The organism is Roseixanthobacter liquoris (genome assembly GCF_043195135.2).
Classification (GTDB): Bacteria; Pseudomonadota; Alphaproteobacteria; order Rhizobiales; family Xanthobacteraceae; genus NCEH01.
On the sequence record NZ_CM195537.1, the window covers coordinates 1557083 to 1614753 of the forward strand.

Annotated in this window: 30 protein-coding genes and 1 tRNA gene (1 of these 31 cut by a window edge); 13 read left to right on the plus strand and 18 right to left on the minus strand. The window is 68.9% G+C overall.

What is annotated here, in order from left to right:
- Positions 1 to 712 carry the 3' portion of an alpha/beta fold hydrolase gene (locus tag V5F84_RS07010; RefSeq protein ID WP_394042136.1) on the plus strand. The gene continues 131 nt to the left of window position 1, outside the view, so the window shows 712 of its 843 coding nt (coding positions 132-843); its start codon lies beyond the left edge, outside the window; the stop codon is at positions 710 to 712.
- 114 nt (positions 713 to 826) lie between these two features.
- Complete coding sequence (locus V5F84_RS07015; protein ID WP_394042135.1) at positions 827 to 1624, plus strand: N-acyl homoserine lactonase family protein; 798 nt, start codon at positions 827 to 829, stop codon at positions 1622 to 1624.
- A 91-nt stretch (positions 1625 to 1715) separates the two neighbouring features.
- Here the strand turns inward: V5F84_RS07015 and V5F84_RS07020 are convergent, their stop codons facing one another.
- The 5 genes from V5F84_RS07020 to V5F84_RS07040 are packed head-to-tail and all read right to left on the minus strand — an operon-like array spanning position 1716 to position 6317.
- On the minus strand, positions 1716 to 2420 hold the full coding sequence (locus V5F84_RS07020) for an ABC transporter ATP-binding protein (protein WP_394042444.1): 705 nt from the start codon (positions 2418 to 2420) through the stop codon (positions 1716 to 1718).
- 31 nt (positions 2421 to 2451) lie between these two features.
- On the minus strand, positions 2452 to 3174 hold the full coding sequence (locus V5F84_RS07025) for an ABC transporter ATP-binding protein (RefSeq protein ID WP_394042134.1): 723 nt from the start codon (positions 3172 to 3174) through the stop codon (positions 2452 to 2454).
- Complete coding sequence (locus V5F84_RS07030; protein ID WP_394042133.1) at positions 3171 to 4142, minus strand: branched-chain amino acid ABC transporter permease; 972 nt, start codon at positions 4140 to 4142, stop codon at positions 3171 to 3173. The genes V5F84_RS07025 and V5F84_RS07030 overlap by 4 nt, the downstream gene beginning before the upstream one ends.
- Entirely contained in the window at positions 4139 to 4999 is an 861-nt protein-coding gene (locus V5F84_RS07035; protein WP_394042132.1) for a branched-chain amino acid ABC transporter permease, read from the minus strand. The genes V5F84_RS07030 and V5F84_RS07035 overlap by 4 nt, the downstream gene beginning before the upstream one ends.
- Before the next feature lie 52 nt (positions 5000 to 5051).
- Positions 5052 to 6317, minus strand: a complete 1266-nt coding sequence (locus V5F84_RS07040; RefSeq protein WP_394042131.1) for an ABC transporter substrate-binding protein — start codon at positions 6315 to 6317, stop codon at positions 5052 to 5054.
- Between the two features lie 150 nt (positions 6318 to 6467).
- On the opposite strand from V5F84_RS07040, the gene V5F84_RS07045 reads away from it, so the two are divergent.
- The 3 genes from V5F84_RS07045 to V5F84_RS07055 all read left to right on the plus strand — a co-directional run bounded on the left by V5F84_RS07045 (position 6468) and on the right by V5F84_RS07055 (position 9560).
- Positions 6468 to 7934, plus strand: coding sequence for an aldehyde dehydrogenase (locus tag V5F84_RS07045; protein ID WP_394042130.1), 1467 nt, complete (start codon positions 6468 to 6470; stop codon positions 7932 to 7934).
- A 348-nt stretch (positions 7935 to 8282) separates the two neighbouring features.
- Positions 8283 to 8660, plus strand: coding sequence for a carboxymuconolactone decarboxylase family protein (locus tag V5F84_RS07050; protein ID WP_394042129.1), 378 nt, complete (start codon positions 8283 to 8285; stop codon positions 8658 to 8660).
- Positions 8661 to 8801: 141 nt separating this feature from the next.
- Positions 8802 to 9560 carry an SDR family NAD(P)-dependent oxidoreductase gene (locus tag V5F84_RS07055; RefSeq protein ID WP_394042128.1) on the plus strand — a complete coding sequence of 253 codons (759 nt, stop codon included), beginning with the start codon at positions 8802 to 8804 and terminating at the stop codon, positions 9558 to 9560.
- A 48-nt stretch (positions 9561 to 9608) separates the two neighbouring features.
- Here the strand turns inward: V5F84_RS07055 and V5F84_RS07060 are convergent, their stop codons facing one another.
- The 5 genes from V5F84_RS07060 to V5F84_RS07080 form a co-directional block, all read right to left on the minus strand.
- Positions 9609 to 11579: a preprotein translocase subunit SecA gene (locus tag V5F84_RS07060; RefSeq protein WP_394042127.1), complete on the minus strand. Its 1971-nt coding sequence runs from the start codon at positions 11577 to 11579 to the stop codon at positions 9609 to 9611.
- Positions 11580 to 11589: 10 nt separating this feature from the next.
- A complete protein-coding gene (locus V5F84_RS07065) occupies positions 11590 to 13740 on the minus strand; it encodes a peptidase M50 (RefSeq protein ID WP_394042126.1) in 2151 nt (716 codons plus the stop codon).
- A gap of 3 nt (positions 13741 to 13743) precedes the next feature.
- A complete protein-coding gene (locus V5F84_RS07070; RefSeq protein ID WP_394042125.1) occupies positions 13744 to 15588 on the minus strand; it encodes a GAF domain-containing protein in 1845 nt (614 codons plus the stop codon).
- A gap of 14 nt (positions 15589 to 15602) precedes the next feature.
- The gene (locus V5F84_RS07075; RefSeq protein WP_394042124.1) at positions 15603 to 16355 is read right to left on the minus strand and encodes a SapC family protein; all 753 of its coding nucleotides are present in this window, start codon (positions 16353 to 16355) and stop codon (positions 15603 to 15605) included.
- A gap of 210 nt (positions 16356 to 16565) precedes the next feature.
- Complete coding sequence (locus V5F84_RS07080; RefSeq protein ID WP_509277174.1) at positions 16566 to 43136, minus strand: PKD domain-containing protein; 26571 nt, start codon at positions 43134 to 43136, stop codon at positions 16566 to 16568.
- Between the two features lie 402 nt (positions 43137 to 43538).
- Here V5F84_RS07080 and V5F84_RS07085 point away from each other — a divergent pair, with 402 nt between their 5' ends.
- The gene (locus V5F84_RS07085) at positions 43539 to 44336 is read left to right on the plus strand and encodes an efflux RND transporter periplasmic adaptor subunit (protein WP_394046115.1); all 798 of its coding nucleotides are present in this window, start codon (positions 43539 to 43541) and stop codon (positions 44334 to 44336) included.
- A 220-nt stretch (positions 44337 to 44556) separates the two neighbouring features.
- Here V5F84_RS07085 and V5F84_RS07090 read toward each other — a convergent pair.
- The 7 genes from V5F84_RS07090 to V5F84_RS07120 all read right to left on the minus strand — a co-directional run bounded on the left by V5F84_RS07090 (position 44557) and on the right by V5F84_RS07120 (position 50517).
- Positions 44557 to 44633: transfer RNA gene (locus tag V5F84_RS07090), tRNA-Arg, on the minus strand.
- 376 nt (positions 44634 to 45009) lie between these two features.
- The gene (locus V5F84_RS07095; protein ID WP_394046017.1) at positions 45010 to 46497 is read right to left on the minus strand and encodes an ATP-binding protein; all 1488 of its coding nucleotides are present in this window, start codon (positions 46495 to 46497) and stop codon (positions 45010 to 45012) included.
- A 116-nt stretch (positions 46498 to 46613) separates the two neighbouring features.
- The gene (locus V5F84_RS07100; protein ID WP_394046019.1) at positions 46614 to 46952 is read right to left on the minus strand and encodes an HPr family phosphocarrier protein; all 339 of its coding nucleotides are present in this window, start codon (positions 46950 to 46952) and stop codon (positions 46614 to 46616) included.
- Positions 46939 to 47340: a PTS sugar transporter subunit IIA gene (locus V5F84_RS07105; protein ID WP_394046021.1), complete on the minus strand. Its 402-nt coding sequence runs from the start codon at positions 47338 to 47340 to the stop codon at positions 46939 to 46941. Before V5F84_RS07105 ends, V5F84_RS07100 begins: the two co-directional genes overlap by 14 nt.
- 116 nt (positions 47341 to 47456) lie before the next feature.
- Positions 47457 to 47900: an HPr kinase/phosphorylase gene (locus tag V5F84_RS07110; protein ID WP_394046023.1), complete on the minus strand. Its 444-nt coding sequence runs from the start codon at positions 47898 to 47900 to the stop codon at positions 47457 to 47459.
- Positions 47901 to 47903: 3 nt separating this feature from the next.
- Positions 47904 to 49709, minus strand: a complete 1806-nt coding sequence (locus V5F84_RS07115) for a sensor histidine kinase (protein WP_394046117.1) — start codon at positions 49707 to 49709, stop codon at positions 47904 to 47906.
- 106 nt (positions 49710 to 49815) lie between these two features.
- Positions 49816 to 50517: a response regulator transcription factor gene (locus V5F84_RS07120; protein WP_348846619.1), complete on the minus strand. Its 702-nt coding sequence runs from the start codon at positions 50515 to 50517 to the stop codon at positions 49816 to 49818.
- A 224-nt stretch (positions 50518 to 50741) separates the two neighbouring features.
- Here V5F84_RS07120 and V5F84_RS07125 point away from each other — a divergent pair, with 224 nt between their 5' ends.
- A complete protein-coding gene (locus V5F84_RS07125; RefSeq protein ID WP_394046025.1) occupies positions 50742 to 51461 on the plus strand; it encodes a HugZ family pyridoxamine 5'-phosphate oxidase in 720 nt (239 codons plus the stop codon).
- Positions 51462 to 51574: 113 nt separating this feature from the next.
- The gene (locus tag V5F84_RS07130) at positions 51575 to 53212 is read left to right on the plus strand and encodes a phosphoenolpyruvate carboxykinase (RefSeq protein ID WP_394046027.1); all 1638 of its coding nucleotides are present in this window, start codon (positions 51575 to 51577) and stop codon (positions 53210 to 53212) included.
- Positions 53213 to 53363: 151 nt separating this feature from the next.
- Here the strand turns inward: V5F84_RS07130 and V5F84_RS07135 are convergent, their stop codons facing one another.
- Positions 53364 to 53627, minus strand: a complete 264-nt coding sequence (locus V5F84_RS07135) for a hypothetical protein (protein WP_394046029.1) — start codon at positions 53625 to 53627, stop codon at positions 53364 to 53366.
- A 217-nt stretch (positions 53628 to 53844) separates the two neighbouring features.
- On the opposite strand from V5F84_RS07135, the gene V5F84_RS07140 reads away from it, so the two are divergent.
- The 5 genes from V5F84_RS07140 to leuD all read left to right on the plus strand — a co-directional run bounded on the left by V5F84_RS07140 (position 53845) and on the right by leuD (position 57619).
- A complete protein-coding gene (locus tag V5F84_RS07140) occupies positions 53845 to 54015 on the plus strand; it encodes a hypothetical protein (protein WP_394046031.1) in 171 nt (56 codons plus the stop codon).
- Between the two features lie 75 nt (positions 54016 to 54090).
- Positions 54091 to 55515: a 3-isopropylmalate dehydratase large subunit gene (leuC, locus tag V5F84_RS07145; RefSeq protein ID WP_394046033.1), complete on the plus strand. Its 1425-nt coding sequence runs from the start codon at positions 54091 to 54093 to the stop codon at positions 55513 to 55515.
- A 361-nt stretch (positions 55516 to 55876) separates the two neighbouring features.
- Positions 55877 to 56317 (plus strand): metallopeptidase family protein, encoded by a 441-nt coding sequence (locus tag V5F84_RS07150; protein WP_394046035.1) that lies wholly within the window; start codon positions 55877 to 55879, stop codon positions 56315 to 56317.
- Between the two features lie 102 nt (positions 56318 to 56419).
- Complete coding sequence (locus V5F84_RS07155) at positions 56420 to 56938, plus strand: cytochrome b/b6 domain-containing protein (RefSeq protein ID WP_509277175.1); 519 nt, start codon at positions 56420 to 56422, stop codon at positions 56936 to 56938.
- 75 nt (positions 56939 to 57013) lie between these two features.
- Entirely contained in the window at positions 57014 to 57619 is a 606-nt protein-coding gene (gene leuD, locus V5F84_RS07160) for a 3-isopropylmalate dehydratase small subunit (protein ID WP_394046039.1), read from the plus strand.
- Positions 57620 to 57671: the final 52 nt, after the last annotated feature.

Below are 57671 nucleotides of genomic sequence, written 5' to 3' on the forward strand. Positions count from 1 at the left end.
CCGGCAGTTCCGCCATCTGCTGAACGATACGGAGGTCACCGACCGCTTCCGTGTCATCTGCTTCGACCTGCCGTGGCACGGCCGGTCCGATCCGCCGGCAGAATGGTGGCTCGAACCCTACGAGCTGACCACCGAGGATTATCTCGCCGCCATCGAGGCGGTCTGGACGGCGCTCGGCGTCGAGCGGCCGGTGTTCATGGGCTGCTCCATGGGCGGGGCGATCGTGCTGCGCGTGGCGAGCGACTTCCAGGGGCGGATCCGCGGCGTCATCGGCCTGGAAAGCGCGGCCTTCGCGCCGGGGCGCTACAATGAATTCCTGCTGCATCCGGCGGTTCACGGCGGCGAGCTGGTCGCCACCTATACGTTCGGCCTCAACGCGCCCCAGGGCCCGGAAGCGGGCAAGCGCGACAATTGGTGGTATTATGCCCAGTCCGGCCCGGGCGTGTATCGGGGCGACGTGATGTTCTACAGCATGGACTTCGATGCCCGTGCGCACATCAAGACCATTGACACCAGCACGTGCAAGGTCAGCCTCCTCACGGGAAGCTATGATTATTCCTGCACGCCGGCCATGACCGCCGAAGTGGCCGCCGCCATCCCCGGCTGTCGCCATGCCGAGATGCCGGGCATCGGGCACTTTCCCATGATCGAGAATTATCCCCTGTTCCGCACCTTCCTTCTGCCGGAACTGGATTTCATGGCCAAGGACTGACCCAGTCGCCGCGCGCCCAAGGTTTCGCGGCGCTCAGGGACCCAATGCTCAAGCAACAAGAGCAGAAAACAAGGGCACGCCGCGTGCGACGATGCCCGTGACGGGAGGAGCCAGATGACGCTCGAACCATATGAAGTCTATGCGGTGCATTACGCCCATAATCCGGCGGCCACCTCGGCGCATAATTTCGTCGGCGGCGATGCCCATGACGTGCCCATGCCGCTGGATTATTTCGTCTGGGCCATCAAGGGCAACGGCCGCACCTTCATCGTCGACACCGGTTTCGACGAAGCCATGGCGCAAAAGCGCAAGCGCGAGTTCCGCCGCTCGCCCGGCGCGGGGCTCAAATGCATCGGCATCGATCCCGACACCGTCGAGGACGTGATCATCTCCCACATGCATTATGATCACAGCGGCAATTACGATCTCTTCCCCCGCGCCAGATATCATCTCCAGGATATCGAGATGGCGTATTGCACCGGGCGCTGCATGTGCCACGGGGCGCTGAAGATGCCCTTCGAGGAGGAAGACGTGGTGGCCATGGTCCGCAAGGTCTATGCCGGGCGCGTGCAGTTCCACGACGGTGCGGCGGAGGTGGCGCCCGGGCTCAGCGTCCACCACGTGGGCGGCCACAGCAAGGGGCTCCAGGTGGTGCGCGTATGGACCCGGCGCGGCTGGCTGGTGCTGGCCTCGGACGCGAGCCATTTCTACGCCAATATGGAGCAGGGCAGGGCCTTCCCCATCCTCCACAGCCTGGCCGACACGCTGGAGGGCTATGACCGGCTGCGGGCCTTGGCGAGCGACCCCTCGGCCATCATTCCCGGGCACGATCCCATCCTGTTCGACCGCTATCCCGCGCCCGCTCCGGGCCTGGAGGGCGTTGTCCTGCGGCTCGACGCCGACCCCAGGTGAGCGGCCTCCGGAACCACGCCAGAGGCGGGTATGCTCGCCTCCTCCCTGGCGTGTGCCGTCGCTGCGCGCCCCGGCACCGCGCGCCGGCGGATCACAGGCCGAGATAGGCCTCGCGCACCTTGGGATTTTCCATCAGCGCCCTGGCACTGTCGGCGAGCACGATGCGGCCGGATTCGAGCACATAGCCGCGTGAGGCCACCGACAGGGCGAGCGCGGTGTTCTGCTCCACCAGCAGGATCGAGGTGCCCTGCTGGTGGATCTTCACCAGCGCGTCGTGCACCTCGTCCACCACGATGGGCGCGAGGCCGTGGCTCGGTTCGTCGAGGATCAGGAGCCGCATGCCGAGCATCATGGCGCGGCCCAGCACCACCATTTGCTGCTCGCCGCCGGAGAGGGTGCCGGCGCGCTGGTTGCGCCGTTCGCGCAGGCGCGGGAAGAGGGCGAAGCTCTCCTCCAGGCGATGCCTGTGGGCCGGGTCGTGGCGCACGCAATAGGCGCCGAGCAGCAGGTTTTCCTCCACCGTCATGTCGGGAAAGACGTGCCGGCCCTCGGGCACATGGGCGATGCCGAGCCGGGGCACGTCATAAGGCGCGGCCGCCATGAGGTCGTGCCCGTCGAAGGTGATGCGGCCGCGTGCGCGGCGGACGAGGCGCGAGATGGTGCGCAGGAGCGTGCTCTTGCCCGCCGTATTGGCGCCGATCACGCAGATGAACTCGCCCTCGCTCATCTCCATGGAAATGTCGTGCAGCACGTCATTGCCGTCGTAGCCGGCATGGAGGTGCTCGATCCGCAGCAAGGGGCTTCCCGTCATGTGCGCATGCCCCTTCTCACGCATATTCGCGGCCGAGATAGGCGCGCACCACCTCGGGGTCCTTCGAGATGTCCTGCGGCGCGCCGTCGGCGATCTTGCGTCCGAAATTGAGCACCACGATGCGCTCGCACAAAGACATGATCGCATGCATGTGGTGCTCGACCACGACGACGGTCAGCCCGTCGTCCCGCAGCGAGCGGATGAGGGCCATGATCTCCTCCATTTCCACATGGTTGAGCGCCGCCATCACCTCGTCGAGCAGGAGCACCTTGGGCCGGGTGGCGAGGCTGCGCGCCACCTCCACCCGCGCGCGCTCGGGGAAGGACAGGTCGTTCGCCGTCTTGCCGGCGATGTGCGCGAGGCCCACCCGGTCGAGGCAGGCCATGGCGGTCTTGCGCGCCTGCGCGACGCTGTCCCGCAGCAGGGCGCCGATGAGCACATTGTCCAGCACCGTGGCTTCCATGAACAGCGCCACGTTCTGGAACGTCTTGGTCAGGCCGCGCGCCGCCACCTTGTGGGGCTTGAGGCCGGTGATGTCCGCGCCGGCGAAGCGCACCGCGCCGCTGGTGGGCTTGTGCAGGCCCACCAGCGTGCTGAACAAGGTGGATTTACCGGCGCCATTGGGCCCGATCAGGCCGATGATGTCCCCCGCATCCACCTCGAACGAGACGTCGTCGAGGGCGAGCAGGCCGCCGAAGCGCTTGGTGATGCCGTCCACCTGGAGGATTGGAGCGCTCATCCCTTCCTCCCCTTGCGCAGGCGCGCGATGCCGTTGGAGACCAGGACCAGCAGGCCGCGCGGCTCGATCAGGATGATGGCGATCAGCATCAGCCCGAACACGAGCTGGGAGAGGCCGGCCGCCCGCGAGGAAAGCGCCGCATTGGCGAACTCCTCCAGCGGCACGATCACGAAGGCGCCGATGAGGGGACCTGCCAGCGTGCCCGCGCCTCCGAGGATCGCAATGATGGCGGCCCGCACCGAGATGGCGACGATGCCAAACACCGCCTCGGGATCGAAGAAATAGGTAAATTGGGCATAGAGCGTGCCCAATATAGCGGTGAGCGCGGCCGAGATCACGGCGGCGATGATCTTCACCCGCGTTGTATCCACGCCCACCACCTCGGCGGCATCGGGATTTTCCTTCACCGCCCGCAGGCGATAGCCCAATGCGCTCTTCTGGATCACCAGGAAGATCACGCAGATGAGCACCAGCGCGCCCAGGATGATGTAATAATAGGGCGTCGTGCCCTTGAATTGCAGCAGCGCGAGACTGTCCGCGGCATAGGGCACGGAGAGGCCCGCCGGGCCGCCGGTCACCGAGGTCCAGGAGCTTGCGATGACGCGCAGCACCTCGCTGAAGGCGAGGGTGGCGAGCGCGAAATAATGCCCGCGCAGCTTCATGGTGGGAAAGCTGAGCAGGAAAGCCGCCAGCGCCGCCAGCGCGGCGCCCGCCAGCATGCCGATCCAGGGCGACAGGTTGAAGTTAATCAGCAGGATGGTGGAGGTGTAGGCGCCGATGCCGAAGAACGCCGCGTGGCCGAGCGAAATCTGGTTCGCGAGGCCGCCGACGATGTTCCACGCCTGGCCGAGGGCGGCGAACAGCAGCGTGAGCGCCAGCACGCGGATCGGATAGCCCGCCGGATCGAGGAAGGATGGCACGACGGCCGCCGCGATGAGCGCCGCCGCGCCCCAGATCCAGGTTTTCATCGCGCGGCTCCGATCAGGCCGGTGGGCCGCACCGCGAGCACGGTGATGAACACGAGGAACAGGACGAGGTTCTGCAACTGGATCGGGAAGAACAGCGTCGACACCGATTGGATCACGCCCACGACGAGCCCACCGACCACCGCCCCGGCGACGCTGCCGAGGCCGCCGAGCACCACCACGGTGAACATGAGCACCACGAACTGGTGGCCGACGGTGGGATGAACGGTGAAATAGGGCAGGATGACCGCGCCGCCGAACGCGGTCATGCCCACGCCGAGCCCGAAGGCGATCTGGCGCATGCGGTCGGCGTTGATGCCCATGAGATGCGCCGCCATGGGGTCCTGGGCGGTGGCGCGCATGGCCCGCCCGTACCAGGTCTTGTTGGTGAACAGCCAGAGCGCCAGCCCCGAGAGCAGAGACATGCAGAAGGCCGCGAGATAGGGCACGCTGATGAACAGTGGGCCGAGCCGCAAGGCCGAGGTCTGGTAGCTCGTGCTCACCGACCGGAAATCGGAACCGAAGGCGATCAGCGCCAGGTTCTCGATGACGATGAGCAGCCCCACCGTGACGAAGATCTGCGCCACCGGCGGCGCGTTCAGCACCCTCTGGATGATGGTCATCTGCACGAGGACGCCGAGGCCGAAGATCACCACGAAGGAAATCAAAGATCCGATCAGCGGGTCGATGCCCAGATACTTCCAGGCGAAGAAGGCGACGAACATGCCGAGGGTGAGGAATTCGGCCTGGGCGAAGTTCACGATGCCCATGACGCCGAAGACGAGGGTCAGGCCGATGGAGATGACGGCATAGACGCCGCCGATCATCAGCCCGTCGATCACGGCTTGAAGGAAGGCCACGAAGCGCGCTCCGGGAGGCGAAGGTGAAGGGGCGGGCGAGAGGCGGGGCCGGCTATGCGCCGGCCCAGATGGCCTTGCCCTTCGCGTATTCGTCCGGCCACACCGTGACCAGGTTGTCGCCGCGCCATTGCACCATGAGCGGCTTGGCGAGGGTGTTGAGGCCGGTCTCGTCGAACTTGACCGCGCGCCCGGTCATGGCGTTGCACCAGCCGCCCTCGAAGCGGGTGCTGTGCAAGGTTTCGCGCACCGCATTGGGATCGGCCTTGCCGGTCTTCTCCAGGGCCTTGGCGAGCACGTCGAGGCACACCGCATGTTCCAGGGCCTCGTGCACCATGAAATAGCCGTAGCGCTTCTTGAAGGCGTCGGTGAGGCTCGGGTCCTGGTCGTAATTGCCGGGCGCGATGGACATGACGTTCTCGGCATACTCGCCGAGGGCGGTCTTGAAGTCGGGGATCACATAGCCGCCCGCGCCGCCGATCACCGGCAGCTTGATGCCCTGCTGGCGCATGGTGCGGATGATCTGGAGGCCGTCATTCAGATAGGAGGCCGGAAACACCGCCTGGGCGTTCGCCGCGCGCAGCTTGTTGATGAGCGGCGTGACGTCGGTGATGCCGAGCGGATAGGCCTCGTCCATGGCCACCGTGATGCCCAGCTCCTTGGCGGTGGTGCGCAGGCCGGCGGCCTGCGAGCTGCCATAGGCCGTGTCCTCATACATGATGGCGATGGTCTTGAGCGTTTCTCCGCCCTTCTGCGCGATCTCGGCCGTGCCCTTCAGCTGGGCCTCGCCCAGGGTGGAGGCCTTGGAGATGACCTGGAACACGTTCTTGAAGCCGCGTCCGGTGATCTGGTCGGAGAACGACATGGTCATGAGCGGGATGCCGCGCCGCTCGGTGGCCTCGGACAGGGCGAGGCTGAGGGACGAGGCATAGGCGCCGAGGATGGCGACCACCTCGTTCTGGGCGATCAGCCGCTGGCCCACGGTGGCGGCGGTGGTGGGCGTGGAGGTGGAATCCGCGATCACCAGATTGATCTTGGCGCCGCCGAGCGCCTTGATGCCGCCGGCGGCGTTGATCTGGTCCGCCACGAGCTCGATGCCGTTGCGCGAATTGACGCCGAACTGGGCATTGGCGCCGGACAGCGGCACGACGACGCCCACGTTCACGTCCTTGCCCGCCGCATAGGACAGCCGGGACAGGTAGGGCATGGCCAGCGTCGCGGCGCCGGCCGCCAGAAGGGTGCGCCGGCTGGGCGTGAAGCTGCTCTCGGGACGGTTGGCGCGACAAGCGGTTGGGGTCTTGTGCCCCTTATATTCGCTCATGATCCTCTCCCTATTTAATTATTGTCTTATTGCCTGAACTCTCATCTCCTCATCCTGGGATGTCAAGAAAAACCAATCATACAATATGACATAGACGGGTGCCCCGGTTTCTGCCACCCTCCGCCGCCGCAAAAGCAACAGGGCAGGACCATGAAACGCTATGGCCATTTCATCGGGGGCGGCTTCGTCGACCCGGCCGGCGGCGCCTATTTCGAGACCCGCAATCCCTATACCGGCGAGGCGTGGGCCGAGATCGCCCGCGGGACCGCAGCGGACGTGGCCAAGGCGGTCGCGGCCGCCGAAAAGGGATATGAGACCTGGCGCGCCATGACGCCGTCCGCGCGCGGCAAGATCCTCTACAGGCTCGCCGAGCTGATCGAGGCGGATGCGGCGCGCCTGGCCGAGATCGAGGTGCGCGACAACGGCAAGCTCTATGCCGAGATGCACGCCCAGACCCGATATCTCGCCGAATGGTACCGCTATTATGGCGGCCTCGCGGACAAGGTGGAGGGCGCCGTCATCCCCACCGACAAGAGCGGCATCTTCAATTTCACCCGCTACGAGCCGCTCGGCGTGGTGGGCATGATCACGCCCTGGAACTCCCCGCTGCTCCTGCTCGCCTGGAAGCTCGCCGCGGCGCTGGCGGCGGGCAATGCGGCGATCATCAAGCCCTCGGAATTCACCTCCGCCTCCACCCTCGAATTCATGACGCTGTTCGAGAAAGCCGGTTTTCCGGCCGGCGTGGTCAACACCGTCACCGGCTTCGGCGCCGAGGCGGGCGCGGCGCTCGTGGACCATCCCGCCGTGAGCAAGATTGCCTTCACCGGCTCCGACATCGGCGGCCAGAAGGTTTACGAAACGGCGGCCAAGCAGATCAAGCACGTCTCCCTGGAACTGGGCGGCAAGTCGCCGAACATCGTGTTCGAGGACGCGGATCTGGAGGCCGCCGTGATGGGCGCGGTCTCCGGCATCTTCGCCGCGACCGGCCAGACCTGCATCGCCGGCTCGCGCCTGCTGCTCCAGCGCTCGATCCACGACCGGTTCATGGCGCGCCTGCTGGAGGTGGCAGGCGCCGCCAAGATCGGCGATCCCATGCTGCCGGACACCAATGTGGGCCCGGTCACGACCCCGGCCCAATACCGCAAGGTGCTCGATTACATCGATATCGCACTGGCGGAGGGCGCGCATTGCGTGCTCGGCGGCAAGCCCTATGCGGATGCGCCCGGCGGCCAGTTCGTCGAGCCCACGATCTTCACCGGCGTCACCAATGCCATGCGCATCGCCCAGGAAGAGGTGTTCGGCCCGGTGCTCGCGGTGATCCCGTTCGAGACGGAGGACGAAGCGGTGCGCATCGCCAATGACGTGGCGTTCGGCCTGGCCTCGGGCGTGTGGACCCGCGACATGGGCCGCGCGCTTCGCCTGTCCGAGCGCCTGCGCTCGGGCACCGTGTGGGTGAATACCTATCGGGCGGTGAGCTACACCTCGCCCTTCGGCGGCTACAAGCGCAGCGGCATCGGCCGCGAAAGCGGGCTCGAGGCGATCAAGGATTATCTGCAAGTCAAATCCGTCTGGATCGCGACGGAAACCACGGTGGCGAACCCGTTCATCATCCGGTGACGATTTGCGATTATCCCTTTGATTGTCTTATCCTATTACGGGAATATCAAAGCGGGTCGAAATCCCGGGAGCGGCGCGGGGCCTCACGCCGCGCCGCGGTCTTTCCTGCATCGGGATGTGGTGCCCGGCCAGGCTTTCGCGGCTTGTGCCGGCGGAAATATTCAACCCCGCGCGGGACAGGATTCGCGGCCGGCTTTTCTCTGGCTCCAGTATTGCGCAGTAACGTATGATTGTATTATCACTTAAATTGTTCGGTGTTTCGGGATGGCGGGTCGCCTGCCCAAGAGGTCGCTTCCCCGGCTGGCCGGCGCCCGCCGGGCCCGGTTCCAAAGAAAGGTGATGTGAGACATGACTGAAATGTTCGAGAAGGGGCTCGCGAAGCGCAAGGGCACGCTCGGCGCCGAATATGTGGAGAAGAACCTGGCCGCCGCCGACGATTTTTCCCGGCCGTTTCAGGAAGCCATGACCGCCTGGTGCTGGGGCTTCGGGTGGGGCGACGAGACCATCGACGTGAAGACCCGCAGCATGATGAACCTCGCCATGCTCGGCGGGCTCGCCCGCTGGCATGAGTGGGAGATCCACTGCAAGGGCGCCCTGACCAATGGCGTGACCAAGGAAGAGATCCGCGCCATCATCCATGTGGTCGCCATCTATGCCGGCGTGCCTTGCGGCGTGGAATGCTTCCGCATCGCGCGCAAGGTGCTTGAGGAAGCCGGCCAGATCTGAGGCCGGCGGCGCCGAAGAGGCGAACGCCCCCGGGCCGCCCGTCCCCTCGGACCCTGCGGTCCGATCCGCCCGGCGGTCCGGCGGTCCGGCGTGCTGGATGCATCGCCGCCGGCCCAGAAAACGCATCGCGGGAGCATGGGAATGGATTTGGGACTGGCCGAACGGCGCGCCCTCGTCACCGGCGCGGGCAGCGGCATCGGCCGCGCCGTGGCCAAGGCCCTGGCCGCCGAGGGCGCGCGGCTTGTGATCGCCGCGCGCAATGCCGCGCCCCTGGAGGAACTGGCCGGCGAGATCGTCGCCGCCGGTGGCCCGCGCCCCGTCGTGGCGACCGCCGATGTGGCGCGCCCGGACGGCGTCGCCGCATTGGCCGCCGCCGCGACGCAGGCGCTGGGCGGCATCGACGTGCTGGTGAACAATGCCGGTGCCTCGCGCCCCCTGGGCGAGCACGCGGGGGACGCGGAATGGGCCGAGGCCTTCGCGCTCAATTTCGACGCCGCGCGGCGCCTCACCGAGGCCTTCGCCCCCGGCATGAAGGCTTCCGGCTGGGGGCGGGTGGTGAACATTTCCGGCGCGGTGATCTCGAAGGTGATGAACGCGGCCATTCCCGCCAAGGCGGCGCTGGAAAGCTGGTCCAAGTCCGCCGCCGCCGAGCTTGCGCCCCACGGCGTCACGGTGAACTGCGTGGCGCCCGGCCGCATCAAGTCGGTGCAGATCATGACCCGGCTTTATCCCACGGAAGCGGCGCGACAGGCCTTCATCGACCGGAACATCCCCATGGGCCGCTTCGGCGAACCGGAGGAACTGGCGGATCTGGTGGTCTTCCTGTGCTCGACGCGCGCGAGCTTCGTCACCGGCACCACCATTCCCGTGGATGGCGGCGGGCTGCGCTTCGCCTTTTAGCGACCCGGCGCGATCGCGCGCCCGCTGCCGGGCGGGCGGAAGTCCCGCCTATTCCAGCGTGCCGGTAATGGCGAGCACGCCTTCCAATGCCTCGTCCGCATGCAGAAGCTGGCGCCGCACGCGAGCATGATCGCGCTCCGCATGTCGTTGCGCCTGGCGCAGGGCCAGGCGGGCCAGGGGTTGGAGCGCGAGCCGGCCGGAAAGCCACGCCAGGGCATGGGCGCGTGCGAGCGGACATTGCGCCAGCAACGGGTCTTCCAGCGACAGCATGGCGATGAAGACGCCGGGGTCGCCCTGCCGCGCGGTTCTTCCCGCCAGCTGCCGGTCCACGCGCAGCGAATCGTGGCGCTCCGTCATCACCACCAGCAGGCCGCCGCTGTCGCCGACACCGGGACCGAGCGCGATGTCGGTGCCGCGTCCGGCCATGTTGGTGGCGATGGTCACCTGCCCGGCGAGCCCCGCCCGTGCGACGATATCCGCTTCGGCGGCCTCGTCCGTGGCATTGAGCACCACATGGGAGACGCCCGCCTGCTCCAGGTTCCGGCTCGCTTCGAGGGAGGCGGCCACCGAGCGCGTTCCGATGAGGATGGGAACCCCGGCGCGCTGGAATTTCCGCGCCACCTGCGCAACCCCCTCCCACCGCGCCTGCGCCGAGACGAACACGGTGTCCGGCAGAAGCCTTCGGCGCGAGGGGCGATGGGTCGGGATGCGCACCACGCGCAGGCGGTAGACCTCCCAAAGCTCGCCGGCCACCTCCTGCACCGTTCCGGACATGCCGCCGAGATGGCGATAGCGGCGGAAGAAGCGCTGGTAGGTCATGCGCGCCAGGGTGCGGCGGCGCGGGGAAAGCGGCACCTGTTCCTTCAGTTCCACCAGCTGGTGCAGGCCGTCGCTCCAGAAGCGCTCGGCCATGATGCGGCCGCTGTATTCGTCGACGATCTCCACCTTGCCGTCGCGCACGATATATTGCTCGCCCCGCACCATCACGTGCAGCGCGGTGAGGGCCTTGCCCACCATGTCCTCGCGCACGGCGAGATTGCGCCAAACGCCGCCGCGCGCATTGCCCTCCAGCTCCAGGCGCGCGCGCCCCGCATCGCTCAGTTCGATGCGGCCCTGATGGGCGATATGCACGAAATCCTGACCCGCCTTCAGGGCGGCCGCCACCTGGAGCGCCTCGCCCATCAGGGCGGCCTCGGCGGAGGCGTCCGCTTCGCCCGAGAGAATGAGGGGCGTGCGCGCCTCGTCGATCAGCACGCTGTCGGCTTCGTCCACGATGGCGAAATGGAGCCCGCGCAGGAGCAGTCCGTCCGGCGCGTCGCGCTCGGCCAGCTTCACCTTGCGGCGCAGGTTGCCGCCGAGCCCTGCGAGCACGAGCCGGTCCTTCAGATGATCGAAGGCCAGTTCCTTGTTGGTGCAATAGGTGATGTCGCAGGCATAGGCGGCGCGCCGCTCCTCCCGCCCCAGCCCGGCCACGACCACGCCGACGCTGAGGCCGAAGAAGGCATAGAGCGGGCCGAGCTTTTCCGCGTCGCGACGGGCGAGATAATCGTTCACCGTCACCACATGGACCGGCCGGCCGCAGAGCCCCGCCGTGACCGCCGCCAGGGTCGCGGTGAGCGTCTTGCCCTCGCCGGTGTTCATTTCGGCGATCATGCCGCGGATCAGCGCATAGCCACCCATCAGCTGCACGTCGTGATGGCGCATGCCGAACAGCCGCCCCGAGGCCTCCCGGACCAGGGCGAAGGCTTCGCCCACGTCTTCCAGGGCGGGTTCGGCGCTGCGCCGCAGCCTCTGGCCGACCGCAAGCGCGCGGGCGGCGAGCGCCGCCTCGTCCATCGTCCCCAATTCCGGCGCGAGCGCATGGACCACCGGCACGATCCGCGCGAGCCGTGCGCTCCGTCTCCGCCCGAACAGCGGCACCACTGCCCCTTCCAGCCGGCGCAGGAACCGGTCGGCGAGGGTGGGGGGCGTCACCTCCTGCTCGGCGTAGACCACCGGGTCGAGGAGGATCTTCGGCATGCGCGCGGTGTCAGACATTGAAGCGGCGCAGGAACACCTGGCGCAACTCCCGCATCCAGCGCACGGCGATCGGCTCGGCCGGATGCTCGAAGCGCACATAGGCGCGCATGCCGAGCCGCGCATCGAGCGGCAGGCCGGCCACGTGCAGATCCACCTGGAACAGGGTTTCGAGCGGCTTCAGCTTGTCGGGCTTGGTCTGGTCCACCAGGATGTCGCCGCCGCCAAGGGTGGCGATGGCGGGGTGCGGCAGCTCCGTGACCGCGGCCGGCACCTCGCGGGCGATGCGCGCATCGAGGCTACGGCCCGTGTCGGACGCCAGCCGGACGGATACCGCGCGGGTGTTGCGCCGTATCAGATCGATCTGGCCCTGGGACACAAAGGCGCGCACCACCGGGCCGCCCTCGCCCACGATGTAGCCGACCACCTCGCCCTTGCGCTGGAACCGGCCGGGAAGATCGGCGGTGTCGGTCAGCAGGAGGCGGCCCTTGCCGGGCGCGTGGAGGTTCAGGTCATCGAGGCTGCGGTGCATATTGGCGAGCTGCGCTTCGCTCTGGCGGATCTGCTCGCGCAGGATATTGGCGGCGACCCGATCATTGATCATCGCCGCCTCCAGCTTGATCCGGAGTTCCCCAAGTTCCTTCTCGACCACCGCCGTCCTCAGCTGGAGCAGCGGATCGTCGAGGCGCAGGAGCAAGGTGTCGCGGTCGACTTCCTTCAAGCCGTCGGCCGGGATCTCCGCCACGAAACCGGCGCTGCGCACGCGCACCGTCGCTGCATCATCGGACACCCACACGACGCCTTGCGCCATGGTGGAATAGGGCAACGGAATGGCCAGAAGAACCAGCGCCGCCACACCCAGGGCGGCGAGGGACACCGCCATTGCCCGCCCACGCCGGCCATCGAGCTGCGGGCTGAACAGCACGAAGCGCAGCCCCTTGAGCACCGGCCAGACGATCGCGCCGGCGACGCTGGCGAGCGCCAGCGCGACGCCCACCACGAAGAAATGCGACGCGATGAAGAATGCGACGCCCACCATGACGGTGGTGCGATAGACGAAGGAGGCGACGGCGTAGGTGAGGAAGATGGCCGGTTCGCCGCGCGCCGTCACCGGCGTCTCGCGATCCGGCAGGCCGAAGGCGCGGCGCTGGATGAGGTGGAACACATATTGGTTCGCCCGCTGGCCGAGGTTCGGCACCTCGATTAGGTCGCTGAGCACATAATAGCCGTCGAAGCGCAGCAGCGGATTGCCGTTGAACAGCACCGTGGAGACGCCGCAGGTCAGCACCACGTTGAAGGCGATGGCCCGCGCCATGCCCGGTTCGGCCAGCACCCAGACGAACATGGCCAGCGCCGCCAGCGCCAGTTCGACCATGATGCCCGCCGCGCCCACCAGCGCCCGCCGCGAGCGCTCGCGAAACGCGGTGGAGGCGGATGCATCCACATAGGGCACGGGCATGAAGGCGAGCAGCATGATGCCGAATTCGTGCACCTCCCCGTGCCACACCTTGGTGGCATAGGCATGCCCCATCTCGTGGATCAGCTTGATGAAAGGATAGAGCACGACGATCAGCGCGATGTTCTGGGCGAGGAAGGCGCCCTCGAAGGCCGCGCTGGTCATCTGGTGCCAGTTCATCACCGCCTGTGCGGTTCCCACCAGCACCAGCACCGCCCAGGCGAGAAAGCCCCAGATGGTGAAGAGCGGGCGCACCAGGGGCAAGGTGGCGGTGAGGAAGCGGTCCGGGTCCAGAAGCGGAATGCGGATGGCGAGGGGATTTCGGAACCGTGCCAGCATGTCGCGCCGCGTCTGCCGGGTGGCGCGGTCCGTCAGGTCTTCGAGATGGGGCGCCACGCCGCCGACGATGAGATCGGAGCCGTGCAGCATCGACAGCAGGCGAACCGCCTCTTCCTGGGTGGGCTGCTGCGGGCCCATCCGCTCGCAGATCAGCTGCCAGATCGTGTCGACGGTGCGCGTGCCGTCCATGAGGCAGATGAAATGATAGGCGGCGGTGGACAGGCGGTGGAAGCGCCCGGTCTGATTGTCCTGCACCACATGCCAGACGGAGCCGCGAAACGTCTGGCGGTGAATCTGCACATGCGCCCGCAATTGCGGACGCAGACCGCTGATCCGGTACCAGGAGGGGCTGTAGAGCGACCCGGCCATGGCTCAGGGCAACCAGCGCCACAGCGCAAGGCGCACCCAGTCGAGAAGACCGCGGGTCCACACCCAGAGAGTGCGGCGCCGGTCGACCTCGATCTTGGCGACGCCGCGCATGCCGGGGCGGAACGCCTCGGTGGGGCCGAGCAGCTTGGCCTCCACCCGGAATTGATTGCGCCCTTCCTCCGCCTTGGCGACGGGGGTGATGCGGACGACCTCCACCGGAAAGCTCTCGCCCGGCAGCGCGGCCAGAACCAGCTGTCCCCGCTGGCCTTCCTTGAGGTCGGCGACCTGCGCCTCGTCCACGCTCAGCACCACCCGATGGCCGGTGTTCGGCGTGATTTCGAACAACACCTGTCCGCGCTGCACCGAGGCGCCGATGGATTGGGAATGATCCCCCGACACCACCAGGCCGTCGAACGGCGCGGTCAGGCGGGCGCGGGCGATCTGGGCATCGATCAGCTGGATCTGCGCGTCCGCCTGTTCGATCTGGTTGGTGATGAGGCGCAGCTCGCCGCGATTGCGCTCGCCGAGCGCCCGCTCATATTCGAACGCCCGCCGCTGGCGCTCGGTGGACCAGCGCAGGCGCTCAAGCACCAGTTCGCGATCATCCAGGCTTGCGAGCAGCTCGCCTTCGCGCACCTGGTCCCCCGCCCGCGCCGGCGCTTCGCGCAGGAAGCCGTCGAAGCTCACGGTCATCGCACGCTGGATTTGCCCCTCCACCACGGCGTCCGTGGTCACCCGATAGGTTTCGTGCCAGAACGTGAACAGCACCAGCAGGGCCAGAGCCGCAGCGAGCACCGCCTTGCGCACCGCGTGGCGCGGTCCGAACAGGCGCGCCACCTGCTCCAGCGCGGCATCCCGGGCCTTGATCACCAGAAGGCGGTCGTTGAGGCGCTTTTCTTCCAGCACAGGGGCCAGCACCGTCGCCAGCATGTCGAGAAGGCGCGCCTCCGCGAGCGTGAACGGCTGCGGGCTGCCGCGTTCGAGCGTGATGGCGCCCACGAAGCCGTCGCGCAGCGGCATGGGCACGGTGAGCGCGACCGCGGATCCATGGGCCCGGATCAACTGCTCATGGATGCGCACGGCCATCAGGACCCCCGGTGCCGGTGGCCAGGCGACGACCGCGCGCTGATCCACCGCCTCGTCCATCGCCTCGCCGACCATGCGCACGAGGTTCATGTCCTTGCCGAAGCTGGCGCTGTGGGAGATCGCCACCACTTCCACGCGGGCGCCGTGCACCATGCCGATGGAGACGCGCTCGCATCCGAAGCGTTCGGAAAGGCCGATGGCGACGCTGCGCGCACTTGCCTTGAAGGCTTCGGGCTCCAGGCCCGCCGCAAGCAGGTCAAGCAGGACGCGCCCTGCCGCTTCGTCCGACTGGATCTTGGCCAGTTGCTCCGCGACCAACTTTTCCCGCAGCCAGGCGACGCCCCATTGCAGGTGGCGCATGGAGAGCCGCAGCACATCGGCCGGCCGCGGCTCCACCTCCAGCGCCACCGCGCCGACCGGCGCCCCGCCCAGGAGGACCGGGAAGGCGATCAGATGGGAATCGGTGTCCGCGCTCGCTTCCAGCACGCCCCGCTGGCGGGTCCGGGCGGTCTCCAGGGGGCTCGCCAGCCGCGCCGTCTGCGCGCCCTCGGGCCATACCGCTTTCAACGGTTCGCCGCGATCCGTATCGAGCAGCACGAGGGCGGCGGAGACATGTCCGATGAGCGCGCATTGCAACGCCAGCCACGCGCCGAGGCCATTTTCCAGCGCGAGCGTCCCGGTCAGCCGCGTCCAGGCCGTTTGGTCGGTGAAACCGGCGGCTTCGGGCGCGCTGCCGCGCGGGCTGGGTCGGGCATTCAGCACGCGGGCGCCAAGGGTCAGGCCGCGGCGTCAGGGGTGCTCGCGGGTTCCGCGGCCCTGAGCTTCTGCGACAGCGTGTGCGTCGCCCCGATGCTGAACAGATGGGCATAGATCGGGCCGAGGAACCCGTTGTTGCGCAGGTCGAGGAATGCAGGCTCGGAGAGGCCGCCGAGCTTCGCCTCGTCCACGATGGACAGGCCGTGGATGCTGGCGCTCGGACCGTTTGCGCCCTGCACCTCGATGGTAACGCTCTTGAACAGGTCCAGGTCCTTGAGCGCTTCGCACAGCTGATCGGTGCGCCGGGCCGAAACCGCGAAATCCGTGATCAGGCGGATCATCGCCGCCAAGGCGGGCGCGGCTGCGCCTTCATCGTCGAACAGGCGCTGGCCCTGCGCCCCGGCGCGGAACCCCGGGAAGGTGGGATCGACGCACACCACCGGCTCGCTGCCCTCGCGCTCGCCCAGCATGAAGGGGTAGCGGCGCAGATAGGCGGGCAGATAGCTGCCGTTCCACCGGCCGTCCGCATCCACGAACAGGTTAGAGCCCGGCTTCAGGCCGCACAGAAACACGCTGGCGAACCGCGTTCCCACCGGGGCGAACACGATCGGGATATCCCGCGCGGCGGCGGCCATTTCGTCGATCACGGCCGGGATGAGATGCGCACCGGCGGCGAACGCGAAGGGGGCTTGCGAAACGGCGACGGCATAGTCGCGGTGGGCGGTGCTATCGAGCGGGACCACCGAGGAATAGAAGAGCGGGAGTTCTGACATGGCCTATACTCTGCGCCACCCTGCGGCGTGGCTGATCGTGAGGGAACCACGGCCAGTCTGCCGGCCATGGCGAAGCTTAGCGTGAATCCGGCAGAAGCGTGCTGCGGCTTCGCGGCCGGACTGGCGATCGGGACTGACACGCGTTCGGCGCACCGGGCGTGCTGAAGGCGCTTGATACATCATTTGGGAGCACCGGCTCCGGCGCATGGCTCAGCCGTGCGGGGCATGCGCCTCCCATCCTTCCGGCGCATCCAGGGCATCGCCACCCAGCATCCAATCGGCCTCGGTGCCGAGTTGCAGCGCCTGCCGCAGCTCCCGCGCCCTCTGCCGGCGGGTTTTCGCCGCATGCCGGTCGGCGGCCGTGAGGCTGAACAGGCCGTAGGCGGCCGCCGAGGCGAAGCCCATGTCCACCGGGGCGGTCTGCCCGGCCGCGCCGTCGTCGCTGCGAATGGCGATGAACGGGCGCCCGGCGGACGGGACGGCGGACGGCGACTGGAACGGGCCGGCGAGCTGCGCCTGGGGCAGCAGGATGCCGGATTGCGCGATCCCTTCCAGGCGCGTGAGCGGGAGCGGCGGCGCCTCGATGGCGGAATGGGTCGTGCACCCCGCCGTGGCGACCTGGCAGTCGCCGGACCGCGACGGCACATCCGTGTGGCCGTGATCCTGCTGCGGGTTCGGCGCCGGGTCCTGGCCGTGCACGCGGCCCTGGTCCGGCACCCCATCGCCGGCCGGGTCCTGCCGGCTGCCCTGATCGGCGCCGGGGGCCCGCTCCCGACCCAGAACCGGATCCTGCCCCTGGCCCTGCCCCTGGCCCTGCCCCTGGCCCGGCTCCTGGCCGGGACCCGCATCCTGGTTGCGCGCGGGATCTTGTCCCGGCTGGGATCCCGGTTCCTGCTCGGGGCCCTGCGGTTGGCTCTGGCCGGGCTTCTTGCCGGCACCGGACCATGTCTGGGGCTTGCCGCCGCCATGGGTCTCGACATGATGGTCGTTGCCCGTGCTGGCCGCAGACCCGATCATCGCGCCCGGCGTGTTCTGCGGCCCCGGGCCCGTGCCGAAGAAGGCCGGTCCCCCGTTGCCGCGCGGAGCGATGGGGCTGCCGTCCCCGCCCGCGCGAGTCCCGGTTCCGCCGGCGAGAAGGTTCGCAAGCGCGGCCGCACTGTCGTTTTGCGTGCCGCCGTCATTGGCGGAGGCGAATGGCGAGCCGGGATTGATCAGCCGCACCGTTAAGGTGCTGTCCTGGGAGGGCGTGCCCGCAGTGTCGACCGCGGTGACGATGACCGTGAAGGCGCCTTCGTGCCGGTAGCGATGCGTGGCCGAGAAGGTTCGTGCGAGCGGATCGACGTCCACTTCGCTGGTGAAGCTGTCACCCCAGGTGATCGTCACCTTGTGGGCATCGAGGGCACCGTCGTCGCGCACCCGGCCGCTCACCAGGACCTGGCCGGGGCCGCCGGCCTTGGTGATGGACAGATCCTCGAAGGCCGGCGCGACGTTGCGGACCAGGACGGCGGCATTCGCCTCGACGCTTGCGCCGGCATTGTCGGTGGCGCGGACCAGGACGGCATAGGCATCGGTGCCCTTGCCGGCGGAGCGGGCGTCGTCGGCATAACGGTGGCTGGCGCGGAAGGTGCCGTCCGCCTCCAGCGTGACGGAGGTGCCCGGATCGCCCGGGGCCTCGTCGCCCCAGAACACCACCAGCGTGTGGGTATCGCGCAGGCCGGGGTCGGTGACGCGGCCGGTGAGCGTGGCGGTGCCGCCTTCGTCCAGCGTGGCGTCCAGCGTCACGCCGGCGAGGCTCGGGGCGACATTGTCCACCCGCACGGACCGCGCCAGCGGCGCCGCGCCGGCGGCGCGGTTGTCGCGCACGGAGACGCTGACCGCATAGGCATCGCTGCGTCCGCCGAAGCTTTGGCCGTCATCGGCATAGGAATGGGTGAGATCGATGGTCCGTTCGCTGGCGGCGAAGGCATAGTCGCTCACCGTGCCGTCGCCCCAGTCCACCGTGAGGACATGGGTGTCGCGGGTGCCGGCATCGAGGATCGTGCCGGTGAGGCGGGCGGTGCCGCCTTCCCGGATCGCGGGGGTGAGGAGGAGGTCGGCGAGCGTCGGCGTGGCGTTGATGATGAGAACGCTGCGCTCGACGCGCGCCTCGGCGCCCGCATTGTCGCCGGCGACGATTGTGACGCGATAGGCGTCGGCGTTCAGGCCGGCGGAACGGGCATCGTCGAGATAGCGATGGGTTGCGGTGAAGGTGCCGTCCGCCGCGAGGCGGACCTGTTCGCCCAGGGCGCCTGGGGCCTCATCGCCCCAGGTGACCGCCACCGTCAACAGGTCGCGGGTGCCCGCGTCGCTCACGCGCCCGGTGAGGGTGACGATGCCGTTCTCCTCCGCCGACGCGTTCACCGTCACATCCGACAGAACCGGCGCGACGTTGCGAACGGTGACGGGGACGCTCGATTGAGTCTGGGCGCCGGCATTGTCGATCGCCGTCACCACCACGCCATAGGCGTCGGTGTGCCCGCCGGCGGAGCGGGCATCGTCGAGATACCGATGGGTGGCGGAGAAGGTGCCGTCGGGCGCGAGGCGCACCCGTTCGGCCGGGCCGCCCGCCGCTTCGTCGCCCCACAGGATGCTGACCTCCTGGGTGTCGCGCAGGCCGGGGTCGGTGAGGGCGCCGGTGAGGATCACCACGCCGTTTTCATCCACGACCGGCGTCACCGTCACGCCCGAGAGCGTCGGCGCGACGTTGCGGACCAGGACGGCGGCATTCGCCTCGACGCTTGCGCCGGCATTGTCGGTGGCGCGGACCAGGACGGCATAGGCATCGGTGCCCTTGCCGGCGGAGCGGGCGTCGTCGGCATAACGGTGGCTGGCGCGGAAGGCGCCGTCCGCCTCCAGCGTGACGGAGGTGCCCGGATCGCCCGGGGCCTCGTCGCCCCAGAACACCACCAGCGTGTGGGTATCGCGCAGGCCGGGGTCGGTGACGCGGCCCGTGAGCGTGGCGGTGCCGCCTTCGTCCAGCGTGGCGTCCAGCGTCACGCCGGCGAGGCTCGGGGCGACATTGTCCACCCGCACGGACCGCGCCAGCGGCGCCGCGGCGGCGGCGCGGTTGTCGCGCACGGAGACGCTGACCGCATAGGCATCGCTGCGTCCGCCGAAGCTTTGGCCGTCATCGGCATAGGAATGGGTGAGATCGATGGTCCGTTCGCCGGCGGCGAAGGCATAGTCGCTCACCGTGCCGTCGCCCCAGTCCACCGTGACGACATGGGTGTCGCGGGTGCCGGCATCGAGGATCGTGCCGGTGAGGCGGGCGGTGCCGCCTTCCCGGATCGCGGGGGTGAGGAGGAGGTCGGCGAGCGTCGGCGTGGCGTTGATGATGAGAACGCTGCGCTCGACGCGCGCCTCGGCGCCCGCATTGTCGCCGGCGACGATTGTGACGCGATAGGCGTCGGCGTTCAGGCCGGCGGAACGGGCATCGTCGAGATAGCGATGGGTGGCGGTGAAGGTGCCGTCCGCCGCGAGGCGGACCTGTTCGCCCAGGGCGCCGGGGGCCTCGTCGCCCCAGGTGACCGCCACCGTCAGCAGATCGCGGGTGCCCGCGTCGCTCACGCGCCCGGTGAGGGTGACGATGCCGTTCTCCTCCGCCGACGCGTTCACCGTCACATCCGACAGAACCGGCGCGACGTTGCGAACGGTGACGGCGCGGGTGGTGGTGGAGGCGGTCACTCCATCCGTCGCCCGCAGGGTGAGGGAATAGCTGTCGGCGGCCGCTCCGGCGGAGCGGGCATCGTCGAGATAGCGGTGCGTTGCCGTGAAGCTGCCGTCCCCGGCAATCACGAGCGACTGTCCGGCCGCGCCCGGCGCCTCGTCGCCCCAGAGCACCGAAAGCTGCATCGCATCGCCGGCGCCGGCATCCGACACGCGCCCGGTGAGGGTGACGATGCCGTTTTCGTCCACCGCGCTGGCGAAGGAGAGGCCGTCCACCCGCGGGGCGAGGTTGGTGACAGCGATGTCCAGGGCGGCAGTCGCTTCCGCGCCGACGGCGTCCACGACGCGTACCGAGACGGGATAACGCTCCGCCGAAATGGCCGTGCGCGCGTCGTCCGCATAGGTGTGGGTCAGATCAATCGCGCGATCGCCGAGGGCGAGCGCCACGGTCTGCACATGGCCGTCGCCCCAGTTCACCTCCACCCGATGGGCGTCCAGAACGTCGGCATCGACGATCCGGCCGGTGAGCCGGACGGCGGCGCCTTCGGAAATGCTGCTGGCGTTGAGCTTGAGATCTGCGATCGCGGGCGGGGCGCTGGAGACGGAAACATCCAGCGCGCCGGTGCCCTGGCCGCCGTCCTTGTCGGTGATGGTGACGCGGACCGGCAGGGGCTGGCCGTTGGACGCCAGGCGAACCCCGTCCTCATATTGGTGTTGCAGCACGAAGCTGCGCTCGCCGCCCGTGAGCGTGAAGGTCTCGTGTCGCGTGGTCGCGCCGAAGCCCCAGTCGACGGTGACGGTGTGGGTGTCGAGATTGCCCGGATCGAGGAAGGTGCCGCGCAGCGTCACGCTCTCTCCCTCGACGATGGTGCTCTCATCGAGGCTGAGCACGATCTGCGTGGGCGCCACATTGGCGACCGGCACCCGCGCGGTGTTGGTGGCGATGCCGAAATCCTGGTCCTTCACGGTGGCGGAGACGGTATAGTCCGCCCCGCCCGAGGCATTGTCCGCATAGCGGTGCGTCGCCGTGAAGGAATAGCCGCCGCCGGCTTCCGCCTGGCGGGCGCCGGCGTCGAGCTCGGTGGTGGTTCCATCGCCCCAGGTGAAGAGGGCGGCATGGGTGTCGAGGGCATCCGCGTCGGAGAACACCAGGCGGGCCGTGACCTCGCCGGATTCCTGCGCCGGGGAGGGCGACACGGTGAGCGCGCCGATGACCGGCGCCGCATTGCGCACGGCCACCGCGAAGCTGCCGGCGAGCGACGGGAGCGCTGTGCCCTCGCCCACAAGGACCCTCACCACCGTGCCCGAAGGATCCGCCGCATTGCCGCCGCCCCGCGTGAAGACGCGTGCGGCGGCGTAGGTGTTGGTGGTGCGGTTGGTGGCCGCGTCATAGACCGAGCCGGCAGGCGCGAGGAGGGCGGGCGGGCTGCCGTCGCCCCAATCCAGCTGCACCACATAGCTGCCGCCCTGGCCGGGATCGGACAGGGTGAAGGCGACCGCGACCGTTTCGCCCTTGTCGATCGTCACCACCGGGGCGTTGGCGGCGCGCTGGGCGTTCGCCGACACTCCGTTCACGGTGATGTCGCGGATCGAGGCCTGGGGATTGACGATGGTCACGGAGGTGCCGCGCTCGCCCTTGGAGGCGGGGTCGGCACGATCGGTCACGATGGCCTTCACCTGATAGCTGCCGGCCTGGGGATAGACGGCGGTGGCGGTGAAGCTGCGGTCCGCCGTATTCACCTGCACCTGGGCGCCGGACAGAATGGTGCCGTTGCCGAGGTCGATGCTCACATCGTGCTGGTCCGCGGCCCCGAGGTCCGTATAGCGGCCCGAGATCTGCACCGCCGCCATCTGGTCGACCACGCTGGCGGAGAGCGAAAGCTCCGTCACCACGGGCGCGGCATTGGCGATCCGCTGCTGGAAGGTCTGCACGTCCGTGCCGCCCTCCAGATCGCTCAGCGTGACCGTGACGTTATAGCTGCCGGCGCCGGAATCCTGCGCATAGCTCTTGGTCAGGTCGAAATGCGTCGCGCCGACGGCGATGTCGCGCACCGTACTGGTGCCGTCGCCCCAGTCGACGGTCAGGCGCCGCGCGTCATCGGCGCCCGCGTCGGCCATGTCGCCGGTCAGGTGGAAACTGCCGCCTTCCGAAGGCGTCGCGGTCGAGACGGCGATGGTGCTCAGGACCGGCGGCGCATTGGTGATGGCGACGGCGTGCGTGGCCGAATTGGAGACACCTTCGCTGTCGCGCGCGGAAACGGTGATGACGTAGCCCATATCGTCGCGATAGGCGTGCGAGAGCGTCTTGCTGGTTCCCGACGAGAGGGACTGCGTATCGCCATCGCCCCAATCCACGGTCCAGCCGAGGATGCGGTCGCCGGCGATCCACCACAGGTTGGGATCGACGAAGCCGGGATCATTCGCGGTCAGCGTGATCTCGTAGGGCGAGCCCTCCACCTGGGTGCCGGTGCCGGCGATATCGAGGCTCGCGGGCACGTCCGCGATGGTGACGGAGGCGTAGCCGACCGCAAGCGCGCCGCTGGGATCCTTGACCTGCCCCTTCACCACGAGCGTGCCGGACACCTGCGCGAACGCCGCGGGCACCAGGACGGAGGCGGTGGACTGGTCCACCAGGTCCCAGGTGCCGTCATTGTTGAAATCGAAATCATAGCGCAGGCGCGCCGCGTCGAAGGCCGACGCGTCCGTGGCTCCGACGAACCCGACGGACGCCTGGGCGTCGGGCGTGGTGGCGCCTTCCGTCCCGGCGTTCAACTGGGTGAAGGACAGGAAGGTGGGCGCGGAATTGGCGACCGTGAGCGCCGCTTGCCGGATCACCGATTGGGCGCTGCCGCCACTGCCATAGACCACTTCCACCGAGATGGCGTTGGCGAAGCTGCCGTTGCTGTCGATGCCGGCGGCCTTCGCCTGTGCCCAGGTCAAGGTGGGAGTGGCGCCGGAGAGCGCGGGCACCGCCACATTGTTGATGCGCCAGATATAGCCGGTCGGCGTCCCGCTCGCCGTCACGGCGAGCTGCACGGTTCCGCCGGCCGTCATGGTGGCGGGCGCGAGGGTCACCGCATTGGCGCCGCCGGGCGCCGCCGAGGGCGCGGGCATCACCACGTTCACCGCCACCGGCGCGGAGAAGGTTGCGGTCGTGGGATTGTCCTTGTCGAGCACGCCCGCCTTCACCTGGAAGGTCCCCGGCGCCTGATAGGTGTGACCGGCCTCGCGCACGCTGGCGCCGAAGGCCTGAACGGTGCCGTCGCCCCAGTCGACCTGCCAGCCCGTGGGCACGTCGGCGGCGGAGGGATCGCTGGCGGAGAAGCTGACGGTGGCGGCGTTGCCGAACGTGACCGTGCTCGCCGAAGCGACCAGGGACACGGTGGGCTTGGCGTCGGCCACGCTCACGCGCACGCTGGTGACGGCGGAAAGCCCATCCTCGTTCACCGCCTGGGCGGCGAAGGTGAAGGCGCCGTTGTCGCTGATGCCCGCCGCCAGCAGGTCGAGCCAGCCGAGGGTCAGGAGCGCCACGCCGTCCACCACGGCGGCGAACTTGTCGCCGAACTGCCCGTCGCCGTCGAGATCGAAGGAGACGACGCCGTTGGTGAGGGCGGCGCTGCCGGTGTCGGCCACATTCACCCGCAGCGTGAGGCCCGCGCCTTCCTGGGTGGCGGAGACCGGCGCGAAGGCGATGGAGGGCGGCAGCAGGGCACGGGCCGGGCCGCCGCTCGGCGGGGCCGGCGGCGGCGGGGCGATCCCGAAGCTGGAATAGACCACGCGGCCGAAGCCGGAGACGCCCACCTGGCCATTCTCGAACACCAGTGCGCCCGCCGGACTGGTGAGCGCGCCGCCCGCGGTGTAGGTGACCATGGTGCCGCTGCCGGGATCGAACACCAGCGCATCGATGCCCGCGCCGCCATTCAGCGTGGTGGTGGCACCCGCCGCGATGCCCTGGCCGGTCACGCTCACCGTGTCCACGTCGTCGCCGGCGGTGCCGCCATTGGCATCCGCGCCATAGACGGTGGTGCTGGAAGCGGCGAGGCGCACCAGGGCGAAGCTGTCCTTGCCGGCATTGCCTTCGAGCACGCTGACCGCGCCCGTGCCGGTGCCATAGACCGTGAACGTATCGTCGCCCGCGCCGCCCGAAGCATTCAGCCTGGCGTCGGTGCCGATGCGCGAGATGACGAAGGCATCGTTGCCGCCTTCGCCCGAGAGGGTGGTCTGGGTGGCGGCGCCGGCGCCGGTCGTCACCACGTCGAACGCATCGTTTCCATCGCCGCCGAGCGCGGTGATCCGCGCGCCCGCCGTCTCCGCGCGGATCGAGACACTGTCGTCCCCCGCGCCGAGATTGACGGTGGTCAGCGCGCCCACGTCGGACAGCACCACGCTGTCCGCGCCGGAGCCGGTATTGATGGTGACCGAGGTGACGCCGGCCGCCACCGCGCCGACATAAGAGATGCGGTCGGAGCCGCCGCCGGTCTCCACCACGAGGTTTTCCACGCCCGTGTGGCGCAACACCGAATCGCGCGGGGTCACGACTTCCGACAGGTCGATCTGGAAGGTGGCGATGCCGCCGCGCTCGGACAGATTGCCGACGCTGGTGACATAGACCGTGAGGACATTTCCCGTCCGGTCGCCGATGATCAGCGAACTGGCGCCGACGAGGCCGCTCGCGCCGCCCGAGCCCTGGCGGAACACCTGGATCGCGCGGCCATTGACCTTGCCGGTGGTATCGTCGCGCTCGAACACGGAGATCGCGCCGTTCGCGTTGAGGGCGAGCACGTATTTGCCCCCCGGCGCCACCGCGAAATCGCTGATCTGCGTCGCGCCGCGCGCCTCGTCCACGCCCTGGCGGACTTCCTGGATCAGGGTCGTCCCGCTGTAGACGTCGAAGCCGTTCAGCTCGGGGCGCGCGACATAGCGGATCGCGCTCGCCACGCTCTGGCCGGCCGTGCCGTCGGAGGTGGAAAGGGGCGTGCCGGAACTGGTGGTGAAGGAATAGAAATAGAGCGTGCCGGTATTGGCGTCGCGGAACAGTTGGAGCTGACCCTGTCCGCCCGTGCTGACGGTCGCATTGATGCGCACGAAGGCGCCATCCATGCGCATGTCGGTGAGGCTGGTGAAGGTGGGGCGCACGCCGGCGGGCGCGTTGTTAGCGGTGGGCACGCTGTCGAGCAGCTTGCCGTCGCGCACCACCTCGGTGGTGACGCCGGCCGCGTTGGTGGACCAAAGGGAGGCGGAGGCCGCATCCACCTTCAGCGTCGTGGTGACGCCGGAGCCCCCCGCCACGAAGGGCGTGATGGTGAAGGTATAGAGGCCGCTGCTGCCCTCCGGCGCCGCCGGCTGCGCATTGCGGGTGCCGATGCTGAAGAAGCTGAAGGTCAGCGTATTGTCGGCCGCGCGGGTGAACACCGCGACGCCGGTTTCGTTGGCGGCATTGGTGGCGTTGACCCACACCTGATTGGAGAACACGGCGATGGTGCCGAGCGCGCCCAGCTCCGAGCGTCCCTCCACGCCCTGGCGGAACGCCTGGCGCACCGTGCCGTCCTGGTCCATCACCACCAGCGTATTGGTGGATTTGTCGACGCCGTAGAACACCGTGCCCGAGGCATTGGTCGCGCGGACCGCCTCGTCGAGGCCCTGGAGATCGCTGGAGGCGGCCGCGGCGGTCTGGCCCACCTTGATATATTTGACCTGACCGTCGGCGATGGCGGTGGGCAGGCCCTTGGCGTCGAGCGAAACCGTGGTGCCGCCCGCCACCACCGAGGTGGTGAAGGCGGTGTCGGTCTCGCGCACCAGGGTGATCCAGACCGCGCCGGGCAGCAATTTGTCCACCTGGGTCACGGACGTGACCCATTGCTGCTTGGCGGCATCCCAGGTCTGGGTCAGGTAGCCGTCGACCGCGAGCGCCTTGTTCCGCTCGCCATTGACGCCGAAGGTCGGCGTATTCAGGGTGACGCCGGCGGTGGAGGCGGTGCCCGTCAGGTTCACCACGACCACCACGTCATAGCCCGTATAGTCCTGATCCAGCACCACCTTGCCGGACGTGGCGGCGGCCAGGGCCGCCATGGAGTCGAACCGCATGACGGCGACCAGGGCATTGCCGTCCGCCGCCTGCACGCCGCCGGTCGCGGCGTCGAAATCCAGGGTGCGTCCGTCGAGCAGCTTGCCGTCCTTGTCCAGCAGCAGGCCGGCATAGCCGGCGCCGTAGCTCAACCCGACGATGCGCGCCGTTTCCACGTCGCCGTCGAACATCGCATTGTGGACCCCGCCCGCCGTGGCGGGCAGGCCGGATACCGCCTGGCTGCCGACGATGTTCGGGGTGCCCGAGGCGTCGGCGGTATTGTCGAGCACGATGGTGCGCCCGCCGCCGCCCGCGCTGCCAACGGCGGCATCGCCGCCGCCGGCGCCGCCGCTGCCGCCGGACACGTTCACCGTCACGCCGGCGATCTGGATGTCGGTGGCGATGAGCTTCACCGTGCCGCCCGCGCCGCCCGCACCCCCCGCGCCGTCGCCGCCCGCGCCGCCGCGCGCGCCGTTGCCGCCGCTGCCGCCTTCGGCCCCGTTCGCGCCGTTCGCGGCGTTGTTCACGCCGCCGCCGCCGGCCGCGCCGTCCGTGCCGTCGGCGCCGGTGGAGGCCGCGCCGCCCGTCGTGCCGGCCGTGCCGGCCGAACCCGCTCCGCCGGTGGCGCTCAGCGTGCCGCCGCCCTTCGCCACGATCTTGCCCGAGGCGATAATCGCGAACGCGCCGCCGCCGCCGCCACCCGCGCCGCCGGCGCCGCCCGCGCCACCCGCTCCGCCGCCCGCGCCGTCGCCACCCTCGCCGCCCGAGCCGCCCTCGCCGCCGAGGCCGCGCGGTCCGAGGGAATCGCGCACCGCGCCGCCGCCGCCGCCGCCGGCACCGCCACCACCGCCGCCGCCCGAGCCTCCGGCGCCGCCTCCGGCGCCCGAGCCGCCCGCCGCGCCGCCGCTCCCCGCCGAAAGGGCGAGGCCCGCGCCGGCATTGCTGCCGCCGCTGCCCGCGCGGCCGTCCGCGCCCGTGCCGCCGGCGGTGCCGTCGGAACTGGTGCCGCTCGCCTGGTCCGAGGTCTTGCCGAAATAGGTGGAATTGCCGTCGATGGCCGGCGGAATGCGCTCCTGCTGGGCGACATTCGAGGTGCTGCCGGGATATCCGCCGCCGGCGCCGCCATAGGCGATGCCGTTCGTGACGATGCCGCCACCATCGCCGCCCGCGCCGGCCGTGCCCGCCGTGCCGGCCGTCGCCGCCGGAGCGCCCGTTCCGCCGGCCGTTCCGCCCGCGCTCGCCGCGCCGCCCGCTCCGCCCACGGCGCCGGACGCACCGCCGGTGCTCTGGGTTGCGCCGGTGCCATCGCTGCCCGCGGTTCCATTGCCGCCGTGATAATCGCTCCAGCCACTGTATTGGGGATCGGAGGGATCACGCCGATTGGCACGGGCGCCTGCGCCGCCTTCGCCGCCCCCGCCGCCCTGGCCGGCCGTGCCCGCGGCGCCGCCGGTTCCCCCGGCGGCCGCCGTGCCGCCGCCGCCGCCGCCCGCGCCCGAAATCCCGGCCGTGTCCAGCGCCCCGCCGGCCCCCTCCTGGGCGTTGCCGCCATTGGCCTGCAACGTGACGTTCGCGCCGATCTCCACGTCGCCCAGCACATTGAGCGCCAGGGCGCGCGCGCCGACCACCTGCACGGTGGTGTTGTCGGTGATCTTCAGGTTGCCCACCACGGTGAGCGTGGCGACGCCGGTCGCGTTATCCACCGACCAGGACATCCGGTACGGCTGGCCGCCGGTGGACACGCTGCCGCTCAACGAGAGAGCCGAGGTGTCGATGATGAGGGTGGAGGCACTCGTGGTGCCGAACTGGATCACCGGCACGGTGACCGTGTTGGCGAGCGACTTCACCGCGCTGTCGCGATCGAACAGGCGCAGCGCCTTCACGCTGTCGACGAACAGATTCCCGGTGCCGTTGAAGGTCCAGGTCACGTCGGTGAGCGCGGCGAAATCGTCACCGAACTGGATGGTGCGGCCGGTCGCGTCCACGGAGAGGTTCGCGAGCGTCACCGTCTGCCCGGACAGCGTGGTGCCGGTGAGGGTGAGCGTGCCGCTCGCGCCGTCGGCGAGGCGCGCGGTGAGGCCCTGGAGGCTGAAGACGCCGCCCGCCGGGGAGGTCTTCATGGTCACGGTCGTGCCGGCGGTGGACTGGAGCACGCGCCCGCCATCGTCCACCAGCGCGAGGTCGGAAACCGCCTTCGCCACCGGAATGGTGAAGCTGAACCCATCCTCGGAATAGGTGCGCGTGCCCATGGTGCCGTCGAACGACACCACGCCCAGGATCACGGACAGGCGGTCGAAATCCGCTTGCGGATTGGCTTGGTTGACGATGCTCGGATCGGCCGACATCAGCACCAGGTCGCCGTTGATCACGCCGGTGACGTCGCCGCCGGTGCCGGAGGTGACGGTCAGGCTGTCGCTGCCGCCCGTCCCCGCCTTCAGCACGAATTCGCTCGCGCCGTCCGCGTCCAGCACGGTGAGGGGCGCGCCGGTCGCCTCGCTCAGGATCCCGCCATTATAGGCCCATTTGCGCGAGACCGCATTGGAGCTGTCGTCCGCGACGAAGCGTTCGACCACCTTGGTGAGCTGGGAGAAGCGTGCGGTGATGCTGGCATCGAGGGTCTGCGGGATCACGACGGACAGCGTGTCGGTGCCCGCCTCGCCGTCCACGAACACGGCGCCGCCGATGCTGACGGCGCGGATTTCGTCGTTGCCGCCGCCGGCGCGCACATTGATGCGCAGCGCCCCCTGGGCCAAGGCGGTGGTGTTGAGCGTGATGGTATCGTTGCCGGAGCCGAGCGCCACGTCGACGCCCTCGATCCCGCTGGAGCTGAAGGCTCCGCCCAGCAACCCGTCGAACGCGACGCCGCCGGCCTGGTCGTGAATATTGACCGCGAGCGCGTCGGTGGCGCCGGAGCGGTCGAGTACCACCGTGTCCTCGTTGCCCGCCCCGCCGTCCACGGCGATGTTCGTGGCGCCCGCGCCCAGCACCAGTCGGTCGTTGCCCGCGCCGAGGTTCGCCGTCACCAGGAAGGCGGAGCGGGCGAGGCTCACCGTGTCGGCGCCCCCATTGGTGCCGATGCGCAGCGCCCCGATGGCGCCGTTGATCGCCACCGTGTCGGCGCCGCCGCCCAGCTGCACGTCGGTGGTGCCGCCGAAGCCGGAGAAGCGGGCGAGCATCGTCGCGGCGCCGGTGTCGGTCTTGTAGGTCGCGGTGCCGCGCGCGGCGGCGTCCGCGTCGAGCGTGAAGGCGATATTGGCGACGTCGTCCGCCTTCATCGCGAACGCGACGGCATCGTCCGCGCCGCCGATGGCCGTGACGGCGGACGTGATCTGGAGGAAGGCATTGGCGATGGAGGCATCGCCCACCGTGATGGTGTCGCTGCCGAGCCCCGCCTCGATGGTGGTGGCGACGAGCGCCGCGCTGGCCTTCACGATGAAGCTGTCGTCGCCCTTGCCGAGCTTGACGTTCAGCGTCTCGATGCCGCCCGCGATGCTGTTGTAGGCGCCGAAATCGATGGCCGCGGGTCCGAGCCCCGACACCCGCAGGCCGCCCGTGTCGAGCACGCCCGCAAGATTGGCCGTGGCGGCGGACGCATCGACCACCAGCGCGTCGGTGCCGGCGCCGCCGCGGATGCGCAGCAGGTTCGCAACGCCGCCGGCCACCACGTTGACGGTATCGTCGCCGGCGCCGAGATCGAGCAGCGTCTCGATGGCCGTCGCGCGCACGCTGGCCGTGTCGGCGGCTGCGCCGGTGCGGATTTCCAGGGTGTCGCCGGCGGTCGCGCCGGACAGATCCAGACGGCCGGTGCCGCCGAAGCCCGAGACCCGCGTGGACAGGTTTCCGCCCGCGCCGACCGTGTCGAGGGTCAGCGCCGCATTGGGGGCGCCGGACAGGTCCAGCAGAACCGTGTCCGTGCCGTCGCCGCCAACCACGGCGACGGTGCCGGCGATCGCGAACGGGTTCGCCGCGGCGATGCTGATGGAATCCGCTCCGCCGAGCCCGTTGACCGTGAGGGCGGTGCCGCTCTCCACGCGGTTGAGGACGATGCTGTCCGCCTCGCCGCCGCCATTGACCGTGACGACGGCGGCCTTCAGCACGCCGGAGAGGGTCACGATGCTGCCGTAGATGTCGGTGACGGCGGATGTGGCCGCATCCCCGTTCAGGATGATGCCGCCTGCCCCTCCCGCCTCGACGCGTGCGCCGGCGCCGACGGTGAGATTGTCCGCCGCGTTCAGCGTCACCGTTCCCGCCGAGGCGCGCACGAGGCTGTTGCCGTCGAGCGTCATGGACTGGGTGTTGGAACTGGTCTCCACCGTGGAGACGACGATGTCGCCGGTCGTGGACAGGAGGATGCCCAGGGTCAGCGACCCGGAATCGGCCACGGTGATGGAGCCGCCCGCCGTGCCGCTCAGGGTGTCCGACGACACGCGCAGCGCCTGGCCGGGGGTGCCGATGGTGGTGCCGGCGGTCAGTTGCAGGGTCGGGGCGATGATCGCGACGGCACCGTCCGTGCCGGCCGCGCGGATCGCGCCGCTCGCCGCGAGGGCGACGATGCCGTCGTCCGCGTACAGGCCCCGGTTGTCGAGGGTGCCGATGGTGAGGTCCCCCTGGGCCTCGATCCGCATCCCCTTGTTGGCGACCGCATTCACGAGGCCGGCATTGACGACCACCGCGTTGGTCGCGGTGCCGACCTTGCCCCAGTCCGCGCTCAGCGCCACGCTCGCGCCGGCAATGCGGGACTGCCCGCCGGAGCCGAGAATGTTGCCATAGCGGCTGCCGACGGACACCGCGCCCGAGCTGTCGATGCCCTTGGTGAGGATCACGTCCCTGTCGGACGAGATGGCGACGGTTTGCGCCGCGGTGCCGGAAGTCGTCACCACCGGATTGACGAACACGCCCGAAGCCGTGCCGCCTTCCACCTGGATGCTCGCCGTGGACGTGCCGCCGCTGGTGCGGATGGCGCCAAGCTGCAACACGCCGGCGGAGCGATTGTCGATGGTCACGGTGTCGAAGGCATCGACCCCGGTGAAGGTCGCGTCCAGGCCCCGGATGGTCTCCGTGGATTCCACGAAGCCGCTCGCCACCTTCTGCGTGTCGGCGTCATAAGCGGTGGGGGTGATGCGGAACAGCGCGCGCGAGGGGCCCGCCTGGCCGAACAGGATGTCGGACACGATCACCCGGTCGTTGGTCACCACCACGTCGACATCGATGCCGGCCTGCGTGACCCGGCCCTGCGCGTCGATGGTGATGGAGGGCCGCGACGGCCCGGCGAGGCTCACCTTGCCGTTGAAATTGATGTCGCGGTTATAGACCACTTCCCGCACGGTCGTGGCATCGCCGAGATCGATCAGCGCGGAATGCTTCTGGGCGCTGCTGATCAGCACCGCGTCCGGCTGCGCGTCGGCGAGCACATCCACCGTGCGGGCGGAGATCGTGACGTTGCGCGCGACCGCGATGGTGGTGTCTGTCTGGCCGTGGAACCGGCTGGTGCTGTCCGTGTCGCCGCCGATGCCGGTCATGCGGGCATTGGCGTTGGAGCGTTCGTCGATCCGGTATTGGGACGCCTTCAGCGTCACCGCGTCGGCGGTGAGGGCGGCGATGCCGGAAATGCTGACGCTGGCGAGGGAGCCGGTGCCGCCCACCTCGGAGGTCGCATCGGTGTCGCTTACGCCGGCGGTGGTGAGCCCCTCGGCCGCGGACGTCAGCTTCAGGCCGTTGACGGTCGCCAGCACATTGAGGGCCTGCCCGGCCGAGAGCACGTCCGCCTGCACGTCGGTGACGGCGGTGCTGTTCTGGATCACCTTCGTGGCGGCGTCCGATCCCGCCGCGCCGCCGAGCGAATTGGTCTTGGCGACCGCCGCGATGTCGCTGGCGGTGCGGGAATCGATGGTGAGATTTCCGCCCGCCCGCAATTCGGCGCCGGGCCGCACCCGGGTCGCCACCGTGCTGGTGTTGGTCGCGCTCGCGTTCGCCAGCGATCCGGCGATGGCGCCGCCGCTGCCGCCGATGGCGGTCGCGCTGACTGTCTGTGAGGAGGCGCTCACCAGGTCGAGGTTGCCGCTCGCGGAGAGGATCGCGTCTCCCTCGATGGTGGTGGTGCTCACCTGGCCGGCCACGGCCTCCGCCTTGGCGAGCACCACCGAGCGCAGCGCGAGGCTGCGCCCGTCCGCGCTCGCGGAGATATCGAGACCAGCGTCCGTGCCGATGGAAACGCTGGATCCGATGATCCGGGCACCCGCGCCCACGCTCACGGTGGTCTGCGGCGCCGCATCCACGTTCACCAGCAGGCCGGCGCCGGAATAGAGAGCGAGCGAGGAGGACTGGCCCGAGGCCGTCACCGTCGCGCGGCTCTGGGCGAGGAGGGTGAGGTCGCGCCCGCGCAGGCTCGCGCCCGTGCCCACCGACACCGACGTGCGCGGATTGGCGATGACGCTCACCACCACGACGCCGACCGCGAGGGCGCCGAGCTGGCCGCCCTCCACCTTGGCGTCCCGGATGGTGGAGGTGGAATCCGCCTTCACGCGCAAGATGCCGTCGGTATTCAGGTCCGCATTGGCGCCGACCGTGGCGGTGGTGGAGCCGCCGACATCGATCAGCACCACGCCGGCCTGGGCGCTCAGTCCGCCGGCCGAGAGCGCGAGCGCCATGGGAATGGCATGCCCCAGCACGCTCGCGTCGCGCGGCTTGATCAGCGTGCTGCGCACCGCGTCCACGGTGATGGAGGAGGCGCGTGCGCCGTCTGCGTCCGCGCCGATCTGCGTCTCGTCGCCGATCGCGGCCACGACGTCCACATCCTGCGTTGCCGACAGCAGGGCGACGCCCACCGCCACCCCGCCGACCGTGGCGGCGGTTACGCTCTGCGCCAGCACGTCGGTGCTGGCGGCGCGCACGCTCACCGTGCCGACCTGGGTCAGGATGGCGCCGTCGTTCGGGCCGGCGGATTGCGCCGCCGCGGAGCCGATGGCCGGCCGCGCGCCGATGAAGGCCGAGACGGAACTCGCGTCCTTGATCACGGCCACCGCCCCGCCGAGGGCGAAGCCGCCGCCGGCGCCGGCGAAGCCGAGCACGTCGAACACACTGTTTCGGTTGGTCGCCAGCTCCACATTGACGCGCGCGCCCGGCGCCGCGCTGGAGACGGAGACCGCCTTGCCGATATAGGCCGAGACGTCGGCGTCCACCGAGATCACCGCCACGCCGACGCCCGCGCCGACCGCGCCCAGCGCCGCGCCGCCGGCCCGCACGGTGACGTCGAGGGTCTGCGTCGCCCGCACGGCCAGGCTGCCGGCGCCGCCCGCGGCCCCCGCCTTCACCACCGCGCCGTCGCGCACCGATGCGGACGTGCCGCTCGGATCGACGTTCGTGCCCGCGCTTTCCAAGGTTGGCGCGCTCACCTGGCGGGCGCGCGCCCGCGCCTGGCGATCCGCGTCCGCCGCCCCCTGCGAGGCGCCGCCGCCGCTGCCGCCCGTGCCGAGCCGGTCGAACACCGCGCTCAGCATGTCGTTGGTGGTCGAGCTCACGTCGCCGCCCTGGCCGGTCAGGGCGTGCCCGGTCTTGCCGTCGGTCTCGTAGGTGTCGTCGAGATTGCCGCCGATGGAGAACACGACCACGCCGCCCGCCGCCGCGCCGAGCCCGGCGCCGGCGCTGATGGCGGTGGCGTCCACGGCCCAGTCGGAGGTGGCGGCGATCTCGATCGAGCGGGCCGCCGTCACCTGGGCGGCGGGGCCGATCGAGGCCTTGGTGTCGTTGCGCAGGGTGCCGAGGGCGATCGAGCCGCCGCCGGCGACAAGTCCGATACCGCCGGCGCCGGTGATCAGCGTCAGGTCGGCGGTGTTCGTGGCGGCGATGCGGACGTCCCGCGCGGTGACCACCGGGGCGCGGCCGGCATTCTCGCCGATGGCGGCGGTGGTGTCGGAATCCATGTCCACATAAGCGACCGAGCCGCCGATGCCGGCGATCAGGCCGCCGCCGAGGCTCGCCGCCACCGTGGTCAGCTCCTCCGACGAGGTCGCCTCGACCGAAACCGTGCCGTCGGTGGCGGTGATCGAGGAGCCGTCTCCGATCAGCGCCTTGGTGGTCTTTTCGAAGGAGATATAGTCGACCGCACCCGCGCCGCCGGCCGTGCCGCCGATGCCGGCCGCGCCGGCCACCTGGATCAGGTCGGTGGTGTCCGAGGCGGTCACGCTCACGTCCGCGCCGCTCGTCACGGTCACCCCGCCGTCGATGCTGGCGAGGGTCGTGGTGTCCAAGGTGGCGATGGTGAAGCTGCCGGCGAGGCCCACGACGCCAGCGGCGCCGGCGCCGGCGCCCACCAGGATCAGATCGGCGCTCGCGTGCGCGCTCACGCTCACGTCGCCGCCGGCACTCACGAGCGTCGGTGTGCCCTGCGTGCCGAGGATGCGAGCCTGGGTCTCGCCCGAGAGGATCACGCCGCTGACGCCGATCGCGCCCGACGCGGTGCCCGACGCCGCGAGCCCGCCGCCGACGCTCACTGTCTCATAGCTGCGGCCGGCGGCGACGAAGACTTCGCTCTCGGAAGAGGGGGAGGCCCCGTCATTGATCTTCGCGCCGGCGCGGATTTCGGCGCTGGTATCGATGTCGTGGATCGCGACGCTGCCGGCCAGCGCGCCGGAGGCGGTGCCGCCGATGGCGAGCCCGGCGCCCACGCCGACGAACGAGGTCGTGTTGACCGCGACCACCGACAGGCCCCGGTGCGTGCTGCTGGCCGCGGCGGCATGGGCGTTGTCGTCGAGATCCCGGGAGAACGACTCGTTATCCACTTCCGGTGCGCGCGGGGCGAGCACCGGCGTTAGCGCGTGGCGCGAGACATGGGCGAGGTCGGTGTCGGTGAGCGCGATGCGGTCCGCGGCAAGGCCCGCCTTCGCGGCCTCGGCGGTGCGGTAAAGCGCGAAGGTGTTGGCATCCACCCGGCCGACATAATACCGCCCGCCGTCCGTGAGGCCGCCGAGCGTCTCGCCCTCGGTCACGTAGGTCACCTCCTGTCCGGAGGCATAGCCATGGCCGGCGACGGTGATCAACGTGCCGGTCACCGCGGTGTCGTCGAAGCCGACGCTGCCGGGAGTGGTGGAAGTGTCGGGCGCGGTGTCGGCGGAGGCGGTGAAGGTGCCGTCCTCCACCGCAGCGCCCGTCCAATTGCCGAGGGCGGTGACGCTGGCGCCCTGGCCGACATAGGCCTCGGTGTCGACGGTGAGAATGCCGAGCGCCAGGGGCACGCCGATGGCGGCCGTGCCGCCAACGGACAGATTGGCGGAAATGGTGGTCAGCGACAGGTCGGAATTGGCGCGCACCACCACATTGCCGTCGCTGTCCACGGAGGCGCCGTCGCCGATGAAGGCGCGTGTCGTCAGGTTCGCCACCGATATGCCGGCGGTGAGGGCGCCGGCGGCTGTGCCGCCCACCGCGCCCGCGGCGGAAATGCCGAGGTTCGAGGCGCTGTCCTGCGCCGAGACCACCACGTTCGAGCGCCCGGAAACGCTGGCGCCGGAGGCGATGGAGGCTTCCACCGTGCGGGTGATCACGCCCGCGTCGATACCGGCGCCGACACCGTTCGAACCGCCGATGGCGAGCGAGCCGGCGACGCCCGTGAGGGTGAGATCGCCGCGCGCGGCCACCACCACGTCGCGCTCCGAGGTCACGCGGCCGCCGCTGCGGTCGGCCTTGCCGATGGTCGCCTTCACGCTGTCGCTGACGGAGGTGGCGCTGATGGCGCCCGCCAGGGCCGAGCTGCCCGCGAGCGAACCGGCCGCGGCGATCAGCAGCAGCGGCAGCGTCGAGCTGGCCTCGACGCCCACGCCCAGCCGGTCCGCGCCGTCGAGATCCTTGAAGGCGGCGCGGCGCCCGCCGGCGGAAACCACGGCGCCGGAGGCGATCCGCGCCTCGGTGACATTGGCCACCGCGAGCAGCGTCGCGGACAATCCGACCGCGACGCTGCCGGCGGCCATCGACGCCTGCCCCGCGACGGCGGTCACCGTGGCCTCGTTCGCGGCGCGCACGCGGGCATTGTTGCCGGCCTCGACCACGGACGTGCCGTCGATGCCGGCCGCGACCTTGTCCTTGATCACCTCCACCGAGACCGACCCGCCGAGGGCGGATTGCGCGCCGCCCGCGAAGCCGAGCGACATGGTCTTGATGGCCGCCTTCTGCGTCGCCGCCACGTCCACGTCGCCGTCGGCCCGCACGAAGGCGCTCTGCGTCGCGCCGTCGAACTGCCCCTGGCCGCCGACCGCGATGGTGCTTTCCACGGAATTGACGATGAAGTTCACGCCCACCGCCGCGCCCACGCCGGTCTGGCCCAGGGAGAGACCGACGCCACCCGTCAGCGAGCGGATGGAGGAGCGATCCTGCGCGGTCACCGAGACATCGCCGCCGGTCAGAGGGTCGATCTGTTCGGCGTCGATGAAGCTCAGGCCCGAGATGGCGCTGGAAACCTTATCGATGATACCGTTGGCCGAGAGCGAGGCGCCGACCGCGGTCCTGGCGCCGAGGCCTGCGCCCACCGCAAGCGACGCGATGGCGCTGTTGGAAAGCGCGGCGAGCGTGACGCCATCGCCCGAGGTGCGGACGCTCGCGGAGATGATGTCGGCGCGGGTGGTGGTGGCGATCTGGTTCCACGCCAGCGCGGCGCCGAAGCCGCTGCCGCCACCGGAGAGGCCGAGCGCGCCGGCGACGGCGGTGATGCGCGCGTCATTCTCCGCGCTCACGGAAACCGCGCCGGCCGTCACGTCCGCATTGGCCAGCGTCGCGCCCGTCACGGCGCTCTTGGAGCTGCTGAAGATCTTGCGGTCGGTGGAAATGATGTTCGCGGCCAGGGTGAAGCCGACGGATAGGTTGGACCCGCCGCCGACACCGGCGCCGATGGCATAGGCCTCGATGCTCTGGTCGTTGGTGGCGGCGACCGCGAGGTCCCCGCCGCCGAGGTCGAGTGTCGCGCGGCGCGTGGTGCCGAGCACCTGCGCCTGGGTGGATGAGGCGAGGATGTTGAGCGCCACGGAGCCGCCCATGCCGCCGCCGCTCGACGAGATTCCGGCCCCGCCGCCGATGGTGAACAGCTTCAGATTGTTGTCGGCGTTCACCTCCACGTCCGCGGCGTCCACGGGCCGGGTCGGGTCCGTGTCGTCCGGCGCGCGCTGGACATCGATGCCGTCGATGAAGGCACTGACCGTGCTGCCGAGATAGGTGCCCGATACCGAGCCGCCGAAGCCCCGCGCCTGGGCATTGGTGGTGACGCCGACGCCCACGGTGAAGGTGTCGATATCGCCGTCCTGGAGCGCTTCCACCTGCAATTTGCCCGGCCGGGTGCCGGTCGCCGGGGCGGGCTCGTCCGCCGGGGCGAGGGTGATGGTCAGCGCATTGCTCGGCGTGGGATTGGCGATGCGGTTGGCGACGAACGCCTCCACCACCGAGGTCGCCACCGACACCGAGAAGGCGCCGCCGATCGTCGTCCCGCCCTGGCCGCCATAGGCGAGCGAGGCGCCGCCGATGACGTTCAGCAGGTCCGCCGCATTCTGCGCGGAAACCGTCACGTCGGAGGCGGAGATCGCCCCGGCCGCGTCCACATAGGCGCGCACCGTGTCGTTGCCCACCCACACCGAGGCGGCGCCGGCCAGCCCGAGGCCGCTGCGCGAGGAGGGGGCCGACTTGGCTTGGTCGAGGCCGCTCGCCTGGCCCGCGGTGCTGTCGGCCGAGGAGTCCGCGTCGCCGCCCTGCATGGCGGTCGAGGGCTTCAGATCGCCGGTGAGGTCGGATTCCTGCTTGGCGCCGGCGTCCGGCTCGTCGGCGGGCGCCTCTCCCCCGCCGGGGGCGGGGCCGCTCACGGCGCCGGCGGCGATAATGTTCACCGCCGTGTTGGTGACCTTGCCTTCCACCGTCAGCTCGGAGGCGGCGATGGTGATGCGCGCCGGCTGCGTGGCATAGATGTCGCCGGCCGAATCCGCGCCGATGAAGGCGCTCACGTCGCGATCGATATTGAAGACACCGAAGCTGACGCCGATGCTCTTGGTCCCGGAGCCGCCCCAGACGAAGGCGCCGGCCAGATCGAACATATAGCCGTCGCTCTCGGCCGAGACCGTGACCGCGCCGCCGCCGGTGATCTGCGGCGCGCCGGCCGCCGTGGCGACAATCCCGGCATCGATCCGGGCGCGGGAAACCGTGACGAGGCCCGAGCCGGCGATGGCATAATTGGCGTCGTCGCCCGCCAGCGCGCCGGCCTGACTGAGGGCGACGCGGGTCAGCGTCTCGCTGGCGGTCACGTCGAGCGCGCCCTCCGCGCCGACCTTCACCTTCACGTCGCCTTCGATGCGCGCCACCGTGTCGGTCAGATACACCGCGACCCCCAGCGAGCCGCCGGCACCGGACCCGCCGCTGCGATTGAACAGGTCCACCAGGTCGCCGCCCTTCGCGGCATCGGCCAGCCCGTTCTCGCGGATCGTATCCGCCATGCCCTCGCCCAGGGACCAATTGCCGAGCCCGACGATATCGACGGTCTCGTGCACCACTTCCGCATTCACGGCGACGCTTTGATCATCGGCCGCGGCCCAGGGCAGGCCGAAGAAATCGTCCGCCGTGCGCGCGGGATCGTCCTCGCGCTGGTTGATGCGCGCGCCGCTCTGGATCTTGGCGACCGCGCTGTCGTCATACACCAGGGTGGAAATGGAACCCGACACGCCGATGGAGCCGGCGGCGCCGGTATTGGCCAGCGCCACGGACCAGTTGTTGACCAGCTGGGAGAAGCCCAGCGTGCCGTCCATCAAGGTTTCGCGGGCGTCGGCCGGGTCCTCGTTGAAGGCTTCGAGTTGCTTGTCGAAGAAGTCCGAAGGGCTTTCGCCGATCACGTCCTCGAGGTCCGCGAGGAAGGGATATTCGGTCTTGGCTTCCACCGTCACGGTGGCGGCGGCATTCACATCCGCCTGGCCGCCGATCAGCGCCTTGGTGTCGTTGTTGTAGATGCCGACGGTGACCGCCAGGGCCACCGCCTTGTCGGAGGCGGAGCCGCCATCCTCCGGCTTCACGGTCAGGCTCTTGGCGTTGAGAACGCTCTTCTGCTCGATCGCGGCCTTCACGTCCACGTCGGCGCCGGAATTGATCTGCGCGCGGGCGGCCGGATCGGTGCCCACCAGGGCGCCGACATCATGGTTGGTATAGAGGAAGGCGACGGTGCCGCCGATGCTGAGCCCGCCGTTGGCGCCGGCCTTGGGCGCCTTCTTCTCGGCGTCGCCCGCCTCTTCCGTGCCGTCCTTCACAACGGCCGTCCCGCCCTTCTTGGCGGGCGTGTCGGCGGTGGCGGCCTCATCCTGCGGCACGGCATCGTCCGCGCCGGTATCGCCGAAGAAGAAATTGGCATAATCGTCGGCGTCGTCGGACCCGCCCGCGGAGGAACCGCCGCCGGAACCGCTACCGCCCGCGTCCTCTTCCTCCTCGGCGCCGGATTCGGTCTCGGCCGCGTTCTCCAGCTCGACCTCGAGCTGGGCGTGAATGCCGACGCCCGTGGTCAGATCGGTTTCGCTGAGGCTGTGCTTGTCGCCGGTGCCGAGGGCGGTCAGGTCGATGGCATGGGCGCCGGCGACGTCGGCCGCCGACTCCACCAGGCGGAAATGGTCGGCGTCCACCACCACCACATAATAGGTGCCGTTGTCCCGCAGGCAGGAGATGGCGGCGTCCTTGAGGCTCACGTCCTGTGTCGTGACCGTGCCCTGCGCGTCCTCGACGGTCTGCTCCACCGTGCGCGTCTTGGTGGGATCGACGCGGTAGACGACCTGCTGTCCGTCCGTGAAGCCGTGGCCGACGGCGGTGATCACGTCTGTCGCGGCGTCGACATCGCGTGCCGCCGTGATGGCGACCCCGTCGCGGAGGAAGGCGAACATATGCGTGCCGCCGCCGGTCGGCGCGCCGATGTCGACCAGCGCGCTGGTGGCGGCATCCAGGAGCTGGAACGTGTCGGCGTCGATCACCCTGACGAGATAGGTGCCGGAGGTGCTCAGCCCCGGCAGCCGGTCGGTATCGCCCGACCCGTCGAGGGCATAGCGCACCGTGGTGGGATGCGTCGGATTGCTAGAAAAGCCGTGGTTGCGCAGGGTGATGGTGTTCGCCGCGGCGTTCACCCGCATCAGGCTGAGCGAGGCTTCGTGCACCGCCACCAGGCGCTGCGTCCCGCTGGCGCCGCCGGCCGCGAGGTGGATCGCATTGCCGTCGAGATCGGTGAGGCGGATGGTGTCGGCGTCCACCACCTCCACCAGATAGTCGCGGCCGTTCACCAAGCCGGAGATCGCGCCGCCGGTCGCATCGTAGCGGACCTTGTCGCCGTCGCGGAAGCCGTGGTCCTGCACGCGAAGGGTGTTCTTCGCCCCGTCCACCGGGTTCGTGGCGAGATCGATGGCGCGGGCGTCGGCGGCGTCCTCGGTGCGGAACACATGGGTTCCGAGGGCGCTGCCCTGCGCCACCTGCACGACGGTGCCGCCCAGGGTCTTCAGGCGGAACTGGCTCGCATCGATCACGTCGGCCACATAGGTCTGGCCTGCGGTGAGCCCGGAAATGGCGCTCTCGCCGGCCGGCACCTGATACAGCACCCGGTCGCCGGTCTTCAGCCCGTGCCCGTCGATGCGGATCGTGTCGCCGTCGACGGCATTGAGGCTGCCGGTCACCGCCTCCGGGATAGAGAAGGTCTGCACCGAATTCGCGTCCAGCGCGTCGGTGCCGAGGTCGAGCGTGGGCTTTTCGGCGAGCTGGAAATGATCGTCGTCAAGGGCGATCACATAATATGCCTTGCCGTCCTCCAGCCCGCCGACCGGCTCGGCCTCGACCGCGTGGCCGAGCACGGGCGAGGATTCGGCCTTGTAGAAGACCTGCTGGCCCTGGGCGAAGCCGTGCTTCTCCACCGAGAACAGATCCTGAGCGAGATCGATCACCCGCGCGTCGTCGCCGTCGAACGCGACCGTGCCTTCCGAGCTCTCGCCCTCCGGAGGGGCCGCCTGAATGGTGCCCCTGGCGTCGATGCGGCCGTCCATCCGGGTCTGGACGTTCGCCGTGCTGAAGGCCAGCGCGAGGCCGACGGCGCCCTTGGCATCACCCACCGTGGTGACGCCGGCCTCCGTCTTCATCTTCACGCTGCCCTTGGCCAGCAGATTGACGTTGCCCGCGCTGGTAATGACGACGCCGCTCTGCATCGTCACCTGGGCGTCGAGGTCGATGATGCCGACGATCACGGCCATGGACTTGGCCGTGCCGGCGGTGCCGGAGCTCTTGCCCGCCGCCTTGGCGGCGCCCTCCACCTCCAGCTCGGCTTCGGCCGTCACCAGCACGTCGCCGCCGGCCTCGATGCGCGTGGTGCCGGCCAGCGTCACGCCCACCTTGGACGCCGCGCTGCCGACGCCCACCGAGATCTGGACCCCGGTCGGACGGTCGTTCTCGTCCGGATCCACGTCCGCCTCGGGCCGGGAGGCGACCGTCGCGGTGGAGGACACCGAAACATCGCCCGACGCGCGGATCAGCGTGTCCGTGAGGGAGATGGTGGCGTCCGCGCCCTGGAAGAACACCGCCGCCGCGATATTGGACAGGCCGATGCCGGCGGCCTCCCGTCCCGGAATGGCGCTGAGCTTGTCCTTCAGCGCGTCCAGCACGAAATCCGGCAGTTCGGGCATCGCGACGCCCAGGTCCACGTCGTCCAGCGTGCCGGAACTGGCGGTGGCGCTGATCTCCACATTGCCGCCGGTGATGGTGGCGCCGGCGATGGAAAGGCCGGTGGTCTGGCGATCGAAGCTGAGTGGAACCAGGGTGCCGAGCAAGGCCCGCACGGCGGATTCACGGGCTTCCAGGGAAAGGGTGATGTCGCCTTCGTCGCCCGCGGACGGGGCGCCGGCATAGAGGGCGCTGCCGCGCCCGATGGTCAGGGCGCGCGCCGCCATGTCGATGGAGCCCGCCGCGCCGCCGGCGTCCGACGTGTCGATGCGCGCCGCCTGGGTCGATCCGCCGACGCTCAGCGTGTCGCCGATCAGGGTCACGGACCCGGCGCCGGTGGACACATTGCCGGTGACCGCGATCGACCCGCCGTTCGTGAGATAGGCGAACACCTGGTTCCCGCTCGCGCCCGCCTCCGCCGGGCCCGTGGACAGGCCGGTGAAGAAAGCCGTCGCGGAGCCGTCGAGCGCGGTGTCGGTTTCCTGCTGGTCGGCGAAGGGGTCATAGCCCCGCGCGGTCGAGACGTGCAGGTCCGCCGCGAACTCGGGATCGAGCGTGCGGACCTCGATATGGTCGCCCTGGAAAAGGGTGCGCGAGCCCGACACCTCCAGGGCCTTCAGCGGCCCCCGGAAGAGCAGGCCCGATCCGGCGGCGCCGCCCCTGTCGGCCAGCACCAGCCGTCCGTCGGTGGCGGAGGGATCGGCGTCCGCCAGCACCAGATCATTGGCGCCGGAGCGGTCGTCCCACGCGGTGAGGAAATTGGTCTTCGACTTGATCTCGACCGAGCCGACCTGATCGAACAGCACCGCGGCGACGCCGTCGACCGCGATCAGGCCCGACTTGGCAGCCACGCGGCGGACCATCAGCTCGTCGATGACCTGCGTGTCGTCGGTGGTGTCGAAGATCAGACGGTCGTCGCCCGAGGTGCCGGAGAACAGCACCTTGGTGGTGGTGGGGAAGCCTTCGCCGAGCGTGACCGTGTCATTCCCGGAGGTGCCGAGAAGGGACACCATCAGCAGGGAATCCGCGGAGTCCTCGCGCACGATCGAATTGTCGTGCGTATTGACGACCTGCAGCTTATGCGTCTTCTGCACGTCGCCCTGTTCCACCACCCGCAGCAGCACGGAACGGGAGGCGGCCCCCGGATCGATGGTGCCGAGATCGATGGCGAGCTGCGCCGTGAGGGGGTCGGCGCTGAGCAGCAGCCGCGGTTCCAGCGGCTCGAAGGACAAGGCCGGGCGTGCCTCGCGCGGCGCCAGCGCCACCCGCGAAACGGATTCGTTCAGCCAGCGCGCGAGCCCTCCCGCCCGCGCCATCTTGCTACGCACGCGCAAAACCACCCCCGAACGACTTGCGCAACCTGACCCCCACAGTCAGTCGAACCGACGCCCAGCGATGGAAGCTGGACGCACCCGTTTCGAATTGTGCTTTCTGGTATTAGCTTGGCGCCGCGTTTAAGGTCAATCTGCGCATTCCCGTAAACTGCCTTTTCGATCAAATTGAACGACGGGCGGTGACGGTCTTATGGCCGATGGCCATAGACGTGTCCGATCAAACAATGGAGGAAATGAAACAACACGATGTTATATCGCCGAATATTTCTGGATCAGATCGGTCTCATTTGCATGAGAGCTACCATAATACCGTCATTTAGAATAAAATCCCCTACGGAATTCGGATATCCGGACGTATTTTGGCGGGCCAAGGCGGGCATTTTCCTTGTGTTCGCCATGCTGGCCGGCATCCCCGGCGCCCGGGCGCAGACAAAACCGCTGCAAGACATGGAGTACGACTGCCTCGTCGACGCCAATGCCAAGGTGAAGCTTGGCGCCCCTGTGCCCGGTCTGATCGAGAAGATTCATGTGGATCGCGGCGATCGGGTGAAGGCGGGGGAACTCCTGGTGGAGCTTGAGTCGAATGTGGAGCGGGCCCAACTCGCCATCGCCAAATCGCGCGCCCGCAACGACCAGCCCGTTCTGGCCGCACGCGCCCGGGTGAAATTCACCGCCCAGGCAGCGGACCGCATCATTCGCCTGCGGCAGGCCAATGCCGGGGCCGTCACCGCGCTCCAGTTCGACGATGCAACCGCCCAGGCCGAGATCGCGGAATTCAACCTGCGGGAAGCGGAGCTTAACCTGGAGGCGGCCGCCCTGGAGGTGGAGCGCGCCCAGTCTGTGCTCAACCAGAAGCACATCACCAGCCCCATCAACGGCGTGGTCGTCGAGCGCACCATGGAGGCGGGTGAGTATCGCAACGAGCAATCCACCTTCCTGACCCTGGCCGAGATCGATCCGCTGCGGGTCGAGGTCTATGTGCCGGTGGTCTATTATGGAAAGACTCCGCCGGGAACGGTCGCGGACGTCACCCTGGACGCGCCGCTGAATTCGCGGCACGCGGCCAAGGTGACGGTCGTGGATCAGGTGCTCGACACCGCCAGCGGCACCTTCGGCGTTCGCCTCGCCCTGCCCAATGCGGACCTGAAGATCCCCGCCGGCCTAAGGTGCCGCATCCGCTTCAGGCCGTCCTGAGCCGCCGAGCGGACCGACCCGTGGCCATGCCGGGCGCGCCTCTGCGTCCGGCGACCGGCGGGTGAGGGCGCGCGTTCCGAGCAGAAAGCGTGCAGGCGGCGTCGCTGGAGCGTCCTAGGAGCGGGTGGCGTCGCTGGAGCGTCCTGGGTGGAGAAGGGGATGAGCGTGTGCGCGAGGGGAAGCGCTTTTCCCGGAACCGCCGCTAAGTCATTGGAAACAATGGCGCGCCCGAAGAGATTCGAACTCCTGACCCCCAGATTCGTAGTCTGGTGCTCTATCCAGCTGAGCTACGGGCGCTTTGTTTTCCCATTGTCGATCCGAAGATCGCCCGGGGCCGAGGCCCCGAGGGCTCGAAGCGGCGACCCGCTTGCGAGGAAGTGTGAGCTACAGCTTTTATTTTACCCTGGCAAGGGCAAAGTGCGGTGCGCCATTTCCGGCCCTGTGGATATTTTCCGCGCGCGCGGGCGTCGGATCATGGGCCGTGGCGGGCCATCGCGGGCGGCGGGGGCGGGATCCCTCCCCCCGAGCGCGGGGCGTCTCGCGGAGGTCCGGCGGACGGCGAACAAAAAAGCGAATCTTCGCCGGAAATCGCGGTGTCATTGGCCGAAAAGGCGCGGAAGCGTGCCCCTGACTCGCGGTTCGTCTGCGGCTCGCGCGGCTTTCGTGTGAAACCTCAGCCCGCCCGCAGGCGCTGGCCGCGCGGCCGCGCCTCCTGCGCCCGGTCGGGAATGGTGATCAGGAATGTCGCCCCGCCGGGCTGATCGAGAAGGCGGATCTCGCCGCCATGGGCGCGCACCAGCTCCTCGGCGATGGGCAGGCCGAGCCCGGTCCCGCCGGCCCGCGCGGAGGCCTGGAAGGCCGAGAACAGCCGGTCGCGCCGGGCGGGCGGGATGCCCGGCCCGGTATCGGAGATCTCGATCTCCACCACATGCTCGCGCCGCCGCGCCGCGACGCGGATCTGGTCCCGCCCCGCCGGCCGCGGCTTGTGGCCCTCAAGTGCCTGGAGCGAATTGCGCGAGAGGTTGAGAATGACGCGGAACAATTGGTCCGGGTCGGCGTCGGCGGTCAGGGGGCGATCCAGCGTCACCACCCAGTCCACATTCCCTTCCGCACCGGGATGCAGGCCCAGCATGTCGCGCACCTCGTCGAACAGCGCGCCGAGGTCCACGTCGCGGCGATCGGGCAGGGGCTCCTGGGCGCGCCCGTAGGATAGGGTCTGCTCGCAATAGGCGATGGCGCGGTCGAGCGCCGCCACCAGCTTGGGCGCAAAGCGCTGCACCGCCGGATCGGGCAGGGAGAGCAGGCGATCGGAGATCAGCTGCGCGGAGGCGAGCAGATTGCGCAGATCATGATTGATCTTGGAGACCGCAAGGCCCAGCGCCGCCAGCCGGCTCTTCTGCGTGAGGGTGTGGGAGAGTTCGCGTTGCAATTCCGCGAGCGCCTCCTCGGCGATGCCGATCTCGTCGCCCCGGCCGCTGGGGGTGATGATGCGCGAGGCATCCTCCGGCGCCTCGCGATAGGCGCTCATGCGCTCCGTGAGGCGCCGCATGGGCCGCACGAACAGCAGGTGCAGGCTGATATAGACCAGCGCACCGGCAAGCCCGGACACCAGGAGCGAAATGGTCAGCACCGTGGTGGCGAAGCGCCACATGGCGCGCTGGAGCGGCGCCTCAGAGAGCACGATTTCCAGGAACTCCTCCCCGCGCGGCGCTTCCGCCACCACGCGCAAGGTGCGCTCGCGGGTGGCCAGCAGCGTGCCGAAGGCGTCCCAGACCGCGTGCCAGGGCGTGATTTCGCGCATGTCGAGGTGCTGGTCCACGGTGGGCGGCATGTCGGACATGGCGAGCAGGCGGCGGGTATCCTGCGCCTTCACCACCACCAGTTGCGCACCCACATTGGCGAGCAGCTGGCGGGTGAGATCGGGGGGAATGGTTTCCTCCGGCGCGGCGTCCAGCACCAGGGCGGCGGTGCGCGCCGCCGCCACCCGGTCCGACAGCCAGGAGATGCGGAAATTGGCCATGGTCGGAACGAAGATCGCCAGCTCGGCGGCGGTCACGAACACCAGGGTCAGCAGCAGAAGCTTGCCGGACAAGCCGAAGCGCACCCGTCTTGTGGGTGTGCGCGGTTCGGTCTCCTGCGGCGCGGTGCTGTGCGTGAGCATACTCGACTGACGGCCGGCGTGGCGCCCCTATGCGGTGCGCCGACGAATGTTATCTCTGTTCACGCAAATGTGCCCTTCGGAAGGCGATTGAAAGGGCAAGCCACGGAATTGCCGCGTTATTCGCCTTCCCCGAAGCGATCGGCCACCAGGTCCTGAAGGGCTTCGAGCACCTGGACCGCCTCTTCGCCATACGCCGTTACCGTTACGCTGGTACCGGGCGCCGCGGCGAGCATCATCAGCCCCATGATGGAATTGCCGCCCACCGCCTCGCCGTTGCGGCACACGGTGACGGTGGCGTTGAAGCGCTCGACGGTCTGCACGAACTTGGCCGAGGCGCGCGCGTGAAGGCCGCGCTTGTTGATGATGGGCAGAACCCGCACCAGGGCGCCCGCGGGCGCCGGCGCGCCACAGGCCTCGTTCACCTGCGGGTCGTTGGAGGGGTCATTTGCCGGCAAGGACGCGGCTCGCGATGTTGATATATTTGCGGCCGGCTTCCTGGGCCACGTCCACCGCCTCGGAGAGGGGCATCTCGCCGCGCACCTTGGCGAGCTTCACCAGCATGGGCAGGTTGATGCCCGCGACCACTTCCACATCCGGCGCGTTCATCACCGAAATGGCGAGATTGGAAGGCGTCCCGCCGAACATGTCGGTCAGGATGACGACGCCCTGGCCCGACTGCACCCGATCCACGGCGTCGATGATGTCGTGCCGCCGTCGCTCCATGTCGTCGTCGGGTCCAATGGTGACGGCTGCAATCTGGGCCTGGGGGCCCATGACATGCTCCAGGGCGGAGCAGAATTCCGTGGCCAGGCGGCCATGCGTGACGAGTACGAGACCGATCATGTTGCCTCCGCCTCCACCATCAAAACGATGGGAGGCCTCCCGCGCTGCGGGGTGGTCATATTCAGAGCGGCTCAAAAATTACGCAAGGGGTGCATCGCACAAAAGCACCGGACGAATCAGTAAGAAAGTGTCTTGAATGCCGCAGCGATCATCAGGGCGCCGTCGGTTTCGTGCGAAAATGCAATGCGGGGCAAGGTGAAGCCGAGAATGCAGGTGCGCGAATCCGCATCGGACGGCAGGCGCGGCATGTCGGGAAAGCCGAGATCCACCACCAGGTGCAGCCGCGTTGCATCAATGTGGGGCAGGCGGCGAATGCCGAGTTTCCGCACCTCGATCAGGCCCGCCAGCTCGGGCGGCGGCGCGGCGCTGACGCCGGAGGCTTCCGCCGCGAGGCGCACCCGGTCGTCCGCCACCAGCTCCGCCTCGGGCAGCGCGCGGGGCGGGTCCAGGATCAGGCGCAGGGCGAGCGTGGATTTTCCGCTGCCGGAGGGCCCGCGGATCAGCACCCCCCATTCGCCGATCCGCACGCAACTGCCGTGGATGGTGGCGGCGGGCGCCACGGGCTAGCCGTTCGGCAGGCGCACGACGAAGCGGGCGCCGGTGACGGTCTCGCCCGTGCCGTCCTTGGCCGGCGCGGTGCGGTTCTCGGCCCAGATCCTGCCGCCGTGGGCCTCCACGATCTGGCGCGAGATGGAGAGGCCGAGGCCGGAATTCTGGCCGAACCCATGGTCGGGCCGGTCGGTATAGAAGCGCTCGAAGATGCGGGAGAGGGCGTCGGGCCGGATGCCGGGTCCGCGATCGTCGACGACGATTTCCGCGCCGTCCTTGAGGCGGCGGCAGGTCACGGTGACGGTGCCGCCCGGCGGCGAGAACGAGCGGGCGTTGGAGACGAGGTTGTCCACCACCTGGCCGAGGCGGGACGCGTGACCCACGAGCGTGAAATCGGCAGCGGCGCCCGGCGCGCGCTCGAACTTCAGCGCCACTTTCACGCCGTCGTCCTTGCGCACGTCCTGGGCCATGCCCACCACCATCTCCAGCAATTGCTTCAGATCCACCGTGACCGCTTCCTGGCGCTGAAGTTCGGCATCCAGCCGGCTCGCGTCGGAAATATCGGAGATCAGGCGGTCGAGCCGCTTCACGTCGTGCTGGATCACTTCCAGCAGGCGATTGCGGGAATTCTCGTTGCGCGCGAGCGGCAGCGTCTCCACCGCCGAGCGCAGCGAGGTGAGCGGGTTTTTCAGTTCGTGCGCCACGTCGGCGGCGAAGCTCTCGATCGCCTCGATGCGGTTGTAGAGCGCGCTGGTCATGTCGCGCAGGGCGCCGGAGAGATGGCCGATCTCGTCCGAGCGCGAGGTGAAATCGGGGATCTCCACGCGCGACTTGATGCGCCGGCGCACCCGCTCGGCGGCGTCGGCGAGCTTGCGCACCGGGTCGGCGATGGTGCCCGCGAGCAGCACGGAGAGCAGCACCATGACGGCGGCGGCCACCAGGAACACCCGCACGATCACGAAGCGTTCCGCCTCCACCGCCTCGTCGATCTCGCCGCCCTGGGTCGAGAGCAGCAATTCGCCGAGAATGGCGCGGAAGCGCTGGATCGGCACCGCGACGGAAACCACCACGCGGCCGCGCTCGTCGACCCGCACTTCGCTGGATTTCTGGCCCAGCGCGGCGGAGGCGACCTCGGGATAGTCCTTGCCGCTCTGCGGCCCGAGTTCCTTGTAGAGCGGCAGGTCGCCGCGCCCGACCCAGCTTTGCAGGCCGCGCCACGTGCGTTCCAGCAGCCCAGGGCGCGGCTGGGTCGGGGGCGGCAGGTCGAAGCGCAGGATCTCGCCCTTGGAATAGAGCGAGCGCGTATCGAGCAGCATCACCCCTTCGCGGTCGTAGATGCGCGCGCGGGTCCGGGTGGGGCCGACGAGGCGGCGCAGCACCGGCGCCACCCGCTCGGGATTGATGGGGAATTCCAGCGGTGCGAACCCCTCCTCGGAGGGGCCGTAGCTTTCGCCGGCCTGCAATTCCAGGAGCCGCTCCGGATCGATCGTGATGGCATTGGTCTCGACCTGCGCCGATGCCGCGATGGCGCCGGCGATGATCTCGCCCTGCACCAGCAGGCTCTGAACGCGGGCATCGATGAGGCCGGCACGGAATTCGGAGAGATAGAGAATGCCGGAAACCAGCGCGCACAGGCCCGCCAAATTCAGCAGGACGATGCGTCGCGTGAGGCTGGAGAAGCTCTTGAACGCGACGAAGCGCGGCAGCCGGCGCAGCTTGGCGAGCAGGCTGCGTGGCTGCGGCGGCGCGCCGTCGGCGGAGAGGTCGCCGACGCCGGTATCATCTCTGCGCTTGCGGCCCCGCGCCTCATAGACGCGCATCTCCTCTTCCGCCTCATCGGCATCGGGAGAGAGGGGCGCGGCCTTGGCGGCGGCCGTCCGCTTCTGGAATATGCTCATGGCGCGGGGCGCCGGGCGGCGCCCGACTTCAGCTTTCCTTGAACCGATAGCCGACGCCGTACAGGGTTTCGATCATCTCGAAATTGTCGTCGGCGGATTTGAACTTCTTGCGCAGGCGCTTGATGTGGCTGTCGATGGTGCGGTCGTCCACATAGACCTGATCGTCATAGGCCGCGTCCATCAGGGCATTGCGGCTCTTGACCACGCCGGGGCGCTGGGCGAGCGCCTGGAGAATCAGGAATTCGGTGACCGTGAGGGTGACCGGCTCGCCCTTCCAGGTGCAGGTGTGGCGCTCCGGGTCCATGCGCAGGAGGCCGCGTTCCAGCACCTTCGCGCTGTCGGTCTCGCGCGGGACCGTGCCGTCCTTGGCGCCGACGCGCCGCAGCACCGCCTTCACGCGTTCCACCAGCAAGCGCTGGGAGAACGGCTTCTTGATGAAATCGTCGGCGCCCATCTTGAGGCCGAACAATTCGTCGATCTCCTCGTCCTTGGAGGTGAGGAAGATCACCGGCATGTCGGTCTTCTGGCGCAGGCGGCGCAGCAGCTCCATGCCGTCCATGCGGGGCATCTTGATGTCGAGGATGGCGAGATCGGGCGGCGAGGTCTTGAAGCCGTCGAGCGCGGATGCCCCGTCGGTATAGGTCTCGATCCGATACCCCTCCGCTTCCAGAGCGATGGAGACCGAGGTGAGAATGTTACGATCGTCGTCGACGAGGGCGATGGTGGGCATGACACCTCTTTCAAGGTCCTGTGGGCCGTTGTGCGACCGTCTTGGGGTGAACCCGTTTCCCGTGGCCGAAATGTGACACCATGTCAGAATCTCCCACCAAAATAGCGGGAAAACCTGGAATTTCCAAATGGATCGCGCCCGTGCCCCGGGATGGCCCCGGGAGCGTCCCGGGCTTGACCGCGACCGGCGGGGGCGGAACATGGGTCGAAGGAAGGAAATTGCCCATGACCAGCGACAGGGACACCGGCGCGCGCGCCGTCCGCATCCTCATGCACGAGGCCGGCTTTGCCGCGCTCGCGACGCTGGAGGACAGCGGGGCGCCCTATGCGTCGCTGGTCGCGATGGCGCTTGATGAAGAAGGTCTCCCGGTGCTGCTGCTGTCGCGGCTCGCGCGCCATACCCGCAATTTCCTGCGCGACGGCCGGGTCTCGCTGCTGGTGACCGCGCCGGCGGCGACCGATCCTCTCAACGCCGGGCGCGCCAGCCTGCTCGGCCGCATTCGCGCCACCGACGATGCCGATGCGCGGGCGTGCTTCCTGGCCCGTCACGGCACGGCCGGCGGTTATGCGGACTTCGACGATTTTGCCTTCTACCGGGTGGCGGTCGAGGAAGCGCATCTGGTGCAAGGCTTCGGCCGCATCCTGACCCTGAACGGTCCCGAGGTGATCGCGGATTGGTCGGGGGCCGAGCCGGTGCGCGCGGCGCAGGCCGGCATTCTCGCCCATATGAATGCCGACCACTCGGACGCCCTTGATTTATATGCACAAAAGCTTTTGTGCGCGCCGGGCGAGGGGTGGAGCATGGTGGCGCTCGATCCCATGGGATGCGATCTCAGGCGCGGTGACGCGGTGGTGCGGCTGGAATTTCCGGACCGCGTCACAAGTGTTGCTGCGGTGCGGCAAGTTCTTGTTGCGCTTGTCGAGCGTGCTCGTGACGCAGCATAAATTCGATTTAATCGTTTTGATCGCAGAGGAAGTGAGTTCACACGCACGGAACACCGATTTAGTCTGCGCCCTCCTGCGGGAATAACGCCCGCGGCGACAAAACGCCCGGCATCATGCTGCGGAAGAGGGAGACTTCGGTGCTCGAAACTGGATTTCGCAATAGCGCCTGCGGCGCTGATAGCTTCGGCCTGCGCCATCTGACGGGCGTGCACTGGAATCTGAATGCGCCGGCGCTGTACGAGCACGCGTTGGAGCGCCTGGAAGGGCGCCTCGCCGCTGGTGGCGCCTTGATGGCCGAGACCGGGGTGCATACCGGCCGCAGCCCGAAGGACAAGTTCGTGGTGCGCGACGCCGCGACCGAGGCCGAGGTGTGGTGGGACAACAACGGTGCCATCACGCCGGAACAATTCGAAACTCTGTACCAGGATTTCCTCACCGCGGCCGAGGGCAAGACCTTGTTCGCGCAGGATCTCTACGGCGGCGCGGACCCCACCTATCGCATCAAGACCCGCGTCTATACCGAATTTGCGTGGCACTCGCTGTTCATCCGCACCATGCTCCGCCGGCCCGAGCACGCGGAACTGGCTGATTTCGTGCCCGAGATGACCATCATCGATTTGCCGAGCTTCAAGGCGGATCCGGCGCGCCACGGCGTGCGCAGCGATACGGTGATCGCGGTGGATTTCACCCGCAAGATCGTCCTGATCGGCAATTCCTCCTACGCCGGCGAAATGAAGAAGTCGGTCTTCACATTCCTGAATTATCTGCTGCCCGCGAAGGGCGTCATGCCCATGCACTGCTCGGCCAATGCGGGGCCGGCGGGGGATGTGGCGGTGTTCTTCGGCCTGTCCGGAACCGGCAAGACGACGCTTTCGGCAGATCCGGCCCGCACCTTGCTGGGCGACGACGAGCACGGCTGGGGCGCGGACGGCGTGTTCAATTTCGAGGGCGGCTGCTACGCCAAGACCATCCGCCTCTCGAAGGAGGCCGAGCCGGAGATCTTCGCCGCGTCCGACCGGTTCGGCACGGTGCTGGAGAATGTGATCCTCGATCCCGTCACCCGCGTGCCGGATTATGACGACGGGCGGCTCACCGAGAACACCCGCTCCGCCTATCCGCTGGATTTCATTCCCAATGCCAGCCCCACCGGGCGGGCGGGCCAGCCGAAAAACATCATCATGCTGACCGCAGACGCGTTCGGCGTGATGCCGCCGATCGCCAAGCTGACGCCGGCCCAGGCCATGTATCACTTCCTGTCCGGCTATACCGCGAAGGTCGCCGGCACGGAGAAGGGCGTGAAGGACCCGGAGGCGACCTTCTCCACCTGCTTCGGCGCGCCCTTCATGCCGCGCCATCCGTCCGTCTACGGCAATCTGCTGCGGGATCTCATCGCCGGGCACGGGGTGGATTGCTGGCTGGTGAATACCGGCTGGACCGGCGGCAAGTTCGGGGTCGGCCGGCGCATGCCCATCAAGGTCACCCGCACCTTGCTGTCGGCGGCGCTGGACGGCTCGCTGAAGGACGTCTCCTTCCGCACCGATCCCTATTTCGGATTTGCCGTGCCGACTTCGGTGCCGGGCATCGAGCCGCACGTCCTCTATCCGTCCAAGACCTGGGCGGACAAGGGCGAGTTCGATGCGACGGCGCGCAAGCTGGTCGCCATGTTCCAGGATAATTTCGCCAAGTTCGAAAGCCATGTGGACGCGGCCGTGCGCGCCGCCCAGCCGGAAGTCCGGCTCGCCGCCGAGTGAGGCCAAGCGTCCCGGTGACGATTAACGGCTCGCCGCAAGGCGGGCCGTTTTTTTTCACCGCTGGCGGTGCGGCGCGCGCTCGGTTGGCGGCCTTCGGCGCGCGCCGCCGGACTGCGCGCGGCCTGCGGGACCAGACTCGATGGGCGCAGCCTCAGGGGGCTGCGCAGCCGGGCGAGACCTCGGCGGTATAGGCGCCCTGGTCGAGGAAGCGGAGCGCCGTCGCCCGCGGAGCGTCGCAGGGGTCGGCGACCCCAGGCCCCGCCTGTTGGGACAAGGACGACATGTCCCTCGATGCGTCGGGTGCCTGCGCGTGCAGCTCGGCTTCGTCGGGCGCGGCCGCGCGTCCGAGATCGCCGAATATCGCCGCGCTCGCCGCGACCATGAGCGCGCCCAGGACATAGCCTTCCAACCGCATGGTTTTTCTCCGTCCAGATCCCCCGCGCCTGATCCAGAGCTAGGCAACAATATTTGCTGCGATGCAGCAATGGCGCTGCGATCATGGCTGGCGAGGGGGCCCTGAGAACGATGCAGATCTTATGCGGTACCCGGCAGGGTGGCAGTTCTTGCAGCGCAGCGTTCTGCGCATAGGTCTGTCCATTGTCGCGCCACGCTGGAACTGCTAAAAAAGCACCATGAACCGTTCCGATCCGTCCTGCACACGCCTGTCCAAGGCGGCCTTTTGCGCCGCTGGGCCGTTCGCGCGCACGACCATGGAATTTGCAGCGGTGCCGGACCATGTGCGTCTGCCGGGCCGCTTTTTTGGCCGGTTCACCACTGCCGCCCTGGCTGCGCTCGGTCGCTGACCCTTTAGATCTTCGTCATCGATTTCGGCTTGCCGCGCCCGCGCGGCCGAGCGCCCGATCCTCAGGACATTCCCCATGACCGAGCCCACCAGCGCCCCGCGCACCCTCTACGACAAGATTTTCGACGACCACGTCGTGCATCGGCAGGACGACGGCACCTGCCTGCTCTATATCGACCGCCACCTGGTGCATGAGGTCACCAGCCCGCAGGCGTTCGAGGGCCTGCGCATGGCCGGTCGCAAGGTGCGCGCGCCCGCCAAGACCCTGGCCGTGGTGGATCACAACGTGCCCACGACCGATCGCAGCCAGGGCATCGACGATCCCGAGAGCAAGCTCCAGGTGGAGACGCTGGCGGAGAACGCGGCCGAGTTCGGCGTCGAATATTTCGATGAACGCGACGTGCGCCAGGGCATCGTGCATGTGGTGGGCCCGGAACAGGGCTTCACCTTGCCTGGCACCACCATCGTGTGCGGCGACAGCCACACCTCCACCCACGGCGCCTTTGGCGCGCTGGCCCACGGCATCGGTACCTCCGAGGTTGAGCATGTGCTCGCCACCCAGACGCTGATCCAGAAGAAGGCCAAGAACATGCGGGTCACGGTCGACGGGCCGCTGCCCGAGGGCGTGGGCGCGAAGGACGTGGTGCTGGCCATCATCGGCACCATCGGCACCGCGGGCGGCACCGGCTATGTGATCGAATATGCCGGCGACGCCATCCGCTCGCTCTCCATGGAAGGGCGCATGACGGTCTGCAACATGTCCATCGAGGGGGGCGCCCGCGCCGGCCTCGTGGCGCCGGACCAGAAGGCGTTCGACTACATCATGGGCAAGCCCCGCGCGCCCAAGGGCGCCGAATGGGACGCCGCGCTGCGGTTCTGGCAGACGCTCTATAGCGATCCCGATGCCCATTTCGACGCCGAAATCCGCATCGACGGCGCCAATCTGCCGCCCATCGTCTCCTGGGGTACCAGCCCGGAAGACGTGATTTCCGTGGAGGGGCTGGTTCCCGATCCGGAGCTGATCGCCGACGAGGTGAAGCGCGACGCCAAGAAGCGCGCGCTCGCTTACATGGGCCTTTCCGCCGGCACGAAGATCACCGACATCCCTGTGGACCGCGTGTTCATCGGCTCCTGCACCAATGGGCGGATCGAGGATCTGCGGCAGGCCGCGAAAATCGTTGAGGGCCATCGCGTCAACGGCAATGTGAACGCCATGGTGGTGCCGGGCTCCGGGCTGGTGAAATTGCAGGCCGAGGCCGAGGGGCTGGACAAGATCTTCCGCGCCGCCGGCTTCGAATGGCGTGAGCCGGGCTGCTCCATGTGCCTCGCCATGAATGCCGACCGGCTTTCGCCCGAGGAGCGCTGCGCCTCCACCTCGAACCGCAATTTCGAGGGGCGCCAGGGTCACAAGGGCCGCACGCACCTGGTCTCGCCGGCCATGGCGGCGGCGGCGGCGATCGCCGGCCATTTCGTGGATGTGCGGCACTGGCCCAACGGTTGAGCAGCAAAGAAAAGGGCCGGCCGCACATGCGGGCCGGCCCTTTCGCTTTCAGCACCTACTTTACGCAGCAGAATTCCGACGGGTACGGTAGGATAAAACCCGTCAGAGGATAAAGGCCGAGGTCACGTAGGTTGCCGCGTGGGCTTCCTGCGGGGCCAGATACGCGGCAACGCCTAAAATTGTCACCAGAGCGCCGGTGACCGCCAATTTGCGCAGCATGGTCACTCTCCTGAATGCTTCTGGTGGTTAAACATCCTGGCAGCGTTAATGGTTCCGAAACCATAGTCACGGGTTCGAGACCTTGGGCGCAACTTGGAGCGGCGCCGGCACCAGGGGCCGGCAAGACGGGAGCAGGAAAGCGATGCCCAACGGGTCCACGGCCAGAAACAACGCCATCGCCTGGCGCAGCCGCGAAGCGCCGTCGCTGGAAGCCTTTGAGATTCTTGCGGAGGACGCGTTCGCGCGCCTCCCCGAGAGCTTCCGCGCGCTCTGCGGCGGCGTGGTGCTGCGGATCGAGGATTTTCCCGAGGACGATGTCCTCGAGGAGCTGGAAGCCGAATCGCCCTTCGATCTCCTGGGCCTGTTCCAGGGCGTGGGGCTGACGCAGGCGGGCGCGGTCTCGGATACGGGGCGCCTGCCGAACATGGTTTTTCTCTACCGTCGTCCAATTCTGGACTATTGGTCGGAGAATGAGGAAACCCTGGGAGAGATCATTGCACACGTGCTGATTCATGAGATCGGCCATCATTTCGGCCTTTCGGATGCCGACATGGAGCGCGTGGAATCGCAGGTCGAAGACTAGATGGGTCCTGGACGTGGCGGGTAGCGCTGGCTACACAGGCTTGGCTTCTACAGGAATGGTGCAATGCGTGATCTTGTCGCTCAAAAACGCTATACTTTGACAATGCGTTCACTCCATTGGCTGACTGTGGCGCTCGTCCTCACGGTGTATGGCCTTACCTATGTGGTGGACCTGTTCGCGCGCGGCACGCCGCAGCGCGGCACGGTCTGGGGCCTGCACATTTCCTTCGGCCTGGTCCTGCTGGTGGTGGTGGTGACGCGGCTCGTGGTGCGGGCGGTGGGGCCGCTTCCGGCACCTTCGGATGCGCTGTCCCGGCTGATGTCGATCGCCGCCCATGCGGTCCATCTGGCGCTCTACGTGCTGTTGATCGCCACCCCGGTGCTCGGCATCGCCATGACCTTCCTGCGCGGGCAGAGCATCTCGCTTTTCGGGCTGCTGACGATCGCCTCTCCGCTGACGCCGGATCGGGATTTCGCGCGGCAAGTGCTATGGGTGCATGAAAATAGCGCGAACCTGCTGATGATCGTGGCGGGGCTCCACGCGCTCGCGGCGCTCTATCATCACTTCATTCGCAAGGACGATGTCCTTCAGCGCATGTTGTTCAGTATGGGCCGGCGCTGAGGCGCGGGCGGGTCGGCGCGGCCGTTCGGCCGCCGGAACAAGCGGGCCGAGGGCCCTGAAGGGAGCCGGAAGGCGATGGAAAAGTTTACCACGGTCGAAGGCGTCGCGGCGCCGCTGAAGATGGTCAATGTCGATACCGACATGATCATTCCGAAGAATTATCTGAAGACCATCAAGCGTACCGGCCTCGGCACGGGCCTGTTCGCCGAGATGCGCTATAAGGACGACGGCAGCGAGAACCCCGATTTTGTCCTGAACACGCGGGCCTATCGCAAGGCGAAGATCCTGGTGGCGGGCGATAATTTCGGCTGCGGCTCCTCGCGCGAGCATGCCCCCTGGGCGCTCCTCGATTTCGGCATCCGCTGCGTGATCTCCACCTCGTTCGCGGACATCTTCTACAATAACTGCTTCAAGAACGGCATCCTGCCGGTGGTGGTGTCGCAGGAAGTCCTGGACAAGCTGTTCGACGACGCCAGCCGCGGCTCCAATTCCACCCTGACCATCGACCTGGAGGCCCAGGAGATCCGCGGCCCCGACGGCGGCACGGTGCGGTTCGAGATCGACCCCTTCCGCAAGCGCTGCCTGCTGGAAGGGCTCGACGATATCGGCCTCACGCTGGAAAAGGGCGCGAGCATCAACACCTATGAGGCGACGGCGGCCGAGCAGCGCTCCTGGCTGTGACCTTGCCCCGTGCGAAACCAGGCGCCGCCCCCTGCGGCGCCTTTTTTTTGCC

Bases quoted from the DNA above. Each gene is read 5' to 3' on its own strand.
- V5F84_RS07045 (WP_394042130.1), top strand. From the start codon at position 6,468: ATGAAACGCTATGGCCATTTCATCGGGGGCGGCTTCGTCGACCCGGCC.
- V5F84_RS07075 (WP_394042124.1), bottom strand. From the start codon at position 16,355: ATGTCAGAACTCCCGCTCTTCTATTCCTCGGTGGTCCCGCTCGATAGC.
- V5F84_RS07155 (WP_509277175.1), top strand. From the start codon at position 56,420: ATGCGTTCACTCCATTGGCTGACTGTGGCGCTCGTCCTCACGGTGTAT.
- V5F84_RS07040 (WP_394042131.1), bottom strand. From the start codon at position 6,317: ATGAGCGAATATAAGGGGCACAAGACCCCAACCGCTTGTCGCGCCAAC.
- V5F84_RS07120 (WP_348846619.1), bottom strand. From the start codon at position 50,517: ATGCCCACCATCGCCCTCGTCGACGACGATCGTAACATTCTCACCTCG.
- V5F84_RS07030 (WP_394042133.1), bottom strand. From the start codon at position 4,142: ATGAAAACCTGGATCTGGGGCGCGGCGGCGCTCATCGCGGCGGCCGTC.
- V5F84_RS07060 (WP_394042127.1), bottom strand. From the start codon at position 11,579: ATGCCGAAGATCCTCCTCGACCCGGTGGTCTACGCCGAGCAGGAGGTG.
- V5F84_RS07050 (WP_394042129.1), top strand. From the start codon at position 8,283: ATGACTGAAATGTTCGAGAAGGGGCTCGCGAAGCGCAAGGGCACGCTC.
- leuD (WP_394046039.1), top strand. From the start codon at position 57,014: ATGGAAAAGTTTACCACGGTCGAAGGCGTCGCGGCGCCGCTGAAGATG.
- leuC (WP_394046033.1), top strand. From the start codon at position 54,091: ATGACCGAGCCCACCAGCGCCCCGCGCACCCTCTACGACAAGATTTTC.
- V5F84_RS07055 (WP_394042128.1), top strand. From the start codon at position 8,802: ATGGATTTGGGACTGGCCGAACGGCGCGCCCTCGTCACCGGCGCGGGC.
- V5F84_RS07085 (WP_394046115.1), top strand. From the start codon at position 43,539: ATGCTGGCCGGCATCCCCGGCGCCCGGGCGCAGACAAAACCGCTGCAA.
- V5F84_RS07135 (WP_394046029.1), bottom strand. From the start codon at position 53,627: ATGCGGTTGGAAGGCTATGTCCTGGGCGCGCTCATGGTCGCGGCGAGC.
- V5F84_RS07140 (WP_394046031.1), top strand. From the start codon at position 53,845: ATGAACCGTTCCGATCCGTCCTGCACACGCCTGTCCAAGGCGGCCTTT.
- V5F84_RS07065 (WP_394042126.1), bottom strand. From the start codon at position 13,740: ATGGCCGGGTCGCTCTACAGCCCCTCCTGGTACCGGATCAGCGGTCTG.
- V5F84_RS07150 (WP_394046035.1), top strand. From the start codon at position 55,877: ATGCCCAACGGGTCCACGGCCAGAAACAACGCCATCGCCTGGCGCAGC.
- V5F84_RS07095 (WP_394046017.1), bottom strand. From the start codon at position 46,497: ATGCTCACGCACAGCACCGCGCCGCAGGAGACCGAACCGCGCACACCC.
- V5F84_RS07130 (WP_394046027.1), top strand. From the start codon at position 51,575: ATGCTGCGGAAGAGGGAGACTTCGGTGCTCGAAACTGGATTTCGCAAT.
- V5F84_RS07115 (WP_394046117.1), bottom strand. From the start codon at position 49,709: ATGCGCGTCTATGAGGCGCGGGGCCGCAAGCGCAGAGATGATACCGGC.
- V5F84_RS07015 (WP_394042135.1), top strand. From the start codon at position 827: ATGACGCTCGAACCATATGAAGTCTATGCGGTGCATTACGCCCATAAT.
- V5F84_RS07025 (WP_394042134.1), bottom strand. From the start codon at position 3,174: ATGAGCGCTCCAATCCTCCAGGTGGACGGCATCACCAAGCGCTTCGGC.
- V5F84_RS07125 (WP_394046025.1), top strand. From the start codon at position 50,742: ATGACCAGCGACAGGGACACCGGCGCGCGCGCCGTCCGCATCCTCATG.
- V5F84_RS07105 (WP_394046021.1), bottom strand. From the start codon at position 47,340: ATGATCGGTCTCGTACTCGTCACGCATGGCCGCCTGGCCACGGAATTC.